This window comes from Streptomyces sp. NPDC047971, assembly GCF_040653355.1.
Classification (GTDB): Bacteria; Actinomycetota; Actinomycetes; order Streptomycetales; family Streptomycetaceae; genus Streptomyces.
In genome coordinates this window covers 1-56,598 of sequence record NZ_JBEZNW010000014.1, presented here as the reverse complement: position 1 = coordinate 56,598, position 56,598 = coordinate 1, and the positions used below count along the sequence as shown (strand labels likewise).

Genomic DNA, 56,598 nt, shown 5'->3' with positions numbered 1-56,598 from the left:
ATGGCGATGCTGATGCGGGCCGAGCTGGCCCGCCCCGGACTCCAGCTGATCGACAACCAGCAGTTCAACCAGGCGTTCACCCTGCACGGCACGATCATGCTGCTGCTCTTCGCGACGCCGACCTTCGCCGGCTTCGCCAACGAGCTGGTGCCGCTGCAGATCGGCGCCCCCGACGTCGCCTTCCCCCGGCTGAACATGTTCTCGTACTGGCTGTTCCTCCTCGGCGGACTGATGGTGATCGGCTCGCTCCTCGTGCCGAGCGGGCCCGCCGCCTTCGGGTGGACCGCCTACGCCCCGCTCAACAGCCTGGAGCGCTCCCCCGGCATCGGCGCGGACCTGTGGATCATGGGGCTCGCGCTCTCCGGCTTCGGCACGATCCTGACCTCGGTGAACTTCCTCGCGACGATCGTCGGGATGCGCGCGCCGGGCATGACCATGTTCCGGATGCCGATCTTCACCTGGAACATCCTCTTCACCGCGATCCTGGTGCTGATGGCGTTCCCCGTGCTGGCCGCGGCGCTGCTCGTCCTGGAGTCGGACCGGCGGTTCGGCTCGCTGGTCTTCCAGCCGGAGAACGGCGGGGCGCTGCTGTGGCAGCACCTCTTCTGGTTCTTCGGTCATCCCGAGGTCTACATCATCGCGCTGCCGTTCTTCGGCATCGTCAGCGAGATCATCCCGGTCTTCGCCCGCAAGCCGATCTTCGGCTACGCGACCCTGATCGCCGCCACCATGGCGATCACCGGACTCTCGGTGGTCGTGTGGGCGCACCACATGTTCGCCACCGGAGCGGTGCTGCTGCCCTTCTTCTCCCTGCTGTCGTTCCTCATCGCCGTGCCGACCGGGGTCAAGTTCTTCAACTGGACCGGCACGATGCTCAGGGGCTCGCTCTCCTTCGAGACCCCCATGCTCTGGTCGGTCGGGTTCCTGGTCTCCTTCCTCTTCGGCGGACTGACCGGCGTCATCCTCGCCTCGCCGCCGATGGACTTCGCCGTGACCGACTCGTACTTCGTCGTCGCCCACTTCCACTACACGGTCTTCGGCACGGTCGTCTTCGCGACGTTCGCCGGCTTCTACTTCTGGTGGCCCAAGTTCACCGGACGGCTCCTCGACGAGCGTCTGGGCAAGGTCCACTTCTGGACCCTCTTCGTCGGATTCCACCTGACGTTCCTGGTGCAGCACTGGCTCGGCGCGGAGGGCATGCCACGGCGGTACGCCGACTACCTGGACGCCGACGGGTTCACCGCGCTCAACACGGTCTCCACCATCGGGGCGTTCCTGCTCGGCGCTTCCACGCTGCCGTTCCTGTACAACGTCTGGCGCACCGCCCGATACGGGACGAAGGTCGACGTGGACGACCCGTGGGGGTTCGGCCGCTCGCTGGAGTGGGCGACCTCGTGCCCGCCGCCCCGCCACAACTTCGACGCCGTTCCCCGGATCCGCTCCGAGTCGCCGGCCTTCGATCTGCACCACCCGGAGTTCGCGGACTTCGAGCGGGCCCGGATCAGTCCGCCGGGCGCTCCGAACGTTCCAGAGCGCGGGAAAGCCGGTCCCTGACGGTACGGATCCAGTCGACGAGCTCGGGGGGCTCGACGACCTCGAAGTCGAGGCCCAGCGTCATCACGTGGATCACCAGGTACTCCAGGCTCCCGGCGCCGGTGCGGAGCAGGCAGGAGCCGTCCCCCTCCGCCTCCAGGACGCCGTCCATGGGTCCGACGGCCTGGAGGGCGTCGGCGAGCGGGACATGGAGCCGGATCGTCGCCCCTGCCGCGTAGGCCGCCGTCGAGACGCCCTCGGAGACGAAGGCGGCCAGGTCCTCGGCGGGGGGCTCGCGGGGCGGGAAGCGGGGGCCGTGCGGCGGCCTCGGCTCGATCCGGTCGGCCCGGAAGGTCCGCCAGTCGGCGCGGTCGAGGTCCCAGGCGACCAGGTACCAGCGGCGCTCGGTGCACACGAGCCGGTGCGGCTCGACCGTACGGCGGGTGGCCGTGCCGCCGTGGTCGCGGTACTCGAAGCGGAGCCGCTCGCTGTCCCGGCAGGCGTTCGCGAGCTCGGTCAGCACGGCGGGATCGACCTGCGCCCGCGGCGTGCGCAGCATCGGCACGGTGAAGGCGTTGAGGGTGCCGACCCGGCGCCGCAGCCGTCCCGGCAGGACCTGCTCCAGCTTGGCCAGGGCGCGTACGGAGGTCTCGCCGATGCCCTCGACGCCCTGGCCCGCCGCCGTGCGCAGCCCGACCGCCACCGCGACGGCCTCGTCGTCGTCGAGCAGCAGCGGGGGCAGCTCGGCCCCGGCACCGAGCTGATAGCCGCCACCGGTACCGGGGCTGGCGTTGACGGGATAGCCGAGTTCGCGCAGCCGGTCGACATCGCGCCGCACGGTGCGCGGGGTGACCCCGAGCCGCTCGGCGAGATCGGCACCGGACCACTCGCGATGGGCCTGCAGCAGCGAGAGCAGACGCAGCAGTCGTGCGGAGGTCTCCAACATGGACCCGAGTCTGCCAGCGGTCGAGGACAGCCACGGTCCTCGACCGCGCGCCGGTTCCGTGCGGCGCGACCGCCGTCCCGGGGCGGCGGGTGGTCAGCGGAAGCGGCGGACCAGCACCCCGGCTCGGCGCTTCAGCTCGTACACGGCGTCGATGGCGCCGCCCACCGCACGGTGCACGGCCTCTCCGAGACCGCCGTGGGTGCGCCGGCTCGCGCCGCGCGCCACGAGCTCGGACCAGATCTCCTCGTGGCGGGCGGCGATGCGCACCGGGTCGAAGCGCTCGGACGCCGTCAGGGCGGCGCGCGCGGTCTTCGCGCGCAGCTCGTCGTCCTCGATGAGGTCGAGCAGCGCCCGGGCGATCGCGGCCACGTCGTCGACGGGCACCAGACGGCCGTCGACCCCGTCCGCGATGATCTCGCGGGGACCGTGGCAGTCGGTGGAGACGACCGGGAGCCCGCACCGCATCGCCTCGACGATGGTCATGCCGAACGACTCGCGCTGGGAGGTGACGGCGGCGATCGAGCCCTTCGCCCACTCCGCCTCCATCGGGTTGGCCCAGCCCATGAGGAAGACGCTCTCCTCGAGGCCGCGGTCCTTGATGCGCCGCGCGAGCGTGGCCCTCATGTCGTCGACGGCGTCCCCGGTGCCGTAGATCCGCAGCTTCCAGTCCGACCGGGCCGCCACCACCTCGGCGAACGCGTCGATGAGCACGTCGTACCGCTTGACGCGCGTCAGCCGGCCCGCCGCGACGACGGTCTTCGCCGCGGGGTCGGCGGGCGCCACGCCCGGCGCGGGCACGCTGTTGGGCACCGCGTCGATCCGCACCCCCGGCAGCTTCAGCCGGGACCGGTAGGCGCGGGCGTCGGCCTCGGTGACCGTCGTGACGGCGTCCAGGAGCGCGTACTGGTGGCGGATCTCGCGGCGCAGCCGGAACGTGTGTCCGGCGAGCACCAGATGCTCCTGGCCGACCAGGACCGGGCCGCGCCGGGCCTGCTTGGCGAGGTGGACGTTGAGCCCGGGGCGGGTGGCGATGAGCACGTCGGCCTCGACGCCCGCGAGATGTTCGCCGATACGGGCGTCGGTCAGCGCGCTGTACTGCTTCCACCGGCCGTCGCCGCGCGGGAAGACCGTGGCGGGGCGGGCGAAGTCCGGGTGCTCCCCGTCGTAGCCGGGGCTGTCCTTCCGCAGGTCCACGAGGTGACGCAGGGTCACACCCGGTGGCAGGCCGAGGATCGGCTCGTCGCGGTGCCGGAAGACGGACACGATCTCCACCTCGTGACGCTCCGCCAGGACCTGGGCCAGGGTGAACGTCGTCCGGATGGTTCCGCCGATGTGGTAGGCGTTGTGGAGCAGAAAGGAGATGCGCATCGGGCTGCCGGTTCCCCCCGGTGAAGTGGTCGGACGGTGGCGACTGTACTGCCCGCCGGGCTCCCGCTTCACGGTCGGTAGCCGAGCTGCGGAACGGTGGCGCAGTTCGTGGTCATCTCTCCCTGGCTCACCCAGCCCCTGCCGTCCTGCCAACGGGCCACGGACAGACAGGTGTGACGGTCCTTCGGCGGCTCGGCGAGCTTCTCGAAGCGGACCGGCAGCAGCAGTCCGCGCGCGGTGTACGGCTCCGGCCGGTCGACGAACTCCTCGACGCAGGCGCGGCTGAGCCGGTCGCCGCAGGACAGCGCCGCGTCCGTGAACCACATGGCGGCGGCCCAGCCCTCCAGCTGCCACTGGGAGAGCGGCCGGTCCCCCATGGCCGCCCGGAACTCCCGTACCGCCGGATGCCCGGTGTCCTCGTAGTTCCGGCTGGCTCCGGTCACGAAGAGCGCATCGCGGCAGGCGGGGGACGCGGCGTAGTCGCGGGGCACGGTGGAGGACCAGTTCTGCACGTTGGTCACCTTGGCGGTCACGTGCACGTCCAGCGCCTCCATCGCCTCGCAGAGCCGGGCGTTGCCGTGCGTTTCCATGGCGTCGAAGACGAGGTCGGCTCCCTGCGCCTTCAGATCCGCCGCCACGGCGCGGAAGTTGGGGAGAGCGAAGTCGACCTGCTCGTCGACGACGTTGTACCCCTCGGCCCGCAGACCGTCGGAGATCAGCCGGGCGTACGCCGTCGACGCGGCCTGGTTGTAGGCGACGACCGCGGCGGTACGGGCGCCGTGCTCGCGCTTGAAGTAGCGGTAGACCTCGGTCCCGCCGTACAGCACCCCGTCCCAGCCCGGTGCCTGGCCGGTGCGCGGGGCGAGGCTGCCGTAGATCCCGTACAGATGCGGATAGGTGTCGTAGGCCGGGGTGAGCGGCTGTCCCCCGATGTCGGGGACGCCGGCCTTCGCGACGAGCGGTGCTCCGGCGTAGTCGAGCGCCGTGGTGGCGACCAGGGCGAAGACCTTCCGTTCGTCGATCAGCTTGTGCACGCACTCGTTGTTGCCGACGCCGCTGCCGCCGTCGTCGCAGGTGATCACCTCGACGCGGCGTCCGTTCAGGCCCCCGCGGGCGTTGAGGGCGTCGAACCAGGCGCGGGCGCCGTCCCGCGGGCCGGTGAACGCGTCTCCGCCGACGGGGCTGGTGGCGCTGGTGATGACGCCGATCCGGAGCGGCTCACCGCCGGAGGGGACAGTGGCGGTGGGCCGCGTCTCGAACGCGCGCTCCGGGAGCCTGCTGCCGCATGCCGCGGTCAGGGCGAGCAGTCCGGCCAGGAGCAGCGCCGCGGCGGTCTCAGCAGCCCGGAACGGTCGCACCGCTGAGCTGCGCCAGGCCGCAGAGGGTCTTCACGGACACCTTCCAGGTGCCGTCCTGGTAGACCGACGTGCCCTTGGAGTCGGGCACGGCCGGGGCGCCCGCGACCAGCAGGTCGTAGGTCACGTCGGCGTTGTTCGGCGAGGTGAACTGGATCGTCTTGACCTGCGCCGTGGCCTGCGACGCCGCGTCGTTGGTCAGGAGCGCCTCAAGGGCCGGGCGCAGCTGTTCGCCGTTCTCCAGCAGCTCCGCCCGCTCCGCCGCAGGGGTCTTCGGGTCGAAGAAGGCGGTCCAGTTCTCGGTGATCTCCGCCCTGGCGGCGGCGGGGTCGGCCGGCGCTGTCGCGGCGGGCGACGGGGAGTCCGACTCACCGCCCCCGTCGTCTCCACAGGCCACGAGGACCGGTCCGAGCACCAGAACCGACGCGGCCGCCAGGGCCACGAGACGCGAGCGAGGGCGAGTGGGTCCACCGTGTCGCTTGAGAACCATCTGGCTCACCACCGGGTGTCCGTCGAGGCCGGGTGGCCTGATGATTCCAGGGTGGTCCGGTTCCGGGCATAGTGCAAAGGAAGAGGGCATACGGGGGCATGACGGTCGGGGGGCCGAGGCGAGGAGGCCCCGTGCCGAGATCACGGGAACTGCTGTGGGGCGGCCTCGCGGCGGTCGCCGGGGGCGCGGTCCTCTGCGTCCTCGGGTGGTACGGAATCTCCGGCGAACGCTTCGCCGAGCGCCAGCTGCCCTACCTCGCCTCGTGCACGGTGCCCGGGGCCGCGCTGATCGTGGCCGGGGCCGTCCTGGTCGGGGCGGCGGGGCGGCTCCCGGCGCGCGGGCCCGTGCCCGCTCCGGAATCCCCGGAGGAACCCGGGCCGCCGTCGTCGGACGATCCGCCGGTACGGGTGTCCGGCGGGACGCTGGCGCACCGACCCGACTGCCCGCTGGTGGCCGGCCGGGGGGACGCCGAACCCGCGGGTGACGCGGAGCTCGCCCCCTGCCCGGTGTGTGAGCCGCCGTGGCCTCGCTGACGTACGACCTCACCCTCGCCGGACTCGCCGTCGGCAGCGCCGCCGCCCTCACCGGCATCGGGCTGATCGTCACGTACCGCGCCACCGGCGTGCTCAACCTGGCGCACGGCGCGATCGCGATGGTCTGCGCGTACGTGCTGCGGCAGCTGGTGGTCGAGTGGGGCTGGCCGCTGCCGTGGGGCGCGCTCCTGACCCTGCTCGTGGTCGCGCCCGGGATCGGCCTGGCCCTGGACCGGGCCGTCTTCCGGCCCCTGGCGCTCCTCGGCTCCAACCCGGCGCAGACCCTGGTGGCCTCCATCGGCGTCTTCGTGCTGCTGGTCGGCGGGGCCGCGCTGGTGTGGGGCGGCGGGGCGCGCGCGGACGCGCCGGTGCTGCTGGGCGACGATCCGTGGGCGCAGCTGGCGGCGGTGGTCCTGCTGGCCCTGGCGGTGGGGGCGGTGACCCGCTGGACCCGCTTCGGACGCGAGCTGCGGGCGGTGGTCGACAACCGGCCGCTGGCGATGCTGGGCGGGATCGACGCGGACCGGGTGTCGGCGGCGGGCTGGGCGTTCGGCTCGTTCACCGCGGGACTGACGGGGGTGCTGCTCGCCCCGTACGTCCGACTCGACCCGTACGGGATGCCGCTGCTGGTCATCGAGGTGATCGCGGTCGCGGTGGCGGCCCGGATGCGGAGCCTGCCGGTGGCGATCGTGACGGCGCTCGCGCTGGGCGTCGCGCAGGCGCAGCTGGCCCGCTTCCACCCGGAGGGGTGGGCGGGGCCGCTGGTGCAGGCGGTGGGGGCGAACCTCTTCGTCCTCGCGCTGCTGGTGGCCGCGCTGGCGCTGCCGGGGGTCGGCGGGCGGGGCCAGGACGCGCTGCCTCCGCCCGCCGACGCGCCGCGGACGCCACCGGGGGTGTGGCTGACGGTCGCCGTGCTGTTCCTCCTGCCGCTCGGCTTCGCGGGCACGGATCTGCACACCGCGGTCCAGGTACCGGCGCTGGCGATCGTGCTGCTGTCGCTGGTGGTGGTGACGGGCCGGGGCGGGCAGATCGCTCTCGGGCAGGCGGCCTACGCGGGTCTCGGCGCCCTGTTCACGGCGCTCCTCGCGGCCGGGGGGCTGCCCGAGCTGGTGGCGCTCGCGCTGGCCGTGCTGCTCGTCGCCCCGCTGGGCCTGGCCACCGGGTGGCCGGCGATCCGGCGGCACGGTCTCGCCCTGGCACTCGCGACGCTGGCGGTCGGGGTGGCGGTGAGCCGGTTCGTCTTCGCCCAGCCGTACGCGACGGCCGGTCTGGAGCTCGCTCGCCCCGCGGGCTTCTCGGACGACCGCGGCTACTACGCCCTGGAGCTCGTCCTCCTGACCGGCTGTCTGCTCCTGGTCGCGACGCTGCGCCGGGGCCGCACGGGCCGGGCGCTCGCCGCGCTGCGCGACCACGAGCCCGGCGCGGAGGCGGCGGGGGTGCGGGTGAGCCTCCTCAAGCTGCTGGCCTTCGTCCTGGGCGCGGCCCTGGCGGCCCTGGGCGGCGGCCTGCTGGGCATGGGGCTGCGCGCCTTCGACCCGGAGGCGTACGACCCGGTCCGCGGGCTCCTCTGGTTCGCCGCGATCATCGTCCTGGGCGCCGACAGCCTCCTCTCCCCCCTCGCCGCCGCGGCCCTCCTGGTGGCCCTGGACGCCGGCACGCGGGGCGGCGTGGCCGCGGCGGTGGTGGGCGTCCTCGCGGCGCTGGTGGGCCGAGTGCCCCCGCTGACGTCCTGGCTCCCGTCCCGGCGAGCGCCCTCGGTCGCCGGCGGCGCCCTGCCCGCAGCCGGCGGGCCGGCCGGTGACAGGGCGGGCCCGGGCGATGCCCGGCCACGGCCCCGCCGCCCCGCACCCGCCCGTCGGCCGCCGCCGATGCCCCGCCTCGCCGCCCACCACGTCAGCCTCACCTACCCCGGCGGACTCACGGCCCTCAGCGACGTCAGCCTCGCCCTGATCCCCGGTCGTGTCACCGCCCTCGTCGGCCCCAACGGCGCCGGCAAGAGCACCCTCTTCGACTGTCTGGCCGGCACGCTGCGCCCCACCGACGGCCGGGTCGTCCTCGACGGCGCCGACATCACCGCCCGCCCGGCCCACGCCCGCACCCGCCTCGGCGTCGCCCGCTCGTTCCAGCAGCTCGCCGTCTTCCCCTCCCTCACCGTCGAGGAGAACGTCCGTCTCGGCGCCGAGCAGGGCCACCGCCGCTCCCCCGCCACCACCGAACAGGCCCTCCGCCTCCTCGGGCTGGCCGGACCGGTCCGCCACCGTCCCGCCGCCGGCCTCCCCACCGGGACGCTGCGCCGGGTCGAACTGGCCCGCGCGCTCGCGGGCGGCCCGCACACCCTCCTCCTGGACGAGCCCTCCGCCGGACTGGACTCCGCCGAGACCGACGCCCTCGCCCGGGTCCTCGCCGCCCTCGCCGCCGACGGCCTCACCGTCCTCGTCGTCGAGCACGACCCCGACCTCGTCGCCGGCATCGCCCACACCGTGCACACCATGGAGGGAGGCCGGATCGTGTCATGAGCGTCGAGATCGCCCTGCGCGCCGCACGTGTCCGCTACGGGCCCCTGGAGGCCCTGCACGGCCTCGGTCTGCCGGTGCCCGCGGCCACCGTCACCGTCCTGGTCGGCCGCAACGGCTCCGGCCGTACGACGGCCCTGCGCGCCCTCGCCGGGACCGTGCCCCTGGCCTCCGGCACGGTCCTGTGGCGCGGTACCGACGTGACCCGCCTCCACGCCCACGAACGGGCCCGTCGCGGCCTGTGCTTCGTACCGGACCTCCGGGCGGTGTACGCGGCGCTCACCGTCGCCGAGAACCTGGAGCTGGCTCCCGGGGACCCCGACCGGGCCCTGGAGGCGTATCCCGAGCTCGCCCCCCTGCTCGCCCGCCCCGCCGGCACGCTCTCCGGCGGCGAACGCCGGATGCTCGCCGTCTCCCGGGCCGCGCTGACCCCCGCCCGCGTGGTCCTGGTCGACGAGCCGTCCCTCGGGATGTCCCCTGCGGTCTCCTCGCGTACGTACGCGCTGCTCGCCGCCCTCGCCGGGGCGGGCGCGGCCGTGGTGCTCGCCGAGCAGCGCCCCCCGCCCGGGCTGCCGCCCGGCACGCTGCTGCACGAACTGCGGCGCGGCTCCCTCGCGTTCAGCGGGGAGGCCGCGGAGTTCACCGCCGGGCGGTGAGGGGGGCGATGCGGAGCATCATCCCGATCATGATCCGGTTCGGATCCGGCCCGATCACGCTCCGGTTCGCCGCGTACAGCGCCTGCCAGCCGCCGGCGATCCCGAACCGCTCGGCGATCGTGTTCAGCGTGTCGCCGGGCTGGACCGTGTGGACCCGCCCGCTCAGCCCGTACCGCGCCGAGCAGACCGGCCAGGCGTCCCAGCCCTGGTTGCGCAGGACCTCCTCCGCGACGGTGATCTGTTCCTGACGCGTCGCCAGGTCGGCGCGCGGGGCGAAGCCCAGGCCCCCGTGCTCGATCCAGGTCGGCTGCCAGAACTGGAGTCCGCCGTAGTAGCCGTTGCCGGTGTTGAGGTTCCACCGGCCGCTGCTCTCGCACTCCGCGACACATCCCCACGGCCACTGGTCCGCGGCGCAGGCGGGGGCCGCCGGCAGCTGCGGCACCCCTGCCTGGGCCGGCGCCGGGACGAGGGCCATGAGCGCGGCGGCCGACGCACCGGCTGCCCACCATCTGATCTTCGACATCGCGGCAGGCTAGGCAGCACGCACGGGCACCGGCGCCGTGCCGCGCGGGGCGACCCGCATCCCCCACCCGGTCGGAGTCACACAAGTTGCCGGACCCGTACGCGTGACCCAGGCCGATCCTTCCCCGTTGAACTCGGCATGAGACGAGCCGGGAACCGCCCGGCGTCGCAGGTAACGAGTCCAGGGAGTCCCCCGTGCCGCGCATGCTCGACGTCAGCGAGGACGTACGCGCCGAGATCGGCGACGAAGAAGCGGACCGGCTGCTCGCCGGCGACAACGCCCCGGGCAGCTACGACTGCACCTCCTGCCGCACGCCGGGCGACTCCGAGCAGGAGCGTACGAGCACGGTGCTGTTCGTCGGCGAGGAGACCGCCGTCCTGGCGTTCGCCCACGCCAGCTGCATTCCCTCCCAGGTCGTCCAGGTCGCCGAGGAGCAGCTCCAGGGTGCGGTCCGGTCCATCGCCGCGACGGACGCCGCGGACGCGCTCGGCGCGGCCCACCCCGAGCAGGCCGTCCTCGGGGTCACCAGCGGCCTGGTGCTGATCGAGGGCGAGCTGCACCCCGCGCTGGTCGTCGAACCGACCGCCCCGGTCGCCCGCCCGGGCTCGGACGGGCTGAGCGACGAGTTCCTGCCGCTCCTGATCGAGCAGGGCTTCATGCCGATCTCCGACGTGAACCAGAAGCCGGGCGTGCTGCCCGGCTGGTCCGTGCTCGTCGCCATGGGTCAGCTGCACTCGGTGCTCCAGCCGGGTACGGGCGGCACCGGCCAGGCCGCCTGGTGGCAGGCGCACCAGCCGCTCCAGGTGACCGAGGGCTGGCGTGCCGCGGCCAACAAGTCGCACACGGTCCTGGTGTTCGCCGCCCCGGTCGGCTCGATCGGCCAGCAGCCGCGCGAGGACCTGCTCCGCGACGCCCTGGAGAAGGCCGCGGCCAACGGCCGGCTGGTGGCTGCCGCGATGCCGCTGGCCGGCACGTGAGGGAACACGGGCGTACGGGCATAGGGGCGTCGGGGTACGGCCCCTGGGTCCCGGTCGTGCCCCGCCCCCGGCGGCCACCGGTTTCCGAGAGCCGCCCGCATCCGACGGACCACGAGGTCGTTGGCACGTACGTGCACACATACGACCCACTCCGCCCGCAATATCCGAGTCAGATCCCCTCCATGCGCCCGGCGCAGGACGTCACGGCGGGCCAGTCGGCCACACCGATCTACGACGCCCTGTACTCGGAGTACCGGCGGTCGTTCCGGACTCTCCCCGGGGATCGCAGCGGGGAGGACGATCTGGGCTTCCGGCCGTTCGGTACGCCGGTGAGTTCGGGCCTCTACGGCCACGGAGCCGGGCACGGCTCCGGGTCCTCCAGGTCCGGCGGAGCGTCCGGGCACGGGTCCGGAGCGGCCGGTTCCGGCCAGGGGGCCGCGCACGGCAGTCGGTACGGGACCTATCCGTCGGCGTGGTCGGCCCAGCACCACACTCCGGCGGCGCTGCCACCGGGGCCCCGCAGGGGGCTGTAGGACGGAGCACGTACGGCGGAGGGCCGGGGCACATCGCCCCGGCCCTCCGCCGTACTCACGCTCGCGCGACGACTACTTCTTGCGGCCGCGCTTCTCCCGGACACGGACCGAGATGTGGATCGGGGTGCCCTCGAAGCCGAACTCCTCGCGCAGCCGGCGCTCGACGAAGCGGCGGTAGCCGGCCTCCAGGAAGCCGGAGGCGAAGAGCACGAACCGCGGCGGCTTGGTGCCCGCCTGCGTGCCGAAGAGGATGCGGGGCTGCTTGCCGCCGCGGATCGGGTGCGGGTGGGCGGCGACGAGCTCGCCGAGGAAGGCGTTCAGCCGGCCGGTGGGGACGCGGGTCTCCCAGCCGGCGAGCGCGGTCTCGATCGCCGGGACGAGCTTGTCCATGTGGCGGCCGGTCTTGGCGGAGACGTTGACCCGGGGGGCCCAGGAGACCTGCTGCATCTCGGTCTCGATCTCGCGCTCCAGGTAGTAGCGCCGCTCCTCGTCGAGCTCGTCCCACTTGTTGTACGCGATGACGAGCGCGCGGCCCGACTCGACCGCCATCGTGATGATGCGCTGGTCCTGGACGGAGATGTTGTCGGTGGTGTCGATCAGGACGACCGCGACCTCCGCCTTCTCGACCGCGGCGGCGGTCCGCAGGGAGGCGTAGTAGTCCGCGCCCTCCTGGAGGTGGACCTTCTTGCGGATACCGGCGGTGTCCACGAACTTCCAGGTCTTGCCGCCCAGCTCGATGAGCTCGTCGACCGGGTCGCGGGTGGTGCCCGCGAGCTCGTTGACGACCACGCGGTCCTCGCGCGCGACCTTGTTCAGGAGCGAGGACTTGCCGACGTTCGGGCGGCCGATGAGGGCGACGCGGCGGGGCCCGCCGACGGCGTTGCCGAAGGTCTGCGCGGGGGCCTCGGGCAGGGCCTCCAGAACGGCGTCGAGCATGTCGCCCGTACCGCGCCCGTGCAGCGAGGAGACCGGGTACGGCTCGCCGAGGCCCAGCGACCACAGAGCGGTGGCGTCGGCCTCGCCGGAGGGGCCGTCGACCTTGTTGGCGCAGAGCACGACGGGCTTGCCGGCGCGGCGCAGCAGCTTGACGACGGCCTCGTCGGTGTCGGTGGCGCCGACGGTGGCGTCCACGACGAAGACACAGGCGTCGGCCGCCTCGATGGCGTACTCGGCCTGGGCGGCGACGGAGGCGTCGATGCCGAGGACGTCCTGCTCCCAGCCGCCGGTGTCGACGACCTTGAAGCGGCGGCCGGCCCACTCGGCCTCGTAGGTGACGCGGTCGCGGGTGACGCCGGGCTTGTCCTCGACGACGGCCTCACGACGTCCGATGATCCGGTTCACCAGGGTCGACTTGCCGACATTGGGACGGCCGACGACGGCGAGGACGGGGAGCGGGCCGTGCCCCGCCTCCTCGATCGCGCCTTCGACGTCCTCGATGTCGAAGCCCTCTTCCGCGGCGAGCTCCATGAACTCCGCGTACTCGGCGTCGCCAAGTGCCCCGTGGTCGTGCTGGTCGTTCATGAAGTCCGTTCCTTGATCATTCGTGGTCGGTGGGCGCGAACCCACTACTCAGAGTCTCACTCAGCGCCCGGTGAGGCGCCTGGCGTTCTTCAGGTGGGCGGTCAGCCGCTCCTGAATGCGTACGGTGGCGTCGTCCAGCGCCTTGCGGGTGCGCCGGCCGCTGCCGTCGCCGGCATCGAAGGCGTCACCGAAGACGATGTCGACGCGAGAGCGCAGCGGGGGCAGCGCCTTGATCAACCGTCCGGGGCGGTCGGAACTTCCCAGGACGGCCACCGGGACGATCGGCGCGCCGCTGCGGACGGCGAAGTAGGCGAGGCCGGCCCGCAGCGAGGCGAAGTCGCCCTCGCCACGGGTGCCCTCGGGGAAGATCCCGAGGACGCCACCGTTCTCCAGGACCGAGAGGGCGTTGCCTATGGCGTTCCGGTCCGCGCTGTGGCGGTCCACCTTGAGCTGCCCGATGCCCTCCAGGAAGGGCCCGAGCGGGCCCACGAACGCTTCCTTCTTGATCAGGAAGTGCACGGGGCGGGGCGCGGTCCCCATGAGCATGGGGCCGTCGATGTTGTGCGCGTGGTTGACGGCGAGGATGACGGGGCCGGAGGCCGGCACCCGCCACGCGCCGAGGACGCGTGGCTTCCACAGGCCGTACATCAGCCCGATGCCGATGCCGCGCCCGACGGCGGCACCTCGCTCGGAGGGCTGGGTCACTTCGCGGCCGCCCTCTTCTCCTCCACCAGGGTCACGACGCACTCGATGACCTGGTCCAGGGTGAGCTCCGTGGTGTCGACCTCGACGGCGTCGTCGGCCTTGGCCAGCGGGGAGGTCTTGCGGCTGGAGTCGGCCGCGTCGCGCTTGATCAGGGCCTGCTGGGTGGCGGCCACGTCGGCGCCCTTCAGCTCGCCGGAGCGGCGTGCGGCGCGGGCCTCGGGGGACGCGGTGAGGAAGATCTTCAGGTCGGCGTCGGGCAGGACGGTCGTGCCGATGTCACGGCCCTCGACCACGATGCCGCCCTCGGCGTTCCTGGCGATGGTCCGCTGGAGCTCGGTGATGAGGGCCCGCACCTCGGGGACGGCGCTGACGGCGCTGACCTTGGAGGTGACCTCGTCGGTGCGGATGGGCCCGGCGGCGTCGGCTCCGTCGACGGTGATCGTCGGACGGGCCGGGTCGGTGCCGGAGACGATGACGGGCTTGGCGGAGGCGTTGGCGACGGCGTCGGCGTCGTGGACGTCGACACCGTTGCTGATCATCCACCAGGTGATCGCCCGGTACTGCGCGCCGGTGTCCAGGTAGCTCAGCCCCAGCTTGGCGGCAACCGCCTTCGAGGTGCTCGACTTGCCCGTGCCGGAGGGCCCGTCGATGGCGACGATCACGGTTTCCACGGTGGGGAACACCTTCCTGAGGTGAGCGATGTAGGCCACCCGGGACGCGGGGGCCACCACAAGGTTACCGACTGACGACCACCCGTTCGGCCCCCACCGCCACGGGCGGGCGCACGACAGGCCGCACGGGGCGGCAGGACCGGGCCGACGGGGCGGGGGCTACCGGCCCGGCGGGGCGGCCAGCCCGGCTGGGCAGGGTCGCACGGCCCGGCGCGGCGGGGCGGCACGGACCGGGGGCAGGGCTACCGGCCCGGCCTGGCGGCACGGACCGGTGGGGCGGGGCCGCACGGACCGTGGGCCTGTACGGCCGCGCCCCACGTGACGGCGCGAGCCGCGCCGGCCGCGGGGGCCGGTCGGCTCCCGCTCCTGGGCCGCTAGCCGGTCCTGAGGGCCCAGCCGCGTTCCTTCAGCGCCTCGCCGAGGACCGGCGCCGCCGACGGGGTCACCATCAGCTGGACCAGACCCGCCTGCTGGCCGGTCGCGTGCTCGATGCGGACGTCCTCGATGTTGACGCCCGCCCGGCCCGCGTCGGCGAAGATGCGGGCGAGCTCGCCCGGCTGGTCGCTGATGAGGACCGCGACGGTCTCGTACTGCGCGGGGGCGGCGCCGTGCTTGCCCGGCACCCGGGCCCGCCCCGCGTTGCCGCGGCGCAGGACATCCTCGACGCCGCTCGTGCCCTCCCGGCGCTTCTCCTCGTCCGTGGACTCCAGGGAGCGGAGCGCCCGGACCGTCTCGTCCAGATCGGCGGCGACGCCCGCGAGGACGTCCGCGACCGGCCCGGGGTTCGCCGACAGGATCTCGACCCACATGCGCGGGTCGGAGGCGGCGATCCTGGTGACGTCGCGGATGCCCTGCCCGCAGAGCCGTACGGCCGTCTCGTCCGCCTCCTCCAGGCGCGCGGCGACCATCGACGACACCAGCTGCGGGGTGTGGGAGACGAGCGCGACCGCGCGGTCGTGGGCGTCCGCGTCCATGACGACCGGGACGGCGCGGCAGAGCGCGACCAGTTCCAGGGCCAGGTTGAGGACCTCGGTGTCCGTGTCGCGACCGGGCGTGAGGACCCACGGCCGCCCCTCGAAGAGGTCCGCCGTGGCCGCCAGCGGGCCCGAACGCTCCTTCCCGGACATCGGGTGCGTGCCGATGTACGCGGTGAGGTCGAGCCCCAGCCCCTCCAGCTCGCGCTTCGGCCCGCCCTTGACGCTCGCCACGTCCAGGTAGCCGCGTGCGAGGCCGGCCCGCATCGCCTCGGCGAGCGTGGCCGCCACGTGGGCCGGGGGTACGGCGATGATCGCGAGGTCGACGGGGCCCTCGGGCGCCTCCTCGGTGCCGGCGCCGAGCGACGCCGCGATCCGGGCGCTGGCCGGGTCGTGGTCACGGAGGTGGACGGCGATGCCCCGCCCGGCGAGGGCGAGCGCCGCCGAGGTGCCGATCAGGCCGGTTCCGATGACGAGTGCGGTTCTCACCGGGCGACGCCCTCGCGCCGGGCGGCCGCGGCGGCGGGGGAACCCGCGCGGGCCCGCCCCGGGGCGCGCCCGTACGTGTCCCCGGACCCGGACCCGGACTCGTGCCCGGCCGGCTGGACGGCGCCTCGGACCGCTCGTACCGCCACCTGATGCTCCTTACCCGACCTGCGAAACCTTGCGAGACCTGCTGCGATCAGCCTAGTCAGCGAGGCGGACACACCGTCACCGGCGACCGCCCTGCGAGACGTGGGGCCGCCGGTGCGCCGGGCCGGTGTCAGATGTTCTGCTGACGGATCAGGTCCTCCAGCGACTCGCCGCTCTGCGGCAGGGAGCCGCTCGGGGTGAGTTTGTCCACGACCTGCGGCAGGGACCTGGCGATCTCGTCGGCGGCCTGCTGGGGGCTGACCCCGGCGTCCTGCGCGACCTTCTGCAGGGTGTCGTCCGGCAGCGCCTGGGCGATCTCCGGACCGCTGACCGGCTGGTTCTGGCCGGGGCCGACCCAGGACTGGGCCTGGTCGACCAGGCCCGACCTGGTCAGCATGTCCATGAGGCCGCCGAGAGGGTTGCCGCCGTCGGCGCCTCCCTTGCCGGCCATCAGGGCGCCGAGCAGCGAGCCGATGATGTTCCCGCCCGCGCCCTGCCCGGAGCCGCTGCCGCCGAGGAGGCCCCCGAGGAGACTGCCGAGATCGTTTCCTGCCATCGCTCCGCCTTTCATCCGGTACGAAACACGGACAATGTCACGCAAACCGAATGGTGCCGCCACTCGGGGTATCCACGGTGCGCGACGGCCGCGATACAACTGTCGGCATGCTGCTGCACGTCGTACCGCTGGACGAATGGTCCGCCGATCCCGACCTCCCCTACGCGCCGCCGTCGCTGACCTCGGAGGGCTTCGTCCACTGCTCGCCGGACGAGACGGCCGCGCTGACCGTCGCCGACGCCCACTACCGCGGCGCGCACGGCCCTCTCCTGGTGCTCGTCCTGGACGAGTCGAGGCTGAGCGCGGAGATCCGCTGGGAGGGCTCGGAGGACATGCTCTTCCCGCACGTGTACGGGCCGATCGAGCGGGCGGCCGTCACCGCCGTCCTGGAGGTGCGCCGGGACCCGGACGGCCGTGCGAGGGAGCTGACGCCCTGGGTCTAGGGGTGTCCCGCCGACGAGCCCGGTCGGATCGACGAGACATCCCCTCGGGCGTGTTTGCGGGCCGCCGGAGGGATGCGCCACCAAGCTGTACGGCATGAATCCACAAGCCACGCCCCGCCGTGCCGTGCTGCTGGCCGGCGCGGGTTCCGCCGCCGCCCTGGCCACGGGCTGCGGCTCCGACGGAGACGGCGACGGCGACGCGACCGCCTCGCCCGCGCCCCCGGACACCACGGAACCCACCGAGTCGGAGGCCACGACGGAGCCGACCGCCTCCGCGCCCGACGAGGAGTCCCTCACCGAGACGTCCGACATCCCGGTCGGCGGGGGGACGATCTTCAAGGAGGAGAAGATCGTCGTCACCCAGCCCACGGCCGGGGACTTCAAGGCGTTCTCGGCGATCTGCACCCACCAGGGCTGCATCGTCGCCAAGGTCGAGAACGGCACGATCGACTGCGCGTGCCACGGTTCCACGTTCCGCATCACGGACGGCTCGGTGGTCACGGGCCCTGCCACACGCCCCCTCCCGGCCGAGGAGATCACCGTGTCGGGGGACTCGATCAGCCTCGCGTAGCCTGTCGCGCATGAACCCGACGGACCTGGTGCGCGACCACACGATCTACTCCTGCGTCATGGGGTCGCGCGCCTTCGGTCTGGAGACCGAGGAGAGCGACACCGACCGCCGGGGCGTCTTCCTCGCCCCCACCCCGCTCTTCTGGCACTTCGACAAGCCGCCGGCGCATGTCGAGGGGCCGGGCGAGGAGCAGTTCAGCTGGGAGCTGGAACGCTTCTGCGAACTGGCGCTGCGCGCCAATCCCAACGTCCTGGAGTGTCTGCACTCCCCCGTGGTCGAGCACATCGACGACACCGGCCGCGAACTGGTCGCGCTGCGCGAGGCGTTCCTGTCCCGGCAGGCGCACCAGACCTTCGTCCGGTACGCGGGCGGGCAGCGCAGGAAGCTCGACGCGGACGTCCGCCAGTACGGGGCGCCGCGCTGGAAGCACGCCATGCATCTGCTGCGGCTGCTGATGAGCTGCCGCGACCTGCTGCGGACCGGGGAGCTGACGATCCATGTCGGCGACGAGCGCGAACGCCTCCTCGCGGTGAAGCGCGGCGAGGTCCCGTGGCCCGAGGTCGAGTCGTGGATGGCCCTCCTCATTGAGGAGGCCGACCGGGCCTCCACCACGAGCCCCCTTCCCGCGGCCCCGGACCACGCACGGGTCCAGGACTTCCTGGTCCGCGCCCGCCGCGCCTCGGCCCTGAGCGTGCTCTAGGGGTGTCCTGACGGTCGGGCCGGGCTCGCGGCGCCCGAGCCGGCCGGGGCGACACCCTCCAGCCGGGTCCGTACGACGAAGTCGTGCAGCGCGTCGTGGGCTCGCGGGGCGTCCCCGAGGGCCGACGCGGCCTGCGCCGCGTCCAGGACGCCGTGCAGCGCCTCCACGTCCGCGCGGACGCGCGCCGGGTCCACCTCGGCCGGCCCGTGTTCGGCCGCCTCCTTCGCCGCGATCAGCTCGGGGACGTACGCGGGGGCCTCCGCCACCTCCCCCGCCAGCGTGGGCAGATGCGCCTGGATCCCGCCGGACCGCATCAGATGGATGCCGGTGAGCAGCGCCCGAAGGGTGTAGAGCAGCGGCTTCAGTTCCTCCGTCTTCTCGAAGAGGCGCCACTGCGTGGCCGCGAACCCGCGGTAGTGGTGCGCGTGGTGGGTGGTGAGGACGTCCGGCGCGAGGGCGACCAGCTCGGCGTGGGTCTCCGAGGTGTGGACGACCAGCGGGGAGAGCAGCTGCTCCAGTACGTAGCCGTTGCGCCGCAGCATGAGCCGGACGAACTTCCGCAGGTCGTGCGTGACGAGGTCCATCTCGACACCGTCCCGGTCCCACATCCGGGACCGGGTCTCCTCGGGTTCGCGCAACCCTATGAGCCCCTCCACCGGCAGCAGATGGACGCCCCGCAGGTCCACGTCCGAGTCCCGGGACGGGAATCCGTACAGATGCGCCCCGGAGACGGTCGCGAAGACGAGGGGGTCGGGCTGTTCGGCCACGACGGCGGAGAGGTCGGTTTCGGGTACGAGAGCCACGGTCATGGACCGAGTCTCCCAGGTGCGGTCAGAGGTCCCAGAGGGCGCCGAGCGCCACCAGTTCGCTGCGGTGCTCGATCCGCTCCTCCCACTCCTTCGGCCACGCGCCGGCACCCAGGTGGGCGCCCGCGAACGCGCCCGCGAGGCAGGCGATCGAGTCCGAGTCGCCGCGCGTGCAGGCGGCTCGGCGCAGGGCGGTGACGGGTTCCTCGGGGAAGAGCAGGAAGCAGAGGAGGCCGGTGGCCAGGGCCTCTTCGGCGATCCAGCCGTCGCCGGTGTAGGCGCAGGGGTCCAGCTCCGGGTCCGCGGTGCGCTGGGCGGCGTCCAGCCTCTCCAGGACCGCCAGGCACTCGTCCCAGCCGCGCTCGATGAAGTGGCGGGCCGAGGGGTCCTGGGAACGGGTCCACAGGTCGCCGAGCCAGTTCTCGCGGTAGACGGAGCGGTTCTCGTAGGCGTACGAGCGCAGGTGGCCGACCAGGCCGGTGGGCTCGATGCCCTGGGCGAGCAGGTACACGGCGCGGGCCGTCAGGTCGGAGGCGGCGAGCGCGGTCGGGTGGCCGTGGGTGAGCGCGGACTGCAGCTGGGCGGCGCCGGACCGCTGCTCGTCGCTCAGTCCGGGTACGAGGCCGATGGGCGCGACCCGCATGTTGGCGCCGCAGCCCTTGGAGTGGATCTGGCTGGCGTCCTGCCAGGCACGGTCGCCGTCGAGGAGCGCGCAGGCGCGCAGGCAGGTGTTTCCGGGGGCGCGGTTGTTCTCCGGGGAGTGGTACCAGTCGACGAACTCCTCGCGGACCGGCCCGGCGAGCCGCTGGGGGGCGAGCACGCCCCGGTCCATCGCCGTGCGGATGCCGCGGGCGAAGGCGAGGGTCATCTGCGTGTCGTCCGTGATGTACGCCGTGCCCTGCTTCTCGCCGGGCAGCTCCATCTCCCGCCACGGTCCGCACTTCGCCAGGATCGCGGGCACGTCGTGGAACTCGGTCGGGAAGCCGAGCGCGTCGCCGAGCGCGAGTCCGATGAGGGAGCCGGTGGCGGCCTGCTTGGTGGTCATGGGGTGGGTCGTCCTTCCGGTCGCAGCAGTGGCGGGTGCAGGGCCGTGGCCTCGCCCGCCCGGTAGAGAGCGGCCGGTTTCCCCCGTCCGCCGGTGAGGCGCGGTGGTCCTGCGACGGCCTGGACGAAGCCGGGCGTGGCGAGGACCTTGCGTCTGAAGTTGGGGCGGTCGAGTTCGACGCCCCAGACCGTCTCGTACACCTGGCGCAGCTCGCCGAGGGTGAACTCGGGCGGGCAGAAGGCGGTGGCGAGACAGGTGTACTCGAGCTTGGCGCCGACCCGTTCGTGCGCGTCGGCGAGGATCCGGTCGTGGTCGAAGGCGAGCGGCCCGTAGGCCGTCCGCTCCCCGTACGGCATCCACCGCGCGCACGCCGCGTCGCCGCCGCCGCGCGGCTCGGGGGCGTCCGGGACGAGCGCGGCGAAGGCGACCGAGACGACCCGCATCCTCGGGTCGCGGTCCGGTTCGCTGTACGTCCGCAGCTGTTCGAGGTGGAGTCCGGAGACGGTGTCCACGGAGAGGCCGGTCTCCTCGGCCAGTTCGCGGCGGGCCGCGACCTCGGCGGACTCCCTGGGCAGGACGAACCCGCCGGGCAGCGCCCATGATCCGGTGTACGGCGCCTGGCCGCGCTCGACGAGCAGGACGTAGAGCCGGTCCTCGCGGAGGGTGAAGACGGCGAGGTCGACGGTGACGGCGAAGGGCTCGAAGGCATGCCGGTCGTAGCCCGCGGGGGTCCGGTGGGGGCTCATCGGCGCTCCGGGAGGGGGTCGGCGAGGTCCCAGCCCTCGGTGAGCAGCGCGTCCACGGCGGTGACGGCCGCCGCGAGCCGCTCCTCGTGCGCTCCGCTGAGGACGGCGGTCCTGCGGCCGGTGTGGGCGAGCTGGGTGACGAAGCGGGCGGTCATCCAGGGCCGCAGGTGCTCTCCGTCGCGCAGTCCGTCGTCCTCGAAGTCGACGCCCCGGTGGTCGGTGAGGAGCCAGAGGTGCTGGCGGCCGCGGGCGGCGATCTCGCCGACGGCGGGGTTGGCGGTGCCCATGTACCGCTCGTGCCAGATGGTGGTGGCGAAGGCGTCGGTGTCGCAGAAGAGCACGGGCGATCCGGCGCGTGCCGCCTCCTCCTCCAGTTCGGCCTGGCGCAGCGCGATCAGGGGGAACTCCTCGGAGCGGAAGGTGACGTCCGCCCAGGTGGCGTCGGGGCGCGCGGCACGCAGTTCGGCGAGCTTGAGTTCGCTGAACTCGCGCCCGTACTCCGGTACGTAGCGGGTGCGGGCCCAGACGCCGCCGCGCTTGCGGTAGTGCTCGGCCAGGGCGCGGGCCATGGTGGTGGTGCCGGTGGACTCGGCTCCGAGGACGACGACGCGGCGGGTGAGCGCGGCCCGCACCGGGGGTTCCAGGTAGTCCCAGCAGCCGACGGGGTCCTTGCGGACGGCGGTGCCGGAGACGGGGAACAGCGTGCGGTCGGGGTCGACGCAGACGGATTCGGCGCCGAAGCGGCGGCCGAGCTCCTCGCCGTACGGTTCCGAGGTGAAGACGGCGTCGACCTGTTCGGGCACCGCGGCCCGGAAGACGGCCATGTGGGCGGCCCAGACGTCGGGGTCGTGGAGATCGACGGGGATGTCGTCGACGGCGCCGACGACCAGGGCGTCGGGGTGGATCTCCCGCATCCAGGCGACCCGTTCGGCGAGCGGCACGGATTCGACGGAGGAGGCGCAGACCAGCACGGTGAGGCGCTCGCAGCGGTCGCGGGCGGTGCGGACGAGATGGTGGTGGCCGGCGTGCGGCGGGTAGAACTTGCCGAGGACCAGTCCGTGTCCGTAGCGCTTCATGCCGCCACCTCCACGGGCAGGGCGCGCCGCGCCGTGAGGTCCCGGCTCCAGCCGCGCAGGCCGAGGACGCAGAGGGTCAGGAAGCCGACGTACAGCAAGGAGGTCAGGTACAGCTCCTTGTACGCGTACAGGGGGACGTACACGAGGTCGGCGGCGATCCATAGCCACCAGGACTCCAGGCGCTTGCGGCACTGGCCGTAGGTCGCCATCAGGGAGAGCGCCGTCGTCAGGGCGTCCCAGAAGGGGACGGTCGAGTCGGTGGCGTGGGCGAGGAGCAGGGTCAGTGCCGTGGTCCCCACCGCCCCCGCCGTGAGCAGCCATGCCCACTCGGTGCGCGAGGTGCGGCGCACCGGGAGGGAGTCGGAGCCTGGTCCACCCCCGTGGGTCCAGGTCCACCAGCCGTACACGGCGAGGGCGATGAAGACGATCTGGAGGCCGGCGTCGGCGTACAGCCCCGCCTGCGAGAAGAGCAGGATGAAGAAGAGGTTGTTGGCGATGCCGAGGGGCCAGTTGGCGAGGTGCTGGCGGGCGACCAGCCAGACGCAGAGCGCACCGCTGCCGAAGCCGAGCACCTCGGTCCAGCTGACCGGGGTGCCGAGCAGGGTGAAGAGCGGTTGCTGCAGGGGTTCGAGCAGGTTTGCGAGGCTCACGCCCACCTCCTTAAGAGTCATCATGACTATAAAGTGCGGCGGGTGTCGGCCACAAGTACGAACGCGCATGATCGAACGCTGACGCGCGCGGCGGACACGGAGAAGCCCGTGACCGCCGTCGGGCGGATCACGGGCTTCTCCGTGGAGCGGTGGGGCGGGACTACATGCCGACTTCCTTCATCAGCATGCCGACCTCGGTGTTGGTCAGCCGGCGCAGCCAGCCGGACTTCTGGTCGCCCAGGGCGATCGGACCGAAGGCGGTGCGCACGAGCTTCTCGACCGGGAAGCCCGCCTCGGCGAGCATCCGGCGCACGATGTGCTTGCGGCCCTCGTGCAGCGTGACCTCGACCAGGTAGTTCTTGCCGATCTGCTCCACGACGCGGAAGTGGTCGGCACGGGCGTAGCCGTCCTCCAGCTGGATGCCGTCCTTGAGCCGCCTGCCGACCTCGCGGGGCAGCGGGCCGGTGATGGCGGCCAGGTAGGTCTTCTTCACGCCGTACTTCGGGTGCGTGAGGCGGTGGGCCAGCTCACCGTGGTTGGTGAGGAGGATGATGCCCTCGGTCTCGGTGTCCAGGCGGCCGACGTGGAAGAGCCGGGTCTCGCGGTTGGTGACGTAGTCACCGAGGCACTGGCGGCCGTCGGGGTCCTCCATGGTGGAGACGACACCGGCGGGCTTGTTCAGCGCGAAGAAGATGTGCGACTGGGTCGCGACGGTGAGGCCGTCGACCTTGATCTCGTCCTTCTCCGGGTCGACGCGCATGCCCTGTTCGAGCACGATCTCGCCGTTGACCTCGACCCTGGCCTGCTCGATCAGCTCCTCGCACGCCCGGCGCGAGCCCATGCCGGCGCGGGCGAGCACCTTCTGCAGCCGCTCGCCCTCCTGCTCGGCACCGGGGAAGGTCTTCGGGGTCTTCACCTGCGGCTTGTTCGCGTACCGCTCCCGGTTGCGCTCCTCGGCGCGGGCGTCGTACTCGCGCGAGCGCGCCGGGGCCGTACGCCCGCCACCGCGCTGCGGCGACTGCTTCGGTCCGCCCTTGGCGCCTCCGCGGGCGGCCGCGCCGCGGCCCTTCCTGGGGCCGTCGGAGGGGCCGCCCACGTCGTAGCTGCGCTCCTCGGGGCGCGGCCGACGCGGGTTGCCACCACCCTGCCGGTCGTCACGGCTGTTGCCGGCGCCCCGGTAATTGCCGCGGCCACCGCTGTTGCCACCACGGCTCCCGCCGTTGTTTCCGCTGTTCCTGCCGCTGCTGCTTCGCATCAAATGTCCGTCGTCTTGTCGTCTGCGTCTTCGCGATCCGGGAGATCCGGATCGAACGACGGGACTCCCTCCAGCGTGTCCGCCTCGATCGCGTCCGCCTCGGGGAGGAAGGGCGCGAGCTCCGGGAGCTCGTCCAGGCCGCGCAGGCCCATCCGCTCCAGGAAGTAGTTCGTCGTCCTGTACAGGATCGCACCTGTTTCGGGTTCCGCGCCCGCCTCCTCCACGAGACCGCGCTGGAGGAGGGTGCGCATGACTCCGTCGCAGTTCACTCCGCGGACCGCGGAGACCCTGGAGCGGCTGACCGGCTGGCGGTACGCGACGACGGCGAGGGTCTCCAGGGCCGCCTGGGTGAGGCGGGCCTGCTGTCCGTCGAGGACGAACGCCTCGACGGCGGGGGCGAACTCGGCGCGGGTGTAGAAGCGCCAGCCACCGGCGACGAGGCGCAGCTCGAAGCCCCGGCCCTGGGCGGTGTACTCGTCGGCGAGCTCGCGCAGGGCGTCGCCGACCTCGCGCGGGGTCCTTTCCAGGACCTTGGCGAGGTGGGTCTCGGTGGCCGGCTCGTCGACGACCATGAGGACGGCTTCGAGGGCGGGCTTGAGGTCGCTCATGCCTTCTCCTCCACGGGTTGATCGAACTCGTCGGTGACCTGGGTCTCCCGCTCGCCGCCGACCCAGGTGACGGTGAGCTCGCCGAGGGCGTCCTCCTGGTCGAGGGCGACGGCCTTCTCCCGGTAGAGCTCCAGGAGGGCCAGGAAGCGGGCGACGACGGTGAGGGTGCCCTCGGCGCCGTCGGTGAGCTCCCGGAAGCTGACGCTCCCCCGCTCGCGCAGGAGGGCCACCACGATGCCGGCCTGCTCGCGGACGCTGACGAGGGGGGCGTGGATGTGGTCGACGTACACCTGCGGCTTGGCCCGGGGCTGCATGGCCTTCACGGCCAGCTTGGCGAAGCCCTCGGCGCCGATGGAGATGACGACCTCGGGGAGCAGTTCGGCGTGGTGGGCCTCCAGGCCGACGGTCCGGGGGTAGCGGCGGCCCTCGCTCTCCCACCGGTCCTCGAAGATCGAGGCGACCTGCTTGTACGCGCGGTACTGCAGGAGGCGCGCGAAGAGCAGGTCCCGTGCTTCGAGGAGCGCGAGATCGGCCTCGTCCTCGACCTCGGCGGCGGGCAGCAGCCGGGCGGCCTTGAGATCGAGCAGTGTGGCGGCGACGACGAGGAACTCGGTCGTCTGATCGAGGTCCCAGTCGGGTCCCATGGCCCGGATGTGCGCCATGAACTCGTCGGTGACCTTGGAGAGGGCGACCTCGGTGACGTCCAGCTTGTGCTTGGAGATGAGCTGGAGGAGCAGATCGAAGGGGCCCTCGAAGTTCGCCAGCCGCACGGTGAAGCGGCCGTCGTCCGGCGCGCCCGCGCCGGCCTCCTGGCCGGACCCCTCGCCGGGAGGGCTCGGGGCGCCGGTGGCACCGGGAGCCTCGTCCGGCTCGGCGGGGCTCCCCGGACCCGAGCCGGCCGGCGCTTCGGGAACCTCCCGCCGCGCGTCGGCGCCCCGGCCCGGGGCCACCGGCTCACGCTCCTCGGCGGGGCCCGCCGCGGCCTCCGCGGGGCCGTCCGTCCGGGCGTCGGGCTCCGCCTCGGCGAGGCCCGCCGCAGTCTCCGTCAGGCTGTCCGCCGGGGCGTCCGCCGAGGTGTCGGCGGTGGTCGCGGGGTGGGACGCCGCCCCGCGCGGTCGCGTCGGATCGTCCGCCACGGACTCCGGGACCGCGGGCGAGGCCGCCTCGGGCGCGGTCCCGGAGTGAACCGCGGGCGAGGCCGCCTCGGGCGCCGGGGCGGAAGGCGAAGGCGCCTCGGGCGGCTGGGCGGCCGTGGGCGGTGTCCGGGTGCCCGGTCCCCTGCCCAGGGCGCGGCGGTGCGGTGGGCGGGACGTCTCGTCGGGCGGGGGCATCGGGGTCCAGGGAGGAGCAGGGGCGCGGCAGCCCGCAGGCTACCGTCAGCGGCCGCGCAGGCGGCGCACGAGGATGCTCGCGTCGCCGCGGGACTCCAGGTCCGCGAGGACCACCGCGACCGCCTCGCGGACGATCCGGCCCCGGTCCACGGCGAGCCCGTGCTCGCCACGGAGCACCAGGCGGGCGTGCTCCAGGTCCATCAGCTCCTCGGCGGAGACGTAGACCGTGATCTTCTCGTCGTGCCGCTCACGCCCGCTCGGCCGCCGGTTCGGCGACCGGCCTCGGCGGCGCGGCTGCGCCGCGGGCTCCGCCGTGCGGGCCCGGGGCTCCCCCTGCTCCGCGGACTCCGCCGCCGAGTGCTCGGCGGTGGCCGAGGCCGAGGCGGCGGGAGAAGCGGGCGCCGGCGACGGGCCGGATCCCTCCGCCGCCTCCGTGTCGCTCTCGCCCGCCGGAGCCGGTACCCGGCCACGGGGCGAGGAGGACTGCAGCGCCATCCCCCCGGTCGTACGGAACAGTTCGTCGGCGCCGGGCAGACTCACTCGGCGTGACACCGGGCGAGCACCTCCCTGGCGAGCTGACGATAGGCGGCGGCACCCACCGAGTTCGACGCGTACGTCGTGATCGGCTCACCGGCGACCGTGGTCTCCGGGAAGCGCACGGTACGGCCGATGACGGTGTGGTAGACGTGGTCGTCGAACGCCTCGACGACACGTGCCAGCACCTCACGGCTGTGCACCGTGCGGGAGTCGTACATCGTGGCGAGGATGCCGTCGAGCTCCAGCTCGGGGTTGAGCCGCTCCTGGACCTTCTCGATCGTCTCGGTCAGCAGGGCCACACCGCGGAGCGCGAAGAACTCGCATTCCAGCGGCACGATGACCTTGTGAGCCGCCGTCAGGGCGTTCACGGTCAGCAGGCCGAGCGAGGGCTGACAGTCGATCACGATGTAGTCGTAGTCGTTCATCAGCGGCTTCAGCGCACGCTGCAGCGTCGACTCGCGCGCCACCTCGCTCACCAACTGCACCTCGGCGGCCGAGAGGTCGATGTTGCTCGGCAGCAGGTCCATGTTGGGCACGGCGGTCTTGAGCAGCACCTCGTCCGCCGACATGCCCCGCTCCATGAGCAGGTTGTAGACGGTGAGGTCGAGCTCCATCGGGTTCACACCGAGTCCGACCGACAGGGCTCCCTGCGGGTCGAAGTCGACGAGCAGCACCCGCCGCCCGTACTCCGCGAGCGCGGCACCCAGGTTGATGGTCGACGTGGTCTTGCCGACGCCGCCCTTCTGGTTGCACATCGCGATGATCTTCGCGGGTCCGTGATCGGTCAGCGGACCCGGGATCGGGAAGTACGGCAGGGGCCGTCCGGTCGGGCCGATCCGCTCGCGGCGCTGACGGGCAGCGTCGGGTGCGAGGGTGGCCGCGTACTCCGGGTCGGGCTCGTACTCGGCGTCAGGGTCGTAGAAGTGCCCCTCGGGCACCTCGTCGTAGGCGGCGAAGTGGGTGGACTCTCGGCCACTCTCGTTGCCGGCCGTGGCGTTCACGTGTAGGCCGTCCATCATCTTCATCGTGTGGGCTGTCGTCATGGGCTGATGCGTCGCGTCGGTCGCGAAGGTGCGGACGGCGACGGAGCCGACAGGGATTCCTGGCTGTCCGCCCCCGGGAGTAAATGTCGACTCATTCACAAGTCGTCTTACCTCCTTGGATGTGACCAGGAACATTTATCGATAGGTCAGCGTGGCACCATGCCGACGGTTGGCGACTCTATGGCGTGTCACCGCTCCGCAGCAACACAATCCGCCGGACCCGGCCCGATGTGTCGGCAACCGAACACCCCTCTGTCAAGGGTGCGCGGCGATACATCCGCACGTTTCAGGGCTGCGCGAAACGGTTAAAGGGTTACGTTCGAGGCGAGTTGAACAAGGCCCCCGGAGTGGCCGGAAGCACATCCGGCCGGACCTTGGTGCCCAAGGTCCGGCCGGATGTGTGAGGTTGACGGCGCGGGTTGACGCGACGTCTAAGGAGCTCAGCCCAGCAGGCTGGCCAGCTCGACGTGGTCGAGGCCGTGCGCCTCGGCGACCTCCTTGTAAACGACCTTGCCGTCATGGGTGTTGAGACCCAGGGCGAGCGCGGCGTCGCGGCGCAGCGCCTCGACCCAGCCGTTGTTCGCCAGCGACACGATGTAGGGCAGCGTGGCGTTGGTCAGGGCGTACGTGGAGGTGTTCGGCACCGCGCCCGGCATGTTGGCGACGCAGTAGAAGACCGAGTCGTGGACCTGGAAGGTCGGCTCGGCGTGGGTGGTCGGGTGCGAGTCCTCGAAGCAGCCGCCCTGGTCGATCGCAATGTCGACAAGGACACTTCCGGGCTTCATCTTGGCGACGAGCTCGTTGGTGACCAGCTTCGGGGCCTTGGCGCCCGGGATGAGGACGGCGCCGATGACGAGGTCGGCCTCGACGACGGCCTTCTCCAGCTCGTAGGCGTTGGAGACGATCGTCTTCACCTTGGTGCCGAAGATCTTGTCGGCCTCGCGGAGCTTGTTGATGTCCCGGTCGAGCAGGGTCACGTGGAAGCCCATGCCGACGGCGATCTGCGTGGCGTTCCAGCCGGAGACGCCGCCGCCGATGACGACGCACTCGCCGGCGTGGGTGCCGGGGACGCCGCCGGGGAGCACGCCGCGGCCGCCCACCGAGCGCATCAGGTGGTAGGCGCCGACCTGCGGGGCCAGGCGACCCGCGACCTCGGACATCGGGGCGAGCAGCGGGAGCGCGCGGTTGGCGGTCTCGACGGTCTCGTACGCGATGGCGGTGGTGCCGGACTCCAGGAGGGCGTCCGTGCACTCCTTGGAGGCGGCGAGGTGCAGGTAGGTGAAGAGGGTCTGGTCCTTGCGGAGGCGGTGGTACTCCTCGGCGATGGGCTCCTTGACCTTCAGCAGCAGGTCGGCCGTGGCCCAGACCTCGTCCGCGGTCGGCAGGATCTGCGCACCGGCGGAGACGTACTCCTCGTCCGTGATCGAGGAGCCCGCACCGGCGTTCTGCTCGACGAAGACCTGGTGGCCGTTACGGACGAGCTCGTGGACACCGGCGGGGGTGATGGCCACGCGGAACTCGTTGTTCTTGACCTCGCGGGGGATGCCGACCTTCATCGTCGATCACGGTCCTTGACTCAGGGGAAACGGGGGTGCACTGCGATACATACCCGGATGCACTACCGCGCACCAGGACAGACCGCGTTCGATCGCGGCGCACCCAGTCTAATGAAGGAGTTCCCCGTGTCTAGCCTTGCAAAGCATTAATCTTCGTTCGAAGCACTACGGATTTCGCAGGCAGAGGGTTCTGTTCCCCGGCTGATTTCCTCATCCGTCCCCAGCAGACGCCCGGCCGCGGCCCGGTGCAGCCTGGCAGCGGCGGGGTCGCCGAGCCGGTCGAGCGTGTCCGCCAGCCTGAGCTGGAGCGCGGCCTGGAGACGCACGTCCTGGGCGCGCCGGGCCCAGTCGACCGCTTCCTCGCAGGTCCGCAGGGAGTCCTCGGGCCGGCCGGCGTACTCCTGGACGCGGGCGGCCTCGCTCAACGCCCGCGCGTAGCCGGGCAGATCGGCGAGCCTCCGGTAGCCCGCGGCGGCTGCGCGCCAGTTCCGCAGGGCCTCGCCGTAGCGGCCGGCATAGGTCTGTACGGCGCCGAGCCGTCCGTACAGCCGGGCCTGGTCGGCCCTCTCGTCACGGGCGAGTCGCTGGGCGAGCGCTCGGCCGTACCAGTCGCCGGCCCGCTGCCAGTCCCCCAGTTCCTGGTAGGAACCGCCTACGGATTCCATCGCCCGGCCGATCGCGTAGGGATCGTTCGCGGCCCTTCCGGCGTCCAGAGCGGCCCGGTAGCGCTCCAGGGCCTCCTGGGTACGACCCGACCCGGCGTCCAGATCGGCGAGGTTCAGCAGCGCGGCGGCCCGCTCCCGGTGCAGTCCCCGGCGCTCCGCCACGTCCAGGACCAGCCGGTGCAGGCCGTACAGGACGGGGGCGGCGGCCTCGGCGCCCCGGTGCGCCGTCTCCGCCCTGACCAGGGCGGAGACGAGCCGGCGGGCCAGGGTGTCGAGCTCTCCGTCGGCGACGGCGAGGCGGGCGGAGGCCAGCAGGACGGGCCTGCGGGCGGTCAGCCATTCGGCGGCGGCGGGCACGGTCGGGAACCGCAGGGCCCGGGGCAGCCCGGCGAGCTTCTTCCGGGCGGCGGAGCCCTCGGGCTCCGTGACGGCCCGGCAGGACTGCAGGAGCCGTACGGTCCGCTCCAGCATCCGGGCCCGGGCGAGCTGTACCTCGGCCGGCCGGTCGCGCTCCTCCATACGGGCACGCAGGAAGGGGACGAGATGGCCCGGAACCTCGTACTCCCCGTCTCCGCGGTCGGTGACGAGGCCCAGCTCGACGAGGCCGGTCAGCGTGCCGGCCGCCGCCGAGACCGAGCAGCCGGCCAGGGCGGAGGCGGTGTGGGCGTCGGCGCGGCCCAGGGGGGCGAGGGAGAGGTATCGCAGTATCCGGGCGGCCGGCTGGGCCAGCGCGTCGTGGGCCAGCTGGAACGCGCGGGCGACCGGGTCGCCGGGGAGGGCGCGGAGCCGTTTGGCCAGGTCCGCGACGGACGCCTTCGGACGGGCGGCGAGCCAGCCGCCGGCGAGGACGACGGCGGCCGGCTGGCCGCCGCACTCCTCGGCGAGGGTCTCGGCGGCCTGGGGGTCGACCGTCACCCGGACGGATCCGGTGTACGTGGTGAGCATCTCGATCGCGGACTTGGGGTCGAGGCCGCCCAGGGTGCACGGACGGACGTCGGGGATCCCGGTCAGCGGTCCCCGCGCCACGGCGACGACGAGGGCGTCGGGGTTGTCGGGGATCAGCGGATCGACCTGCTCGGCGTCGACGGCGTCGTCGAGGACGAGGACGCAGCGGCGTTCCGCGAGGGCGTCGCGGACCAGCTCGGTCAGCTCGTCCTCGGCGGCGCCGGGCGGTTCGTCGATGCCGAGGTCCAGGAGCAGCCCCTGCGCGACGCGCCCGGTGGGGACCGGGTCGCCGCCGGGCTCGGTCAGCCGGGCGCGGAACACCCCGTCGGGGTAGGCGGCGGTGAGTCCGGTGACGAGCTCCTCGGCGAGCGCGGTCCGTCCCGATCCGGGCCGGCCCGCGATCAGCAGGACGCGTGCGCGGGGTGCCTTGCGGCCGGCGAGGGTGTCGAGTCCGGTCCGTTCGATGTCGGCGCGCAGGGCTTTCAACTCCCGCTGCCGCCCGAAGAAGTTCCGCACCCCGCCCGCTGCCACCGCCTGATCCGTCACGGGCCACACTCCCGTCCACCTGCGCACGACCGATCCCGCGGGGGTCTCCGCACGGGTGATCCCGAGCGTAGTTCAGGGCGGGTGCCTCACCCCGCCGGGCAGGGCGGACAGATCCCCCGATCGGATCAGCAGATGTTCAGACCGCAGACCGGTTTGGGTGGGCACCCGATCCGCAGGACCGGATCGCCTGCCCGACACCCGCGGGTCACGACGCGAACGGCCGTGCCGGCCAGGGGGCGTCCGCCGGGCGCAGCGCGTCGAGGCCGTCGGCCGCGCGGGCCGCCGCCAGCGAAAGGACGCCGACCACCAGGCAGTTGTTGTGCAGCTCACCGGCGAGTACGCCGCGTACGAGCTCCGCCAGCGGGACCCGGGCCAGCTCCATGTCGGCCTCCTCCTCCGAGACCTCGAAGCGTTCGCCCTCCGCCTCGGACAGGTGCCGCGCCAGGAAGATCCGTACCGCCTCGTCGCAACCGCCGGGCGTGGTGTAGACGTCGGCAAGCACCCGCCAGTCCTCGGCCTTGACGTGCGCCTCCTCGTACAACTCCCGCTCCGCGGCGTGCCAGGGGTTCTCCCCCGGCACGTCGAGGAGTCCGGCCGGGATCTCCCAGAGCTTCTGGCGCACCGGGTGCCGGTACTGCTTGAGCAGCAGCACCCGGTCCTCGTCGTCGAGGGCGAGGACCGCCACCGAGCCGGGGTGGACCTGGTAGTCGCGGCGGGCGACCGTGCCGTCGGGCATGACCACGTCGTCCGTACGGACACTCGTCTTCGCTCCCTGGAACGGGGTCGTCGTCGCGACGACCCGCCACTCCTCAGGGGTGTCCTGCAACTCCATCTGCGTCCTCCCACACACGAACCACACACGAAAGCCGGGGTACCGGTCCCGGCAGGACCCGTACCCCGGCAACGTTAACGCCTGGTACTACTTGCCCGTCTTGCGCTCCACGGCGGCCTTCACCAGGCCGGCGAAGAGCGGGTGCGGACGCGTCGGACGCGAGCGCAGCTCCGGGTGGGCCTGGGTGGCGACCAGGTACGGGTGCACCTCGCGCGGGTACTCGACGTACTCGACGAGCTTGTTGTCGGGGGACGTGCCCGAGAAGACGAGGCCGGCCTTCTTCTCCAGCTCCGCGCGGTAGGCGTTGTTCACCTCGTAGCGGTGGCGGTGGCGCTCCTCGACGTACGGCTGGTCGGCGTAGACCTCGCGGACGATCGAGCCCTCGGCGAGCTTCGCCGGGTAGAGGCCCAGGCGCATCGTTCCGCCCAGGTCGCCGGCGCCCTCGACGTACGCGAGCTGCTCCTCCATCGTCGAGACGACGGGGTGCGCGGTGGCGGCGTCGAACTCGGTGGAGTTGGCCTCCGGGATGTCGGCCAGGTTCCGGGCGGCCTCGATCACGATGCACTGGAGGCCGAGGCAGATGCCGAGCAGCGGCACCTTGTTCTCGCGGGCGTACTGGATCGCGCCGATCTTGCCGTTGACACCGCGGTCGCCGAAGCCGCCGGGGATCAGGATCGCGTCGACGTCACCGAGCTGCTTCGCCGCGCCCGCCGGGGTCTTGCAGTCGTCGGAGGTGACCCACTTGACCTTGACCCGGGCCTTGTTGGCGAAGCCGCCGGCGCGCATGGCCTCGGTGATGGAGAGGTACGCGTCGGGCAGGTCGATGTACTTGCCGACGAGCGCGACGGTGACCTCGTGCTCCGGGTTGTGGACGCGGTCCAGCAGGTCGTCCCAGGTGGACCAGTCCACGTCGCGGAACGGCAGGTCGAGCTTGCGCACGACGTAGGCGTCGAGACCCTCGGTGTGCAGCACCTTGGGGATGTCGTAGATCGACTTGGCGTCGATGGCGGCGACGACGGCGGCCTCGTCCACGTCGCACATCAGCGAGATCTTGCGCTTGATGGCGGTGGGGACCTCACGGTCGGCGCGCAGCACGATCGCGTCCGGCTGGATACCGATGTTGCGCAGCGCGGCGACGGAGTGCTGGGTCGGCTTGGTCTTCAGCTCGCCGGACGGGCCGATGTAGGGCAGCAGCGAGATGTGCACGACGAACACGTTGTCGCGGCCGACCTCGTGGCGGACCTGGCGGACGGTCTCCAGGAACGGCAGGGACTCGATGTCACCGACCGTGCCGCCGACCTCGGTGATCACGACGTCGACGTCGTCGGTCGCCATGCGGCGGATCCGGGACTTGATCTCGTTGGTGATGTGCGGGATGACCTGGACGGTGTCGCCGAGGTACTCGCCGCGCCGCTCCTTGGCGATGACCTGCGAGTAGACCTGGCCGGTGGTGACGTTGGCCGAGCCGTCGAGGTCGACGTCGAGGAAGCGCTCGTAGTGGCCGATGTCCAGGTCGGTCTCGGCGCCGTCGTTGGTGACGAACACCTCGCCGTGCTGGAAGGGGTTCATCGTGCCGGGGTCGACGTTCAGGTACGGGTCGAGCTTCTGCATCGTGACCCGCAGGCCCCGCGCCTTGAGGAGCGCACCCAGGCTGGAGGCGGTCAGGCCCTTGCCGAGGGAGGAGGCGACACCCCCGGTGACGAAGATGTGCTTGGTCGTCGTGGTTTTGGGCGGCATCGCCAAGAGGGGGCTCCCGTGGTCGCGTTCTGGAGGTGCGTTCCGGCGTGCCCTCCGGAAGAATCGGGGGGTGCCGTCGCTGCGGTTGCGGGGGCTCGGCTGTCGCCGTTTCCCACCGGTCCACGGGGTACCAGGGTATCAGCGACAACGGGAGACCGCTTCCGGCCACACGGGGCAGTCGGGTGCACACGGACGGCGACCGGCCTCCGTCACACGGCCGCACCGGGGTGGTCGCGGCGTCAAGCCGTGCTCACCCGATCGGCGCAATGGCGTTACAAGTAAGTGCTGCTCCGCGTCGTATCCTGCTCGGACACTCGCCGCCGATCGTCAACATCAGTTGACCGCTGATCTGTAGCAAGCGCCCTGCGGGGCGGACGTGGCCGTTCGACTGGAGAGAGCACGTGGCCGGGCGCATCGAGGATTACGCACTCATCGGGGACATGCAGACCGCCGCCCTCGTCTGCCGGGACGGCAGCGTCGACTGGCTGTGCCTCCCCCGCTTCGACTCCCATGCCGTCTTCGCCGGGCTCCTCGGCACGGAGGAACACGGGTTCTGGCGTGTCGGTCCGGCCGTGCCGAACGGCGCGGCCCCCGCGCCCGCCGACCGCCGCCGCTACCGCGGCGACTCGCTGATCCTGGAATCCGAGTGGGACACCCCGCGCGGCACGGTCCGGGTCACCGACTTCATGCCCCCGCGCGACGGCGCGCCGCAGCTGATCCGGATCGTGGAGGGCGTCTCGGGCCGGGTCCAGATGCGCTCCGCGCTGCGGATGCGGTTCAGCTACGGCCGGGTGGTGCCCTGGGTCCACAAGGTCGGGGACCGCACGGTCGCCGTCGCGGGTCCCGACTCGGTGTGGCTGGACATGGACGCCGAGACGCACGGCAAGGACCTGACGACGTACTCGGACTTCACCGTCACCCCGGGCGACCGCGTCACCTTCACGATCAGCTGGCAGCCCTCGCACAAGGAGCCGCCCGCCCTGCCGGACCCGGAGGGTTCGCTGGAGGCCACCGTCGACTTCTGGCGGGAGTGGGTCGAGCACTGCACGTACCACGGTCCGTACCGGGAGGCCGTCGTCCGCTCGCTGATCACGCTGAAGGCGCTGACGTACGCGCCGACGGGCGGGATCGTCGCGGCGCCGACCACCTCGCTGCCGGAGGAGATCGGCGGCGTACGGAACTGGGACTACCGCTACACCTGGCTGCGCGACGCGGCGATCACGCTGTCGTCGATGCTGCGCACCGGCTACCGCGAGGAGGCCCGCGCCTGGCGGGACTGGCTGCTCCGCGCGGTCGCGGGCGACCCGGAGAACCTGCAGATCATGTACGGGATCGCCGGTGAGCGGGAGCTCGGCGAGGCCGAGCTGGACTGGCTGCCGGGGTACGAGAACTCGGGACCGGTCCGGGTCGGCAACGGCGCCGCCAACCAGCTCCAGCTCGACGTCTACGGCGAGGTCACCGAGGCGCTGCACCTGGCGCACATGACGGGCCTGTCCCGCAACGACTACGCCTCGCTGCTCCAGCTGAAGCTCATCCGGTACCTGGAGACCCACTGGAACCAGCCCGACGAGGGCATCTGGGAGGTGCGCGGCCCGCGCCGGCACTTCGTGCACTCCAAGGTCATGGCCTGGGTCGCGGTCGACCGCACGATCAAGCTCATCGAGTCCGGGGACGCCGACGGCCCGCTGGAGCGCTGGCGCGAGCTGCGCGACGACATCCACCGGGACGTCTGCGAGAAGGGCTACGACAAGGAGCGGAACACCTTCACGCAGTCGTACGGCTCCAAGGAGCTGGACGCCTCGCTGCTGCTGATCCCGCAGATGGGGTTCCTGCCGCCGGACGACAAGCGGGTCATCGGCACGATCGAGGCGATCCAGCGGGAGCTGTCCACGGAGGACGGCTTCGTGCTGCGCTACCCGACCGCGGGCGAGGAGGCCGGCGTGGACGGCCTGGAGGGTGACGAGGGCGCCTTCCTCGCGTGCTCGTTCTGGCTCGCCGACGACCTGGCGATGATCGGGCGCGTGGACGAGGCCCGCAAGCTCTTCGAGCGGCTGCTGGCCCTCCGCAACGACCTGGGGCTCCTCGCCGAGGAGTGGGACCCGCGACTGCAGCGGCAGGTGGGCAACTTCCCGCAGGCGTTCAGCCATGTTCCGCTGATCGACACGGCCCTGCGGCTGACCGCGAGCGGCGCGTACGGCGGCTAGGACGCGTAGCGAAGTCCCGCCTGCCCCGGGGCGCCTGGCTCACGCGCTCCGGAGGGGTCGGCCGGGACGCGGGAAAGGGCGCCCCGGAATACGCTGAAAGGGTCCTGTCCCCCCGAGGAAAGGGGGGCTTCCCCATGGCTCCCCAGCACACCGTCCCGGACAGCGCCCTGGCCGGGCTCCGCGAGGATCTGGCCGGGGAGGTGTACGTCCCGGGCGATCCGGACTACGACGCGGCCCGGGCCATCCACAACGGCATGATCGACCGCCGTCCTGCGGTGATCGCCCAGTGCGCGACGGCGGAGGACGTCTCCAACGCCGTCCTCTTCGGCCGGGAGACCGAGCTGCCGATCGCCGTGCGCGGCGGCGGGCACAGCGTCGCCGGGACCTCCGTCGTCGACGACGGTCTCGTCGTCGACCTGCGACGGATGCACGCGGTCGTCGCCGACCCCGAGCACATGACGGTGCGCGTCGAGGGCGGCGCGACCATGAGCCACCTGGACCACGCCTGCCAGCCCTTCCACCTGGCCACGACCGGCGGACGGGTGTCGACGACCGGGGTCGGCGGCTTCACGCTGGGCGGCGGATCGGGCTGGCTGGAGCGGAAGTTCGGGCTGGCCTGCGACAACCTGCTCGCCGCCGAGCTGATCACCGCCGAGGGCAAGCACGTGCACACGGACGCGGAGGAGAACCCGGAGCTGTTCTGGGCGCTGCACGGCGGCGGCGGCAACTTCGGCGTGGCGACCTCGCTCACCCTGAGGCTGCACGAGCTGCCGCAGATGAGCATCGCGATGCTGTTCTTCCTGCCCGAGTCGGCGCCCGAGGTGATCCGTACCTTCCGCGATCTGGCGGGCACCGCCCCGGACGAGGCGGGCGGCGGGGTCATCTACTTCCCCGCGCCCCCCGAGCCGTTCGTCCCGGAGCACCTCGTCGGCGAGCTGCTCTGCGGCACGCTGCTCACCTACACCGGCCCGGTCGCCGAGGTACGCGAGCTCTGCGCGCCGCTGTTCGCGCTGAAGCCCGTGATCGAGGTCGTCACCGACATCGGGTACGCGGATCTGCAGTGCATGCTCGACGACCCGCCGGGGCTGCGGAACTACTGGTCGGCGGAGTACCTGCGCGAGTTCCCGGACTCGGCCGTGGACCTCTTCTGCGAACGCGCCCAGAGGATTCCCATGCCGACGGCCACCCAGCACGTGCTCTTCATGCTGGGCGGCGCCGTCGCGGCCGGGCCGGCCGGCCATCCGATCCCGTGGCGCTCGGCGCCCTGGGTGGTCCATCCGTTCGCGACCTGGGAGGACCCGGCCGACGACGAGCGCACGAGGCAGTGGGTACGGGACGTGCGGGCCGACGCGGAGCCGTGGTCGACCGGAGCCGTGTACCTCAACTTCATCGGCTCCGAGGGCGAGGAGCGGGTCGTCGCGGGCTTCGGCGCCGAGAACTACCGCCGTCTCGCGGCGGTCAAGGCCGCCTACGACCCGGACAACGTCTTCCGCTTCAACCACAACATCACGCCGGCCCGCTGACTCACCTCAGGGCGGCGATCACCTCCTTCGCGGCCCGCTCGCCCTCGGTGGCGCCGCCCTCCATGAAGCCCTGGAAGTCGTAGCTGCAGTGCTCCCCTCCGATGTGGACGTTGCCCTGGGCGGTGCCCTCGTACCCCGCGTAGCGGTGCACGTAGCCGACCGGCCAGCAGGAGTACGCGCCGAGGGCGTGGGGGTTGCGGTGCCAGGCGGAGAGCTGGGCCCGGCCGGTGTACGCCTGTGAGGTGCCGGGGAAGAAGGCGTCGATGCCGCTCAGGTACCGGGTCACGAGAGCGCGAACGTACGGGTCGGACTCGGTGGAGAACGGTCCCGCCGGCGTCAGGGACTCGGCGAGGCTGCCGCTGCCGTACTGGATGAGGATGCCTCCCGTGCCTCCCTGGATCTTGGTGGTGTCCCAGGTCTGCTGGACCTCGCTGTCGGTGAAGCAGTCGCCGGCCGACACCCCCGGCCAGGCTCCCGTGCCGCGCCACGGGCGGGTGCCGAACTGCATGTTGAGCTTGGTGCAGTGGCCCATCCGGGCATCCCGCAGCAGGTTCTTCATCAGGGGGTCGAATCCGGCACGGGTGAGGTCGAGCCGCTTGAGGATCGGCAGCGGCAGGCACAGGACGGTGTGGTCGGCGGTGACGGTGCGGGTGGCTCCGGCCTCGCTGAAGGTCAGGGTCTGCGTGCCGTCCGCGTTCGCGCGCACGGCGGTCAGGGACCAGCCCCTGCGCAGGGTTCCGGGGGCGAGGGCGCCCGCGATGGCGTTCGGGAGCCGGTCGTTGCCTCCGGTGATGTGGTAGCGCTCGTTGGACAGGCCCCAGACGTTGAAGTTGCCGGGATTGGTCTGGTAGCCCATGAGCAGGACGAGCGCGAGCGAGGACTGTTCGGTGGTGTCGGCGCCGTACTCGACGTTGTAGGCGACGTCGATGAAGCGGCCGAGCGGCGAGGAGTGCCCGCCGGGGACCCGGGACTCGATCCACTCGTACACCGACATGGTGTCGAGTGCGGTACCGGTCGGCGTCGTCCGGTTCCAGGTGACCTCCCCCGCCTCCGACAGGTCGCGGCGCAGCGACTGGTAGACGGCGTTGAAGTCCTCGTCGGCCTGATGACGGGGGTAGTACGCGCCGCCGAACCAGAGGACCTCCTCGGCTCCGTTGGGTCCGCCGCCGAGGAAGTCCTCGGTCGGCAGGTCGAAGCGGCGGCACAGTTCGAGGATCTTCTTGTGTCCGGTGTCGATCAGCTCGCCGCCGATCTCGGACGTCTGGCCGTACGCCCAGTGGCTCCGCTGGGTCCACATGCGGCCGCCGACGCGCGCGGGGTCGGCCTCGTAGAGCGTCGGGCTCAGGCCCGCGTCCTGGAGGGTGAGCGCGGCGGTGAGGCCGGAGATGCCGGCCCCGACGACGGCGACGCGGGCGGGGGTCACCGCCCGTGCCACCGCGGGCCGGGCGACGGCCGTGCCCGCGGAGACGGCGATGCCGGCCGCGGCGGCGTACTTCAGGAGGGAGCGCCGTCCGACGGCGTCGGACCTCATCCCTCTCAACTCGTCGACGGGGATGTTCAGCCGGCGGGCGTCGGCGTGCTCGGCGGCGAGGCGGTTCAGGAGGTGCATCGGGTTGCTGCGTGCCATGAGGCGCTCCTGGAGGGTGAGGGGTCAGCTCTGGGGTACGGGGGCGGGGGCGGGGGCGGGCTGCTCGTCGTCGCTGCGCTCGGTCGCGTCCTCCAGGACGATCCGGCCGATGATCTCGTACCGCTCGGGCCGCCGGGCCCTGAGGTAGAGGCCGAGACCGAGGCCGCCGAAGAAGACGGCGCCGACGATCCACGGGATCGCCTTGAAGAGGAGGGAGTCGGCGGCGAGCCCCGCCGCGGTCTCCATGTTCATGATCAGCAGCACGACCACGGCGGCCATCCCGATGCCGCCGAGCAGGGGCGCGGTGAGCGTTCTGAACCAGTGCCGGTCCTCGGGGTGGTTCCTGCGGAAGTACCCGATGACGGCGAAGGAGCAGAGCGTCTGGACGATGAGGATCGCCATCGTGCCGAGGATCGCGAGCAGCGTGTAGAGGTGGATGTACGGGTCCTGGCCGGTGAGCCAGAAGGCGCCGACGAGGAGGACGGCGATCGCCGTCTGCACGTACGAGGCGATGTACGGCGAGCCGTGCTTCACGTGTGTCCGGCCGAGCGCGGGGTGGAGGAAGCCCTCGCGGCCGATCGCGTACAGATAGCGCGAGGCGCACTGGTGGAAGGCCATGCCACACGCGAAGGAGCCGGTGAGCAGCAGCCACTGGAAGGCGTCGACGGCCCAGGCGCCGATGAAGCTCTGGGTCGGGGCGAAGAAGAGGTCGAGCGGCGAGGCGGAGGAGGACAGTTCGACGGAGCCGGTGAGGCCGTTGCCCGCGATCGTCATCCAGGAGACGTAGATGTAGAAGAGGCCGACCCCGATGACGGAGATCAGGGTGGCGCGGGGGATGACGCGCTTGGGGTCGCGGGACTCCTCGCCGTACATCGCGGTCGACTCGAAGCCGACCCAGGACCAGAACGCGAAGAAGAGACCGAGCCCGGCGGATGCGCCGGTGAAGGCGTTCTCGGGGTTGATCGGCTCGACGGGGATGCCGTCGGGGCCGCCCCCGGAGATCAGCACGGCGGTGGCGACGGCGAAGAGGACGGCGATCTCCGCGATCAGCATGACGCCGAGCGCCTTGGCGGTGAGGTTGATGTCGAAGTACGCGAGGACGGCGGTGACCACGAGCATCGCGGCCGCGTACACGATCCACGGCAGGTCCACGCCGAGCTGGTCGGCGACCGTCGTCTTGGTGAAGTAGGCGAACACGCCGACGATCGACGCCTCGAAGACGATGTACGCGAGGACGGCGAGCATTCCGGAGGCCATGCCCGCGATCCGGCCGAGGCCGTGCGAGATGTAGCCGTAGAAGGCACCGGCGGCGGTGATCCGCTTGGCCATGGCCACGTAGCCGACCGAGAAGACCGTGAGGACGAGCGTCGCGAAGAGATATCCGGCGGGGGCGCCGGTGCCGTTGCCGAAGCCGACGGCGATGGGGAGGTTGCCGGTCATCGCCGTGATCGGGGCGGCGGTGGCGACGGCCATGAAGACGACGCCGACGAGACCGACCGAGTTCGCCTTGAGGCGGTGCACCTCGGGGGCGGAGCCAGGGGTGGAGCCACGAGTGGAGTTCTCTGCCATGGCGGGAGAGCATCCTCCGGGGTGACGTACGCCACAATCGACATGCGGTCGCACAATTGGACTGTCAGGGCGACGAGTTGTCGACGAGATGGACGATCTGTCCTGTCCCGTTACCGCCGGATGATGTCGCCGCAACATGTCCGGAGGTAGCGTCCGGCTCCATGGAGAATCAGGGCGGGATCACCGTGCAGCGGGCGCTGGAGCTGCCCGGGCTCCGCAGCGGGCTCCCGGAGGTCGTCGCCGGCGCGGACCGGCTGCACCGTACGGTGCGCTGGGTGCACGCGGGCGAGGTCCCGAACATCGCGTCCCTGCTCAAGGGCGGCGAGCTGCTGCTGACCACCGGTCTGGGCCTCGGCACGCGCCCGGCGGAACAGCGGGCCTTCGTACGGCGGCTCGCCGAGCGGGGCATCGCGGCGCTGGTGGTGGAGCTCGGCCCGCGCTTCTCGCGTCTGCCGGCGACGATCGTGGAGACGGCGCGCTCCGCGGGCCTTCCGCTGGTGCAGCTGCACCGCGAGGTGCCGTTCGTGGCCGTCACCGAGGAGATCCACACCGAGATCGTCAACGGCCACTACGCGCTGCTGCGGCAGGCGGAGGAGGTGCACCGGCAGTGCACCGAGGCACTGCTCGGCGGGGGCGGGGTGCCGCAGGTCCTGCGCATCCTGGCCGACTTCACCGCCAACCCGGTCTTCCTGGAGACGTCGGACGGACAGCTGCTGTACGCGGCGGGCACCGAGTCCGGCCCGGCCGACCCGCTCCAGGTGTGGGACGGGCTGAGGGGCCAGCGGGCGGCGCGGGAATCGGGTCCGCCGACGGGTGCGGTCCTGGTCGACGTGCCGGGCGGCGGGCCGGGCACCGGCTCGGTCCGGGCCCGGCTGGTGCTGCTCGCGGTCTCGGGCCCGCTGTCCCCCGTCCACCGGATGGCGGCGGAGCGGGCGGCGGGCATCCTGGCCGTCGTGCTGATGCAGGCCCGGCAGGAGGAGGAGCTCGCGGCCCGGGGGCGCGGCGACTTCCTGACGGACCTGGCGGAGGGCCGGATCACGCCGGAGGACGCGCCGGCGCAGGCGCGGGTGCTGGGCTTCCGCCCGGGTGACGGTCCGCTGCTGCCCGTGGTGATGCGGCTCGCCTCCGAGCTCTCCCCCTCGGGGAACTGGGCGCTGCTGGCGAGGGCGGTGCTGGAGGAGCTGTCGTCGGTGGGCGTCCCGGTGCTCCTGGGCGTCCGCCCGGTGGAGGGGCGGGTGCCGCTGCTGCTGGGACTGCGCTCGGAGTCGGAGCGTACGGCGGTGGCCGACCGGGTCGCGGCGGCCCTGCGGGCGGGCGTGGAGCGGGCCGGCCTCGAAAGGGCCGGGGCGCAGGCGCCGGTGGTCGTGGTGGGTGTCGCGGGCGGCTGGGCGGCCGCGTCGGCGTCCCTGCGGCACGCGGGCGAGACCGCGACGGCGGCGCAGGGCCTCTCGGACCGGCCCTGGTACGACGCCCGGCGCCTGGACATCGACCTGCTGCTGTGGCGCCTGCGGGAGCATCCGGACCTGGCGGCCTTCGTCGACCGCGCCATCGGCCCGCTGCGGGACCACGACAGGACCTCGCGCCCTCCGCTGCTCCCCACCCTGGAGACCTATCTGGCCCACGCGGGCCGCAAGGCGGAGACGGCCCGCGAACTGCATCTGAACCGGCAGACCCTCTACAACCGGCTGGCCCGGATCTCCGAGCTCCTCGGCACGGACCTGGACGACCCGCAGACCGTCCTGGCCCTGTCGCTGGCGCTCCGGGCGAGGCGTCACACACCGTAGGGCCGTGCTCTCGGCGGGCCGCCGTCAGCGGCGGTCCGCCAGTTCGTCGTACACGCTCAGGACGTGCGCGATCGTCTCGTCCTCCGTCGGCCAGGTCCCCGCCTGCACCCGCCCGGCGGCCGCCAGGTCCATCCGCCGGTCCACGTCCGCCAACAGCGCCCGCACCGCCTCCGCCAGCGCCGCCGCGTCTCCCCACGGCACCAACTCCGCCGCTTCCCCGACCAGTTCGGGAACTCCGCCGACCGCGGTCGCGACCAGCGGAACACCGAGCCGCAGCGCCTCCTGCGCCAGCGGGGAGCGGGCCTCCCAGCGCGAGGTCAGGACCGCGACGTCCGCCGCGGCCAGCAGCTCCGCCACGTCGTCCCGGCTGCCGATGAGCCGGACCCCGAGCTCCTCCGCCTCGATCCGCCGTTGCATGGCCGCCCGTTCGCGCCCCTCCCCCGCGATGACGAGCAGCGGCTGCGGGTCCAGGTCCCGCCACACCCGCGCCGCGTCCAGCAGCATCCCGTATCCCCGCTCGGGCACCAGGGCGCCGACCGCCATCAGCAACGGCCGGTCCACCGCCCCCAGTTCCGCCCGCGCCTTGCCGTCGTGGAGGCAGACCGGTGCCCGCGAGGCGGGCACCGTGACCGGGGCGAGCCGGGCGTCCCGCGCCCCGCGCCGCCGCGCACGGTCGACGAGCTCGGAGGAGGTGCCGAGGACGACGGCGGCCGCCCGCGCGGTCCTGCGCTCGAGCAGCCGCAGCAGACCGCCCCGCGCGCCGTCCACATGGCTGCGGGTGTGCCAGGTCGTCACGAGCGAGGGCGCCCGCACCCCGCCCGACAGGGCGAGCATCGCCCGCACCGAGGCGTGCAGCCCGTGCGCGTGCACGACGTCCGCGCCGATGCAGGCGTTGCGGAGCGTCGCGACCGTCGCGGGGTCGTTGCGGCGCGGGACGGGCACGAAGTGCGCGCCGGCGCCGATGAAGTCGTAGGCGCGGTCGAGTTCGGCCGGGGCGCACACGGTCACCCGCACGCCCCTCGCCACGAGCCCCGAGGCAAGTGATCGGACGTGAGCGCTGCTGCCCGCGCTGCCGCCGCCCAGCACTTGGACCGTACGGAGCTGTGTCACGCGCCCAAGGATGCCAGCCCGCACGCACGTTCCGGCACCGAAGCCGCGTCGTTCCCGTGTCCGGGCCCTCAACTCGCCGGGCGGTATCACTCACATGGGTGAGCGCGCGAGTGCGCTGACCCGTTCTCCGCACGCCGTCGCGGCGATGAGAGCCGCCGCGTGGACGGCGAGTCCGAACCTTCCGTTCCCGGCGGCGATCGCACTGCCGACGGCCGCGCCCAGCGCGTGCGCCCCCGTGTCGCCGAGCATCGTGCGCTCCCCGAGGTCCTCGGTGAGGACGGCGGCCGCGGCGCCCATCGGCGCGGCGGCGAGCGCACCGCGGAGGAGTCCGGGCGCGCCGAGCCCCAGCACCGTCAACGCGGCGCGCCCCGGGGCCACGTCCACGAGGTTGACGAGGTGCGCGGTCCCCGCGATCACCACACCCGCCAGGACCTTGTCGACCGGACGCTCCTTCATCAGCGCCCCGGCCACGAGCCCGGCCGCGCCGATCCCGAACAGCTTCACGGCCCCGCTGGTGACCTCGCCGTGCCGCAGGGCGTCGAGGTGCGCCCGGAAACCCCTGCGACGGTCGCCCCTCACGTCGTCGTACGCACCGCAGGCGCCCGCGGCGAGGACGGCGAAGGCCGCGGGTCCTCCCTGGGCGGTCGCCCGGAGGGACCCCGGTCCCGCCGCACCCACCACGGCGAGCGCGGTCCCGACGGCGGTGGCGGGACCGGCGTACAGGTCGACGCTCCGCCCGGCGTGGTTCTTCCGCCGCCACCGCTCGTCGTCGCGGCGCCGCAGCCCGGCGTAGACGGCCCGGCTCACACCCGCGGCCACGGCGAACGTTCCTGCCCTGCCCAGCTTCCCGATCATGGGCTCAGCCTAGGCGGGCGCGCGACAGCCCCGAGCGCCGGGGGAAACCCGCCTCCACGGGGCCGCGGACCCGCGTCGGGGCGCCGCCGCCGGTGGGGTCGTCGAGGTCGGGCCGGGACGTCGCCCGGTCCACCGACGCTCATGGGTCGACGTGAAGGGGTCGTCGAGGCGGGGTCATCACCGTGGGGTCGTGGAGGTCGGGCCGGGAACCCCGGCCCGACCCGTCAGGCGTCCGCCCGCGCCGTCGCCAGCAGCTCCTCGGCGTGTGCCCGGGCCGTCTCCGAGTCCTCCTGGCCGGCCAGCATCCGCGACAGCTCGCGGACCCGGTCCTCGCCCTCCAGGACGGTGACACCGGACCGCGTCACGGACCCGTCGTTGGTCTTCTCCACCAGCAGCTGCCGGTCGGCGAACGCCGCCACCTGCGGAAGGTGCGTGACGACCACGACCTGGGCCGACTTCGCGAGCTTGGCGAGGCGCCGGCCGATCTCCACGGCCGCCTTGCCACCGACGCCGGCGTCCACCTCGTCGAAGAGATACGTCGGCACCGGGTCCGTACCCGCGAAGACGACCTCGACGGCCAGCATCACCCGGGACAGCTCACCGCCGGACGCGCCCTTCGCGATCGGCCGCGGCGGCGCTCCCGGGTGCGGGGCGAGCAGCAGCTCGACCTCGTCGGCGCCGGTCGGCCCGTACACCACGGTCCGCCCGCCGACCTCGACTCCCGAGGACTCGTCGGCGGTCTCCGTCTGCCGGATGTCGAAGGACACGCGCGCGTGGGGCATGGCCAGCGAGGCCAGCTCGGCGGTGACGGCGTCCGCGAACCGGGCCGCCGCCTCCGTGCGGGCGTCCGTGAGCGCCTGCGCGAGGACCGACAGTTCGGTCCGCAGCGCGTCACGCTCGGCCGTCAGCTCGCCGACGCGGTCGTCGTCGCCCTCCAGCTCGGTGAGCCGGGCCGCGCTCTCCTGCGCCCACGCCAGCACGGCGGCGACATCCGCACCGTACTTCCGGGTGAGCTGGGTCAGCGCGGCGCGCCGCTCCTCGACGACCGCGAGCCGACGCGGGTCGGCGTCCAGGTTGTCGGCGTATCCGGCCAGCTCCCCGGCCACATCGGCGAGCAGGATGGAGATCTCCCCCATCCGGTCCGCCAGTGCCGCGAGCGCCGGATCGTGCGACCGTACGGCCTCCAGGGCCCGCCCCGCGCCCGCGACCAGCGTCGTCGCGTCGACGGCCTCCGGGTCCTCGGGCTGTCCGGCGAGCGCCGCGTGCGCGAGGGCCGCGGCCGAGGCCAGGGCCTCGGCGTGGCCGAGCCGCTCCGCCTCGGCGGCCAGCTCGGTGTCCTCCCCCGCCAGCGGCTCGACGGCCTCGATCTCCCCGAGCCCGAAGCGCAGCAGATCGGCCTCCTGGGCCCGTTCCCGCGCGCGCGTGGTGATCTCGTCCAGCTCGGCGACGACGGCCCGCAGCCGCCGGTACGCCTCCCCGTACGCGGCGAGCGGTACGGCGACGGCGTCGCCCGCGTACCGGTCCAGGGCCCCACGCTGCCGGGCAGGCTTGAGCAGGCCCTGCTGGTCGGTCTGGCCGTGCACGGCGACGAGCTCGTCGGCGAGCTCGGCCAGCAGTCCGACAGGGACGGAACGCCCGCCGAGATGGGCGCGCGAGCGCCCCTCGGCCGACACCGTCCGGCTGACGAGCAGCGCGCCGTCGTCGAGCTCGGCGCCCGCCTCCACCGCCCGTGCGACGGCTCCCGCGCCCTCGGGCAGCGTGATCCGCCCCTCGACGACGGCCGAGCCTGCGCCGATCCGCACCAGGGCGGGATCGGCGCGCCCGCCGAGCAGCAGCCCCAGGCTCGTCACGACCATGGTCTTGCCCGCACCGGTCTCACCCGTCACCGCGGTGAAACCGGGCGACAGCTCGACAACAGCGTCGTCGATGACCCCGAGCGACCGTATCCGCATCTCCTCCAACACGGGGAAGACCTTACGAGGTCGAGGCCCGGCTGTGCGACGGCCCCTGCCGGAACCGCACGAACGCGCAGGTCGGGGCTGTGCTTGTCACCCGTGGGGGTGGGGAGGCGGGAGCCTCCCCACGGCCTCAGTGCGGCGCGCCGCGCCACCCCGACACGGGCAGGGCGAACTTCGCCACCAGCCGGTCCGTGAACGAGGCGTGGTGCAGCCGGGCCAGCCGTACGGGCACCTCACCGCGCCGCACCTCCACCCGTGCTCCCGCGGGGAGTTCCACCGTCCGCCGGCCGTCGCACCACAGCACGCCGTGCGGGGTGTGCGGCTCGACCTCCACCGTGAGCACCGACTCCGGCGTCGTCACCAGCGGCTTCGCGAACAGCGCGTGCGCCCCGATCGGGACCATCAGCAGCGCCTCGACCTCGGGCCAGATCACCGGTCCGCCCGCCGAGAAGGCGTACGCCGTGGAGCCCGTGGGGGTCGCGCAGATCACGCCGTCGCAGCCGAATCCGGTGACCGGCCGACCGTCGATCGCGATCACGACCTCCAGCATCCGTTCCGGGGAGACCTTCTGCACGGCGGCCTCGTTCAGCGCCCAGTCCCGGTGCAGGACGTCGCCGTTCTCGTACACCACGACATCGAGGGTCATCCGCTCCTCGACCTCGTAGGCGCGCGTGACGACACGGTCGACGACCTTGTCGAGGTCGTCGCGCTCGGCCTCCGCGAGGAAGCCCACGCGCCCCAGGTTGACGCCGAGCATCGGTACGCCGGACGCCCGGGACAGCTCCGAGCCGCGCAGCAGCGTCCCGTCGCCGCCGAGGACGACGAGCAGCTCACAGCCTTCGAGGGCGTCGGTGCACGCTTCGGGCACCATCTCCACGGACGGCGGCAGCGGCAGGTCCGCCGCCTCCGCCTCCAGGACACGGACGCCGATTCCGCTGCGCAGCAGCCCGAGGACGACGAGTTCGGCGCTGCGCACAGCGGCCGGCCGGCCGGTGTGCGCGAGCAGGAAAACGGTGCGCTGTGCTGCTGTCGTTGAGCTCAACGAGGTCCCTCCGCCACGGCGCGGTCGACATCCGCCGGATCCAGCGCGGGCGCGCCCGCCCGCAGCCACAGAAAGTACTCGACGTTCCCGGACGGCCCCGGCAGCGGGCTCGCCGTCACTCCCATGACCCCGAGCCCGAGCTCGGCGGCCTGGCGCGCCACGTTCCGTACGCTGTCCGCGCGGAGTTCGGCGCTGCGGACGACTCCGCCGGTGCCGAGGCGCTCCTTGCCCACCTCGAACTGCGGCTTGACCATGAGCACCAGGTCCGCGTCGGGGGCGGTGCAGCGCACGAGTGCGGGCAGCACCAGGCCGAGCGGGATGAAGGAGAGGTCGCCGACGACGAGGTCGACCGGCGTTCCGTCGATCGCGTCGAGGGTCAGCTCGCGGACGTTCGTACGGTCCTTCACGGTGACCCGGTCGTCGCTCTGCAGCGACCAGGCGAGCTGGCCGTAGCCGACGTCGACGGCCATGACGTGGGCGGCGCCGGCCCGCAGCAGGACATCGGTGAAGCCACCGGTCGACGCGCCCGCGTCCAGCGCCCGCCGGCCCTCGACCGTCAGCCCCCGCGGGACGAACGCGGCGAAGGCGCCGGCCAGCTTGTGGCCGCCGCGCGACACGTAGTCGGGGTCGGCGTCGTCCTGGGTCACCACGATGGCCGCGGCCGTCTCGACCTGGGTGGCGGGCTTGGTCGCGACCGTCTTGCCGACGCTCACCCGCCCGGCGGCGATCAGCTGGCTGGCGTGCTCGCGCGAGCGGGCGAGCTTGCGGCGTACCAGCTCGGCGTCCAGACGGCGGCGTGCCACTCCTGCCACGTTCGGTTCAGCTCCTGTGGTTGTTCGACGGGTTCTTACGACGGTGTTCTCCGACTGGTTGTACGGAGAGGTCGGCGGGACCGTTCACGGTCCGGGGGCCGGTCCGGGGCGGTCGGCGTCGAGCGAGGTCAGCTCGGATCGCAGCCCACGGTGTACATCCTCGTACACCTCCAGGTGTCCGTCCGCCGGGAGGTGGTCGGCGTCGACGAGGCGCTCCAGGAGGGCGTCCACGGCGGGCCGCCCGGTCGGGGCCCGCTCCACGCCGAGGGGCGCGGGCGCGGCGGGCTCGTACGCGGCCGCCTCGCCCCCGGGCGTCGTCCCCTCTCCGCCCGGGCCGGGACGCGCGTCGTCCGGACGCGCGGCCGCGGCTCCCGGCGTCCCCTCCGGCCCACCGGCCGGCGTCCCGCCCGATCCGGCCGGCGTCCCATCCGTCACGTCGCTCATGCCCCGACGCTATCGCGAAGCCCTGGGGTACGGTCGATCACAATGGCGACGATCACGGAGTGCCGCGGCGCACTCGACAAACTTTCGGACAATCTCTCGCGCGCGGACGGCGAGGTGCGCAGCGCCGCCGCGCTCGACCGCACCCTGAGCTGCCACATCACGGACCTGGACACCACCTTCACCGGCCGTCTCGCGGACGGCCGGATCGAGGTCCGGGACACGGTGGAGGGTCCGCCGCCGACCAAGGCGCAGATCCGTCTGGCGATGACCGGCGACGACCTGGTGGCGATGGTGAACGGCGAGCTGAACTTCGCGAAGGCATGGGCCTCCGGCCGGGTCAGGCTGGAGGCCGGCTTCCGCGACCTGCTCCGCTTGCGCTCACTTCTCTAGCGCGGGCTCCCGCTTCCCGGCCCGGGCCTTCCGCCCGGCGGGCACGACCAGCGGCGTCCCCGTCTCCGGGTCGTCGATGACCTGGCAGCGCAGCCCGAAGACCCGCTCCACCAGCTCGGCCGTGACGACCTCGGCCGGCGGGCCCTCCGCGACCACCTCGCCGTCTCGGACCGCGATGAGGTGGGTGGCGTACCGGGCGGCGTGGTTGAGGTCGTGCAGAACGGCGACCAGGGTGCGGCCCTGGTACTCGTGCAGCTCGGCGCAGAGGTCGAGGACGTCGATCTGGTGCTGGATGTCGAGGAAGGTCGTGGGCTCGTCGAGCAGCAGCAGCGGGGTCTGCTGGGCGAGCGCCATCGCGATCCAGACGCGCTGGCGCTGACCGCCGGACAGCTCGTCGACGTACCGCTCCGCCAGCTCGGCGACCCCCGTCGCTGCCATCGCCCCCTGGACGATCCGCTCGTCCTCCGGCGACCACTGGCGCAGCAGCCCCTGGTGCGGGTAGCGGCCACGGGCCACCAGGTCGGCGACGGTGATGCCGTCGGGGGCGATCGAGGACTGGGGCAACAGGCCGAGGGTCCTGGCGACCTTCTTCGCGGGCATGGTGTGGATGGCCTGCCCGTCGAGGAGCACCCGCCCCTGGGACGGCTTGAGCATCCGGGACAGGGCGCGCAGCAGGGTCGACTTGCCGCAGGCGTTCGGGCCGACGATGACCGTGAAGGAGTTGTCGGGGATCACCACGGACAGATCGCGGGCGATGATCCGCTGGTCGTAGGCGAGCGTGACCGACTCCGCGCTGAGCCGCTGGGTCTGACCGTCCATGGAGGTGCTCCTGAGATCCTTCGCGTTCTTCGCGTTCATATCCGTCCCGCCTTGCGTTCGGTGACGAGCAGCCACAGCAGATAGCAGCCGCCGAGCACACCGGTCACGACACCGACGGGCAGCTGCCGGTCGCCGAAGGCGTTGGTCGCGGTCCAGTCCGCGATCAGCAGCAGCGCCGAGCCCATGAGGGCGGAGGCGGCCAGGTTGGGGCCGGGCGAGCGGGTCAGCCTGCGGGCCAGCTGGGGCGCGCTGAGCGAGACGAAGACGATCGGTCCGGCGGCGGCGGTCGCGACGGCGACGAGCAGCACGGCGGAGCCCATGAGCACGATGCGGGTCCGCTCGACCTTTACACCGAGGGCGTACGCCGCGTCGTCGCCCATCTCCAGCATCCGCAGGGCCCGGCCGTGGCCCAGCACCAGCGGCACGAGGACGCAGCTGACGGCGAACAACGGCCAGAACTGCGCCCAGTCGCGCCCGTCGAGCGAACCGGTCATCCAGACGGTGGCGCGGGTCGCGTCGACCAGATTGGCCTTGGTGATGAGGTAGTGGATGACGGCGGTGAGCATCGCGGCCGCGCCGATGCCGACGAGGACGAGCCGGTAGCCGTGGATCCCGCGCTTCCAGGCGAGCAGGTAGATCGCGGCGCCGGTGATCAGCGCGCCGACGACCGCCCCGCCCGCGGCGGCCATGGCGCTGCCCTGGGAGAGCACGATGACGGTGAGCGCGCCGACGGTCGCGCCCTGGCCGAAGCCGATGACGTCGGGACTGCCGAGCGGGTTGCGGGAGATGGACTGGAAGACGGCTCCGCCGATGCCCAGCGCGGCGCCGACGAAGACGGCGACGAGGACGCGCGGCAACCGCAGGTCCATGACCGCGAACTCCTGGACCGCCGTGCCGTCTCCGAGGAGCGTCGCGACGACGTCGCCGGGGGCGATCGGGAAGTCTCCGCTGCCGATGAGCACGACGGCGGCGGCGAGGGTGAGGGCGAGCAGCCCGACCATGGAGAGGGCGGCACGGGGCGCGTAGCGCAGGGAGAGCCCGCCACCGGTCCGTAGCGTCTTGGTGCTCACAGCTGGGCCATCCTCTTGCGGCGGACGAGGCGGATGAAGACGGGTCCGCCGATCAGCGCGGTGACGATGCCGACCTGCAGCTCCGCCGGGCGGGCGACGAGCCGGCCGACCACGTCGGAGCCGAGGAGGAGGACCGGGGAGAGGACGGCGGCGTAGGGGAGGATCCAGCGCATGTCGGGGCCGGTGATGGCACGGACGAGATACGGGACCATCAGCCCGAGGAACACGATCGGCCCGCAGGCCGCGGTCGCGCCGCCGCACATCAGCGTGACCGCCGCCATGGCGATCACCCGGGTGCGGTTGAGATCGGCACCGAGCGCGCGGGCGGTGTCGTCACCCATCTCCATGGCGTTGAGCGGCCGGGCGATGAGCAGGGCGAGCACCACGCCGACGAGGATGAACGGCGCCACCCGCCGGACGGTGTCCATGTCGGCGGAGGCGAGCGAGCCGACGGTCCAGAAGCGCAGCCGGTCCAGGGCGGCCGAGTTCAGGAGCTGGACGGCGTTGACGTAGCCGTAGAGCGCGGCGGTGGCGGCGGTTCCGGCCAGCGCGAGCCGCACGGGGGTGGAGCTGCGGCTGCCACCGAGGACGTACACGACGACGGAGACGACGGCGGCGCCGGCGAACGCGAACCAGATGTAGTCGCCGACGTCCGTGATCCCGAGGAACGCGATCGCGGAGACGACGGCCGCGGCGGCGCCGGCGTTGACGCCGAGCAGGCCGGGCTCGGCGAGCGGGTTGCGGGTGAGCCCCTGCATCACGGCCCCGGAGAGTCCGAGGGCCACGCCGACGAGGAGCCCGAGGAGCGTGCGGGGGACGCGTACGTCATGGATGATGACGTCGTTCCCGACCCCGGTGTTCTGGAACAGCCCATGCCACACGTCGCCGAGCGGCACCGGTTTGGCGCCGATCATGACGCTCAGGACACAGACCAGCAGCAGGACTCCGACAGCCGCGACCAGACCCACCGCGCGCACGGAGTGCCGGCGCGTCGGCGTCTGGTCGGGGCCGGTCGGATCCGCGCTCGCTCGGGAGGGACTCTCGACCAACACGGCAGTTAGGTTAGCCTACCCTCCCATCGAGGTTCGAGCCCCCTCCGCAGGTCAGACCCCGGATGCGCGACCGCTCACAGCCCCAGCCGCTCCAGTGCCTTCGCCGCGTCCAGGCCGCACGCCCCCGCCCCGGCCTCCGTCCACGCCGCCGCGCACAGCGCCCGCACGCCGTCCGGAACGGACCCCTCGCCGTCCAGGACGAGCCGGCCACCGCGCGCCTCGGCGGACCAGCCACCGCAGACATGGCCGCCGTGCACCCCGACCACATGCGGCTGCCCGGTCAGCAGCCCCCGCAGATCCGCGTCCACATACGTCGGCCGGTGCTCCGGCACCGCCGCGAGCAGCTGCGGCACGTCGGTCACCCCGGTCAGCACCAGCAGCGAGTCGACCCCGCCGTTGAACGCGCCCTCGATGTCCGTGTCCAACCGGTCCCCGACCACCAGCGGCCGCCGCGCCCCCGTCCGCAGCACCGTCTCCCGGTGCATCGGCGGCAGCGGCTTCCCCGCGACCTTCGGCTCCACGGCACCGCCGGTCGCGATCCGTACGACCTCCACCGCGGCCCCGTTCCCCGGCCCGATCCCCCGCGCACCCGGAATCGTCAGGTCCGTGTTCGAGGCGTACCACGGCACCCCGCGCGCCACCGCGTAGCTCGCCTCCGCGAACCGCGCCCACGGCAACTCCGGCCCCCCGTACCCCTGCACGACCGCGGCCAGACCCTCCTCGTCGGCCGATTCCACCGGCACCAGACCCCGCTCCCGCAGCGCGACCCGAAGCCCCTCCCCACCGATGACCAGCACCCGCGATCCGGCGGGCACGTCGTCGGCGATGAGCCGCGCCACCGCCTGCGCGGACGTGATCACGTCCGCCGGCTCGGCCGGCACGCCCAGTTCGGTGAGATGCGCGGCCACCGCGTCCGGCGTCCGCAGCGCGTTGTTGGTGACGTACGCGAGATGCATCCCGCCGGCCCGCGCCGTGCCCAGCGACTCCACCGCGTACGGGATCGCCTCACCACCCGCGTACACCACACCGTCCAGATCGAGCAGTGCCGTGTCGTACGCCTCGCTCAACGCCCGATCGCTCCCACCCGGCCGAACCCTGCCCTGCCGACCCCGGACGCCGTCACCCATGACCTCGTACTCCTCACGTCGAAACGAAACGATCACGTCACTCCCCGTCTCCCCCGATCATCGCTCATCGCCACCCCCCACTTACGATTGCGTAATGAACACCTCAGGTCCCGCGGCCGACGACGTCCGCGCCGACGGTCTGCACATGGTCCCGTTCCGAGGACTGCGCTACGTCCCCGAACGGGTCGGCAGCCTGGCCGCCGTGACCTCGCCGCCGTACGACGTCGTCGTACGGCCCGACGGACTGCACCACCTCGAGTCCGCCGACCCCCACAACATCGTCCGGCTGATCCTGCCGCAGGCGATCACCGCCGGCACCCGCCACCGCAAGGCCGCCGTCACCCTCGACCGCTGGCTCGCCGACGGCGTCCTCGCCCCCGACCCCGAGCCCGCGCTCTACGTGTACGAGCAGAGCGGCGACGGCATCCTCCAGCGCGGCATCATCGGCGCCCTGGAACTCTCCACCCCCGCCGAGGGCATCGTGCTCCCCCACGAGGACGTCATGCCGCACGTGGTCGAGGACCGCGCCGCGCTGATGCGCACCACGGCCGCCAATCTGGAGCCGCTCCTCCTCACCTACCGCGGCGAGGGCGAGGGAGCCGCCGAGATCATCGAGCGGACCGTGCGGCGCGAGCCCCTGCTCGCCACCACCACCGAGGACGGCTTCAGCCACCGTCTCTGGGCGGTCACGGATCCCGCGGAGCTGGCGGCGGTCTCCGCCTCCCTCGCGGAGCAGCAGGCGCTGATCGCCGACGGCCACCACCGCTGGGCCACGTACCTGCGGCTGCGCGAGGAGCACACGCAGCCCAGCCCGTGGAACTACGGCCTCGTCCTCCTCATCGACACGGCGCGATACCCCCTCCGGGTCCGCGCCATCCACCGCCTCCTCAACCGCCTGCCCGTCGCGGACGCCCTCGCGGCCCTCGGCGACGCCTTCCGGGTCCGCCGCATCGAGGGTCCCCTGCCGGCGGCGATGGAGTCGCTGGAGTCGGCGACCGCCGACGGCAACGCCTTCCTTCTCGCGGGCGACGGAGCGTTCCACCTCCTCGACCGGCCCGACCCGGCGCTGCTCGCCCGAACGATCCGCACGGACCGCCCCGAGGCGTGGCGCACCCTGGACGCCACGGTCCTGCACTCCACGCTCCTCGACCACGTGTGGCACATCCCGGACGCGCCGGAGGAGATCGGCTACATCCACGACACCGAGGCCGCCGTCGCCCAGGCCGAACGCCGGGGCGGCACGGCGGTACTCATGCATCCGGTACGGGAGGAGGTCGTACGGGACCTTGCCCGGCAGGGCGTCACCATGCCCCGCAAGTCGACCTCGTTCGGGCCGAAGCCGGCGACGGGCCTGGTCCTCAGAAGCCTGGCCCTGGACTGAACGCACGAAGAAAGGGCGGCACCCCGTTGGGGTGCCGCCCTTTCACTCACTCACACGACGTCAGGACTTGAGGTCCGGGTCGTCCTCGTCCGCGATGCCGTCCTCGTCAGCAGCGTCGTCCTCGTCGGCAGCGCCGCCGAGGTCGTCGGCCGCATCCGCCTCGTCGGCGGCGTCCGTCTCGGCGGAGTCGTCGGACTCCTCGTCCAGCTCGTCGATGGCGTCGACGAACTCGACGCCGTCGAGCTCCGCCAGCCTGTCGGAGGCGTCGGTGGCCCCGTCCTTGTCCGACTCCGCCGTCTTGGCGAACCACTCACGGGCCTCGTCCTCGCGTCCGGCCGCGAGGAGCGCGTCGGCGTAGGCGTACCGCAGCCGCGCGGTCCACGGGTGAACGGCGGTGGACGCGAGCTCGGGGCTCTGCAGGGTCACGATGGCGGCGTCGAGCTGCCCCATGTCCCGGCGGGCGCCGGCGGCGACCAGCCGCATCTCGACCTGCCCGGCCTTGTCCAGCTTCTGCACCTCGGGCTCGCCGGCCATGGCGAGGGCCCGCTCGGGCCGGCCCATGCCGCGCTCGCAGTCGGCCATGACGGGCCACAGCTCGACACCACCGGTCATCCGCCGGGCGGCCCGGAACTCGGCCAGCGCCTCGGAGTACTTCTGCGTGGCGTACGCGGCGAAGCCCGCGGCCTCGCGGACGGCGGCGACACGGGAGGCGAGCCGCAGGGCGATGCGGGAGTACGCGTACGCCTGCTCGGGGTCCTCGTCGATCAGCCTGGCGACCATGACGAGGTTGCGCGACACGTCCTCGGCGAGCCCCTTGGGCAGGCTCATGAGCTCCTGGCGCACGTCCTGGTCGATCTCCTCGCCCGTGACGTCGTCCGGGATCGGCAGACGCTTGATGGGCGCGCGGTCCGGCCGGTCGCGGTCGCGGTCGTCCCGACGGCCGTAGCCACCCCGGTCGTCGCGACCGCGGTACCCGCCACGGTTGTCGTCACGGCGGTCGTCACGGCGGAAGCCACCACCGCGGCTGTCGTCACGGCGCGGCCCGCGGGGACGGTCGTCACGGCGGTCGTCGCGGGGACGGTCATCGCGACGGAAGCCGCCACCACGGTTGTCGTCGCGGCGGAAGGAGGGGCGCTCGTCACGACGGAAGGACGGACGGTCGTCCCGGCGGTCGTCGCGCGGGCGGTCGTCACGACGGAACCCACCGCCACGGTTGTCATCACGACGGTCATCGCGACGGAAGCCGCCACCGCGGCTGTCGTCACGACGGTCGTCACGGGGACGGTCGTCACGACGGAAGCCACCACCGCGGTTGTCATCACGGCGGTCATCGCGCGGACGGTCGTCACGACGGAAGGAGGGACGGTCGTCGCGGCGGTCGTCACGACGGAAGGACGGGCGGTCGTCACGACGGAAGCCGCCACCGCGGTTGTCATCACGACGGTCGTCACGGGGACGGTCGTCACGACGGAAGGAGGGACGGTCACCCCCACGGTCGTCACGACGGAAACCGCCACCACGGGTGTCGTCACGACGGTCATCGCGACGGAAGCCACCGCCACGGTTGTCGTCACGACGGTCATCGCGACGGAAGCCGCCACCGCGGTTGTCGTCACGACGGTCATCACGGGGACGGTCGTCACGACGGAAGGAGGGACGGTCACCCCCACGGTCGTCACGACGGAACCCACCACCACGGGTGTCGTCACGACGGTCATCGCGACGGAAGCCACCGCCACGGTTGTCATCACGACGGTCATCGCGACGGAAGCCACCGCCACGGTTGTCATCACGACGGTCATCGCGACGGAAGCCGCCACCGCGGTTGTCATCACGACGGTCGTCGCGCGGACGGTCGTCACGACGGAAACCACCGCCACGGTTGTCGTCACGACGGTCGTCACGACGGAAGCCACCGCCACGGGTGTCGTCACGACGGTCATCGCGACGGAAGCCGCCCCGCTCGCCACCGTCCCTACGACGCGGGTCGCGCTCCGGACGATCGTCGGGAGAGTTGGTGGGCATCGGCGTGACTCCTGTCTTCGGGTACTGCAGTCATTCTCGCGCAGCCGGCACCCCGACGCGCTTCGAAAAGTTCTGGAAAAAACAAAAGGACCCTTGGTCCCAGCGTGAACGCTGGGACCAAGGGTCCTGAAAGATTGTTCGGCGGCGTCCTACTCTCCCACAGGGTCCCCCCTGCAGTACCATCGGCGCTGAAAGGCTTAGCTTCCGGGTTCGGAATGTAACCGGGC

The 56,598-nt window shown here is 72.7% G+C and carries 52 protein-coding genes and 1 rRNA gene (1 of these 53 only partly in view); 13 read left to right on the top strand and 40 right to left on the bottom strand.

Annotated features, from left to right (window positions below; translation table 11 throughout):
- A protein-coding gene (ctaD, locus tag AB0D99_RS15830) for a cytochrome c oxidase subunit I (protein WP_362361151.1) crosses the window boundary here: on the top strand, positions 1–1,554 show its 3' portion. Its footprint begins 150 nt before the window's first position; the window shows 1,554 of its 1,704 coding nt (coding positions 151–1,704); the start codon falls outside the window, past its left edge; it ends in the stop codon at positions 1,552–1,554.
- Here ctaD and AB0D99_RS15825 read toward each other — a convergent pair.
- The 4 genes from AB0D99_RS15825 to AB0D99_RS15810 form a co-directional block, all read right to left on the bottom strand.
- The gene (locus tag AB0D99_RS15825) at positions 1,502–2,479 is read right to left on the bottom strand and encodes a YafY family protein (RefSeq protein WP_362361148.1); all 978 of its coding nucleotides are present in this window, start codon (positions 2,477–2,479) and stop codon (positions 1,502–1,504) included. The two genes, ctaD and AB0D99_RS15825, sit on opposite strands and share 53 nt — an antisense overlap.
- Positions 2,480–2,572: 93 nt before the next feature.
- Positions 2,573–3,847, bottom strand: a complete 1,275-nt coding sequence (locus AB0D99_RS15820) for a glycosyltransferase family 4 protein (protein ID WP_362361145.1) — start codon at positions 3,845–3,847, stop codon at positions 2,573–2,575.
- A 68-nt stretch (positions 3,848–3,915) separates the two neighbouring features.
- Positions 3,916–5,205 (bottom strand): ABC transporter substrate-binding protein, encoded by a 1,290-nt coding sequence (locus tag AB0D99_RS15815; RefSeq protein WP_362361142.1) that lies wholly within the window; start codon positions 5,203–5,205, stop codon positions 3,916–3,918.
- The gene (locus AB0D99_RS15810; protein ID WP_362361139.1) at positions 5,183–5,644 is read right to left on the bottom strand and encodes a hypothetical protein; all 462 of its coding nucleotides are present in this window, start codon (positions 5,642–5,644) and stop codon (positions 5,183–5,185) included. The genes AB0D99_RS15815 and AB0D99_RS15810 overlap by 23 nt, the downstream gene beginning before the upstream one ends.
- Positions 5,645–5,823: 179 nt before the next feature.
- On the opposite strand from AB0D99_RS15810, the gene AB0D99_RS15805 reads away from it, so the two are divergent.
- Genes AB0D99_RS15805 through AB0D99_RS15795 form a run of 3 tightly spaced genes read left to right on the top strand, consistent with a single transcriptional unit; the run spans position 5,824 to position 9,394 of the window.
- Positions 5,824–6,225 carry a hypothetical protein gene (locus tag AB0D99_RS15805; protein ID WP_362361136.1) on the top strand — a complete coding sequence of 134 codons (402 nt, stop codon included), beginning with the start codon at positions 5,824–5,826 and terminating at the stop codon, positions 6,223–6,225.
- Positions 6,213–8,741, top strand: a complete 2,529-nt coding sequence (locus AB0D99_RS15800; protein ID WP_362361133.1) for an ATP-binding cassette domain-containing protein — start codon at positions 6,213–6,215, stop codon at positions 8,739–8,741. Before AB0D99_RS15805 ends, AB0D99_RS15800 begins: the two co-directional genes overlap by 13 nt.
- Positions 8,738–9,394 (top strand): ATP-binding cassette domain-containing protein, encoded by a 657-nt coding sequence (locus tag AB0D99_RS15795; protein ID WP_362361130.1) that lies wholly within the window; start codon positions 8,738–8,740, stop codon positions 9,392–9,394. The genes AB0D99_RS15800 and AB0D99_RS15795 overlap by 4 nt, the downstream gene beginning before the upstream one ends.
- On the opposite strand, the gene AB0D99_RS15790 is transcribed toward AB0D99_RS15795, so the two are convergent.
- Positions 9,378–9,917, bottom strand: coding sequence for a transglycosylase family protein (locus AB0D99_RS15790; RefSeq protein WP_362361127.1), 540 nt, complete (start codon positions 9,915–9,917; stop codon positions 9,378–9,380). The genes AB0D99_RS15795 and AB0D99_RS15790 overlap by 17 nt on opposite strands.
- 194 nt (positions 9,918–10,111) lie before the next feature.
- Between AB0D99_RS15790 and AB0D99_RS15785 the strand changes: the two genes are divergently transcribed.
- Entirely contained in the window at positions 10,112–10,894 is a 783-nt protein-coding gene (locus tag AB0D99_RS15785; protein ID WP_362361124.1) for a hypothetical protein, read from the top strand.
- A gap of 605 nt (positions 10,895–11,499) precedes the next feature.
- On the opposite strand, the gene der is transcribed toward AB0D99_RS15785, so the two are convergent.
- From der to AB0D99_RS15755, 6 genes are all read right to left on the bottom strand, one after another.
- Entirely contained in the window at positions 11,500–12,948 is a 1,449-nt protein-coding gene (der, locus tag AB0D99_RS15780) for a ribosome biogenesis GTPase Der (RefSeq protein ID WP_362361121.1), read from the bottom strand.
- A gap of 60 nt (positions 12,949–13,008) precedes the next feature.
- Positions 13,009–13,596 (bottom strand): lysophospholipid acyltransferase family protein, encoded by a 588-nt coding sequence (locus AB0D99_RS15775; protein WP_362361458.1) that lies wholly within the window; start codon positions 13,594–13,596, stop codon positions 13,009–13,011.
- Positions 13,597–13,649: 53 nt separating this feature from the next.
- Positions 13,650–14,336: a (d)CMP kinase gene (gene cmk / locus AB0D99_RS15770; RefSeq protein WP_362361118.1), complete on the bottom strand. Its 687-nt coding sequence runs from the start codon at positions 14,334–14,336 to the stop codon at positions 13,650–13,652.
- A 362-nt stretch (positions 14,337–14,698) separates the two neighbouring features.
- Positions 14,699–15,787: a prephenate dehydrogenase gene (locus AB0D99_RS15765; protein WP_362361115.1), complete on the bottom strand. Its 1,089-nt coding sequence runs from the start codon at positions 15,785–15,787 to the stop codon at positions 14,699–14,701.
- Entirely contained in the window at positions 15,784–15,933 is a 150-nt protein-coding gene (locus AB0D99_RS15760) for a hypothetical protein (RefSeq protein ID WP_362361112.1), read from the bottom strand. Before AB0D99_RS15760 ends, AB0D99_RS15765 begins: the two co-directional genes overlap by 4 nt.
- Positions 15,934–16,061: 128 nt before the next feature.
- Complete coding sequence (locus AB0D99_RS15755; RefSeq protein ID WP_362361109.1) at positions 16,062–16,487, bottom strand: YidB family protein; 426 nt, start codon at positions 16,485–16,487, stop codon at positions 16,062–16,064.
- A gap of 107 nt (positions 16,488–16,594) precedes the next feature.
- On the opposite strand from AB0D99_RS15755, the gene AB0D99_RS15750 reads away from it, so the two are divergent.
- The 3 genes from AB0D99_RS15750 (at position 16,595) to AB0D99_RS15740 (ending at position 18,201) form a co-directional block, all read left to right on the top strand.
- The gene (locus AB0D99_RS15750) at positions 16,595–16,930 is read left to right on the top strand and encodes a DUF952 domain-containing protein (protein WP_362361106.1); all 336 of its coding nucleotides are present in this window, start codon (positions 16,595–16,597) and stop codon (positions 16,928–16,930) included.
- A 94-nt stretch (positions 16,931–17,024) separates the two neighbouring features.
- Complete coding sequence (locus AB0D99_RS15745) at positions 17,025–17,501, top strand: Rieske (2Fe-2S) protein (RefSeq protein ID WP_362361104.1); 477 nt, start codon at positions 17,025–17,027, stop codon at positions 17,499–17,501.
- 10 nt (positions 17,502–17,511) lie between these two features.
- Positions 17,512–18,201, top strand: a complete 690-nt coding sequence (locus AB0D99_RS15740; RefSeq protein WP_362361101.1) for a nucleotidyltransferase domain-containing protein — start codon at positions 17,512–17,514, stop codon at positions 18,199–18,201.
- Here the strand turns inward: AB0D99_RS15740 and AB0D99_RS15735 are convergent.
- From AB0D99_RS15735 to AB0D99_RS15670, 14 genes are all read right to left on the bottom strand, one after another.
- Complete coding sequence (locus AB0D99_RS15735; protein WP_362361098.1) at positions 18,198–19,010, bottom strand: nucleotidyltransferase domain-containing protein; 813 nt, start codon at positions 19,008–19,010, stop codon at positions 18,198–18,200. The two genes, AB0D99_RS15740 and AB0D99_RS15735, sit on opposite strands and share 4 nt — an antisense overlap.
- A gap of 22 nt (positions 19,011–19,032) precedes the next feature.
- Entirely contained in the window at positions 19,033–20,052 is a 1,020-nt protein-coding gene (locus AB0D99_RS15730; protein ID WP_362361095.1) for an ADP-ribosylglycohydrolase family protein, read from the bottom strand.
- Complete coding sequence (locus tag AB0D99_RS15725) at positions 20,049–20,798, bottom strand: NUDIX domain-containing protein (RefSeq protein ID WP_362361092.1); 750 nt, start codon at positions 20,796–20,798, stop codon at positions 20,049–20,051. The genes AB0D99_RS15730 and AB0D99_RS15725 overlap by 4 nt, the downstream gene beginning before the upstream one ends.
- Positions 20,795–21,874, bottom strand: a complete 1,080-nt coding sequence (locus AB0D99_RS15720) for an AAA family ATPase (RefSeq protein ID WP_362361089.1) — start codon at positions 21,872–21,874, stop codon at positions 20,795–20,797. The genes AB0D99_RS15725 and AB0D99_RS15720 overlap by 4 nt, the downstream gene beginning before the upstream one ends.
- Entirely contained in the window at positions 21,871–22,524 is a 654-nt protein-coding gene (gene pnuC, locus AB0D99_RS15715; RefSeq protein ID WP_362361086.1) for a nicotinamide riboside transporter PnuC, read from the bottom strand. The genes AB0D99_RS15720 and pnuC overlap by 4 nt, the downstream gene beginning before the upstream one ends.
- Positions 22,525–22,684: 160 nt before the next feature.
- Positions 22,685–23,779: a pseudouridine synthase gene (locus AB0D99_RS15710; protein WP_362361083.1), complete on the bottom strand. Its 1,095-nt coding sequence runs from the start codon at positions 23,777–23,779 to the stop codon at positions 22,685–22,687.
- A complete protein-coding gene (gene scpB, locus AB0D99_RS15705; protein WP_362361080.1) occupies positions 23,779–24,387 on the bottom strand; it encodes an SMC-Scp complex subunit ScpB in 609 nt (202 codons plus the stop codon). Before scpB ends, AB0D99_RS15710 begins: the two co-directional genes overlap by 1 nt.
- Positions 24,384–25,718 carry a segregation/condensation protein A gene (locus AB0D99_RS15700; RefSeq protein ID WP_362361077.1) on the bottom strand — a complete coding sequence of 445 codons (1,335 nt, stop codon included), beginning with the start codon at positions 25,716–25,718 and terminating at the stop codon, positions 24,384–24,386. The genes scpB and AB0D99_RS15700 overlap by 4 nt, the downstream gene beginning before the upstream one ends.
- 45 nt (positions 25,719–25,763) lie before the next feature.
- Positions 25,764–26,258 carry a hypothetical protein gene (locus tag AB0D99_RS15695; RefSeq protein WP_362361455.1) on the bottom strand — a complete coding sequence of 165 codons (495 nt, stop codon included), beginning with the start codon at positions 26,256–26,258 and terminating at the stop codon, positions 25,764–25,766.
- Complete coding sequence (locus AB0D99_RS15690) at positions 26,255–27,298, bottom strand: ParA family protein (RefSeq protein ID WP_229818740.1); 1,044 nt, start codon at positions 27,296–27,298, stop codon at positions 26,255–26,257. Before AB0D99_RS15690 ends, AB0D99_RS15695 begins: the two co-directional genes overlap by 4 nt.
- A 440-nt stretch (positions 27,299–27,738) precedes the next feature.
- Positions 27,739–28,854, bottom strand: coding sequence for an alanine dehydrogenase (gene ald / locus AB0D99_RS15685; protein ID WP_362361073.1), 1,116 nt, complete (start codon positions 28,852–28,854; stop codon positions 27,739–27,741).
- A gap of 146 nt (positions 28,855–29,000) precedes the next feature.
- On the bottom strand, positions 29,001–31,010 hold the full coding sequence (locus AB0D99_RS15680; RefSeq protein WP_362361070.1) for a tetratricopeptide repeat protein: 2,010 nt from the start codon (positions 31,008–31,010) through the stop codon (positions 29,001–29,003).
- 205 nt (positions 31,011–31,215) lie between these two features.
- Positions 31,216–31,842: an NUDIX hydrolase gene (locus tag AB0D99_RS15675; RefSeq protein ID WP_362361067.1), complete on the bottom strand. Its 627-nt coding sequence runs from the start codon at positions 31,840–31,842 to the stop codon at positions 31,216–31,218.
- A gap of 87 nt (positions 31,843–31,929) precedes the next feature.
- Entirely contained in the window at positions 31,930–33,579 is a 1,650-nt protein-coding gene (locus AB0D99_RS15670) for a CTP synthase (protein ID WP_329122247.1), read from the bottom strand.
- A 401-nt stretch (positions 33,580–33,980) separates the two neighbouring features.
- Between AB0D99_RS15670 and AB0D99_RS15665 the strand changes: the two genes are divergently transcribed.
- Together AB0D99_RS15665 and AB0D99_RS15660 are read left to right on the top strand one after the other, a co-directional pair.
- Entirely contained in the window at positions 33,981–35,783 is a 1,803-nt protein-coding gene (locus AB0D99_RS15665) for a glycoside hydrolase family 15 protein (protein ID WP_329122246.1), read from the top strand.
- Between the two features lie 134 nt (positions 35,784–35,917).
- A complete protein-coding gene (locus tag AB0D99_RS15660) occupies positions 35,918–37,306 on the top strand; it encodes an FAD-binding oxidoreductase (protein ID WP_362361062.1) in 1,389 nt (462 codons plus the stop codon).
- A 1-nt stretch (position 37,307) separates the two neighbouring features.
- Here AB0D99_RS15660 and AB0D99_RS15655 read toward each other — a convergent pair whose 3' ends face one another.
- Together AB0D99_RS15655 and AB0D99_RS15650 are read right to left on the bottom strand one after the other, a co-directional pair.
- A complete protein-coding gene (locus AB0D99_RS15655) occupies positions 37,308–38,933 on the bottom strand; it encodes an NAD(P)/FAD-dependent oxidoreductase (RefSeq protein WP_362361059.1) in 1,626 nt (541 codons plus the stop codon).
- Between the two features lie 24 nt (positions 38,934–38,957).
- Positions 38,958–40,502, bottom strand: a complete 1,545-nt coding sequence (locus tag AB0D99_RS15650; protein ID WP_362361056.1) for an APC family permease — start codon at positions 40,500–40,502, stop codon at positions 38,958–38,960.
- Positions 40,503–40,663: 161 nt separating this feature from the next.
- Here AB0D99_RS15650 and AB0D99_RS15645 point away from each other — a divergent pair, with 161 nt between their 5' ends.
- Entirely contained in the window at positions 40,664–42,286 is a 1,623-nt protein-coding gene (locus AB0D99_RS15645) for a PucR family transcriptional regulator (protein ID WP_362361053.1), read from the top strand.
- Positions 42,287–42,310: 24 nt separating this feature from the next.
- Here AB0D99_RS15645 and AB0D99_RS15640 read toward each other — a convergent pair whose 3' ends face one another.
- The 6 genes from AB0D99_RS15640 to AB0D99_RS15615 form a co-directional block, all read right to left on the bottom strand.
- Positions 42,311–43,396 carry a glycosyltransferase family 4 protein gene (locus tag AB0D99_RS15640; RefSeq protein WP_362361050.1) on the bottom strand — a complete coding sequence of 362 codons (1,086 nt, stop codon included), beginning with the start codon at positions 43,394–43,396 and terminating at the stop codon, positions 42,311–42,313.
- A 90-nt stretch (positions 43,397–43,486) separates the two neighbouring features.
- A complete protein-coding gene (locus AB0D99_RS15635) occupies positions 43,487–44,251 on the bottom strand; it encodes a hypothetical protein (protein WP_362361047.1) in 765 nt (254 codons plus the stop codon).
- Between the two features lie 224 nt (positions 44,252–44,475).
- On the bottom strand, positions 44,476–46,203 hold the full coding sequence (gene recN / locus AB0D99_RS15630) for a DNA repair protein RecN (protein ID WP_362361452.1): 1,728 nt from the start codon (positions 46,201–46,203) through the stop codon (positions 44,476–44,478).
- Positions 46,204–46,339: 136 nt separating this feature from the next.
- A complete protein-coding gene (locus AB0D99_RS15625) occupies positions 46,340–47,251 on the bottom strand; it encodes an NAD kinase (RefSeq protein WP_362361045.1) in 912 nt (303 codons plus the stop codon).
- Complete coding sequence (locus tag AB0D99_RS15620; RefSeq protein ID WP_362361042.1) at positions 47,248–48,063, bottom strand: TlyA family RNA methyltransferase; 816 nt, start codon at positions 48,061–48,063, stop codon at positions 47,248–47,250. Before AB0D99_RS15620 ends, AB0D99_RS15625 begins: the two co-directional genes overlap by 4 nt.
- An 84-nt stretch (positions 48,064–48,147) precedes the next feature.
- A complete protein-coding gene (locus AB0D99_RS15615; protein WP_362361039.1) occupies positions 48,148–48,507 on the bottom strand; it encodes a hypothetical protein in 360 nt (119 codons plus the stop codon).
- A 42-nt stretch (positions 48,508–48,549) separates the two neighbouring features.
- Here AB0D99_RS15615 and AB0D99_RS15610 point away from each other — a divergent pair, with 42 nt between their 5' ends.
- A complete protein-coding gene (locus tag AB0D99_RS15610; protein ID WP_362361036.1) occupies positions 48,550–48,897 on the top strand; it encodes an SCP2 sterol-binding domain-containing protein in 348 nt (115 codons plus the stop codon).
- Here AB0D99_RS15610 and AB0D99_RS15605 read toward each other — a convergent pair.
- The 4 genes from AB0D99_RS15605 to AB0D99_RS15590 all read right to left on the bottom strand — a co-directional run bounded on the left by AB0D99_RS15605 (position 48,886) and on the right by AB0D99_RS15590 (position 52,965).
- Positions 48,886–49,716, bottom strand: a complete 831-nt coding sequence (locus AB0D99_RS15605; protein WP_362361033.1) for an ABC transporter ATP-binding protein — start codon at positions 49,714–49,716, stop codon at positions 48,886–48,888. The genes AB0D99_RS15610 and AB0D99_RS15605 overlap by 12 nt on opposite strands.
- 35 nt (positions 49,717–49,751) lie before the next feature.
- A complete protein-coding gene (locus tag AB0D99_RS15600; protein WP_362361030.1) occupies positions 49,752–50,786 on the bottom strand; it encodes an iron chelate uptake ABC transporter family permease subunit in 1,035 nt (344 codons plus the stop codon).
- A complete protein-coding gene (locus tag AB0D99_RS15595) occupies positions 50,783–51,763 on the bottom strand; it encodes an iron chelate uptake ABC transporter family permease subunit (protein ID WP_362361449.1) in 981 nt (326 codons plus the stop codon). Before AB0D99_RS15595 ends, AB0D99_RS15600 begins: the two co-directional genes overlap by 4 nt.
- Before the next feature lie 149 nt (positions 51,764–51,912).
- Positions 51,913–52,965 (bottom strand): HAD hydrolase-like protein, encoded by a 1,053-nt coding sequence (locus tag AB0D99_RS15590; RefSeq protein ID WP_362361027.1) that lies wholly within the window; start codon positions 52,963–52,965, stop codon positions 51,913–51,915.
- Positions 52,966–53,059: 94 nt separating this feature from the next.
- On the opposite strand from AB0D99_RS15590, the gene AB0D99_RS15585 reads away from it, so the two are divergent.
- The gene (locus tag AB0D99_RS15585; protein WP_362361024.1) at positions 53,060–54,346 is read left to right on the top strand and encodes a DUF1015 domain-containing protein; all 1,287 of its coding nucleotides are present in this window, start codon (positions 53,060–53,062) and stop codon (positions 54,344–54,346) included.
- 60 nt (positions 54,347–54,406) lie between these two features.
- Here AB0D99_RS15585 and AB0D99_RS15580 read toward each other — a convergent pair whose 3' ends face one another.
- The 3 genes from AB0D99_RS15580 to rrf form a co-directional block, all read right to left on the bottom strand.
- Positions 54,407–55,189, bottom strand: coding sequence for a tetratricopeptide repeat protein (locus tag AB0D99_RS15580; RefSeq protein ID WP_362361021.1), 783 nt, complete (start codon positions 55,187–55,189; stop codon positions 54,407–54,409).
- Complete coding sequence (locus AB0D99_RS15575) at positions 55,171–56,280, bottom strand: hypothetical protein (protein WP_362361018.1); 1,110 nt, start codon at positions 56,278–56,280, stop codon at positions 55,171–55,173. Before AB0D99_RS15575 ends, AB0D99_RS15580 begins: the two co-directional genes overlap by 19 nt.
- Positions 56,281–56,507: 227 nt before the next feature.
- Positions 56,508–56,598 (bottom strand): 5S ribosomal RNA (gene rrf / locus AB0D99_RS15570); the annotation flags it as partial.

Bases quoted from the DNA above. Each gene is read 5' to 3' on its own strand.
- der (WP_362361121.1), bottom strand. From the start codon at position 12,948: ATGAACGACCAGCACGACCACGGGGCACTTGGCGACGCCGAGTACGCG.
- AB0D99_RS15775 (WP_362361458.1), bottom strand. From the start codon at position 13,596: ATGTACGGCCTGTGGAAGCCACGCGTCCTCGGCGCGTGGCGGGTGCCG.
- AB0D99_RS15655 (WP_362361059.1), bottom strand. From the start codon at position 38,933: ATGGCACGCAGCAACCCGATGCACCTCCTGAACCGCCTCGCCGCCGAG.
- AB0D99_RS15585 (WP_362361024.1), top strand. From the start codon at position 53,060: ATGAACACCTCAGGTCCCGCGGCCGACGACGTCCGCGCCGACGGTCTG.
- AB0D99_RS15645 (WP_362361053.1), top strand. From the start codon at position 40,664: ATGGAGAATCAGGGCGGGATCACCGTGCAGCGGGCGCTGGAGCTGCCC.
- AB0D99_RS15755 (WP_362361109.1), bottom strand. From the start codon at position 16,487: ATGGCAGGAAACGATCTCGGCAGTCTCCTCGGGGGCCTCCTCGGCGGC.
- AB0D99_RS15720 (WP_362361089.1), bottom strand. From the start codon at position 21,874: ATGAAGCGCTACGGACACGGACTGGTCCTCGGCAAGTTCTACCCGCCG.
- AB0D99_RS15675 (WP_362361067.1), bottom strand. From the start codon at position 31,842: ATGGAGTTGCAGGACACCCCTGAGGAGTGGCGGGTCGTCGCGACGACG.
- AB0D99_RS15590 (WP_362361027.1), bottom strand. From the start codon at position 52,965: ATGGGTGACGGCGTCCGGGGTCGGCAGGGCAGGGTTCGGCCGGGTGGG.
- AB0D99_RS15710 (WP_362361083.1), bottom strand. From the start codon at position 23,779: ATGCGAAGCAGCAGCGGCAGGAACAGCGGAAACAACGGCGGGAGCCGT.
- AB0D99_RS15615 (WP_362361039.1), bottom strand. From the start codon at position 48,507: ATGAGCGACGTGACGGATGGGACGCCGGCCGGATCGGGCGGGACGCCG.
- AB0D99_RS15735 (WP_362361098.1), bottom strand. From the start codon at position 19,010: ATGACCGTGGCTCTCGTACCCGAAACCGACCTCTCCGCCGTCGTGGCC.
- AB0D99_RS15820 (WP_362361145.1), bottom strand. From the start codon at position 3,847: ATGCGCATCTCCTTTCTGCTCCACAACGCCTACCACATCGGCGGAACC.
- AB0D99_RS15740 (WP_362361101.1), top strand. From the start codon at position 17,512: ATGAACCCGACGGACCTGGTGCGCGACCACACGATCTACTCCTGCGTC.
- AB0D99_RS15650 (WP_362361056.1), bottom strand. From the start codon at position 40,502: ATGGCAGAGAACTCCACTCGTGGCTCCACCCCTGGCTCCGCCCCCGAG.
- recN (WP_362361452.1), bottom strand. From the start codon at position 46,203: ATGCGGATACGGTCGCTCGGGGTCATCGACGACGCTGTTGTCGAGCTG.
- AB0D99_RS15690 (WP_229818740.1), bottom strand. From the start codon at position 27,298: ATGACGACAGCCCACACGATGAAGATGATGGACGGCCTACACGTGAAC.
- scpB (WP_362361080.1), bottom strand. From the start codon at position 24,387: ATGAGCGACCTCAAGCCCGCCCTCGAAGCCGTCCTCATGGTCGTCGAC.
- AB0D99_RS15795 (WP_362361130.1), top strand. From the start codon at position 8,738: ATGAGCGTCGAGATCGCCCTGCGCGCCGCACGTGTCCGCTACGGGCCC.
- AB0D99_RS15750 (WP_362361106.1), top strand. From the start codon at position 16,595: ATGCTGCTGCACGTCGTACCGCTGGACGAATGGTCCGCCGATCCCGAC.
- AB0D99_RS15700 (WP_362361077.1), bottom strand. From the start codon at position 25,718: ATGCCCCCGCCCGACGAGACGTCCCGCCCACCGCACCGCCGCGCCCTG.
- AB0D99_RS15610 (WP_362361036.1), top strand. From the start codon at position 48,550: ATGGCGACGATCACGGAGTGCCGCGGCGCACTCGACAAACTTTCGGAC.
- AB0D99_RS15635 (WP_362361047.1), bottom strand. From the start codon at position 44,251: ATGATCGGGAAGCTGGGCAGGGCAGGAACGTTCGCCGTGGCCGCGGGT.
- AB0D99_RS15605 (WP_362361033.1), bottom strand. From the start codon at position 49,716: ATGGACGGTCAGACCCAGCGGCTCAGCGCGGAGTCGGTCACGCTCGCC.
- AB0D99_RS15825 (WP_362361148.1), bottom strand. From the start codon at position 2,479: ATGTTGGAGACCTCCGCACGACTGCTGCGTCTGCTCTCGCTGCTGCAG.
- AB0D99_RS15730 (WP_362361095.1), bottom strand. From the start codon at position 20,052: ATGACCACCAAGCAGGCCGCCACCGGCTCCCTCATCGGACTCGCGCTC.
- AB0D99_RS15745 (WP_362361104.1), top strand. From the start codon at position 17,025: ATGAATCCACAAGCCACGCCCCGCCGTGCCGTGCTGCTGGCCGGCGCG.
- AB0D99_RS15670 (WP_329122247.1), bottom strand. From the start codon at position 33,579: ATGCCGCCCAAAACCACGACGACCAAGCACATCTTCGTCACCGGGGGT.
- ald (WP_362361073.1), bottom strand. From the start codon at position 28,854: ATGAAGGTCGGCATCCCCCGCGAGGTCAAGAACAACGAGTTCCGCGTG.
- AB0D99_RS15725 (WP_362361092.1), bottom strand. From the start codon at position 20,798: ATGAGCCCCCACCGGACCCCCGCGGGCTACGACCGGCATGCCTTCGAG.
- AB0D99_RS15660 (WP_362361062.1), top strand. From the start codon at position 35,918: ATGGCTCCCCAGCACACCGTCCCGGACAGCGCCCTGGCCGGGCTCCGC.
- AB0D99_RS15790 (WP_362361127.1), bottom strand. From the start codon at position 9,917: ATGTCGAAGATCAGATGGTGGGCAGCCGGTGCGTCGGCCGCCGCGCTC.